This window comes from Flavobacterium xinjiangense (assembly GCF_900142885.1).
Lineage (GTDB): Bacteria > Bacteroidota > Bacteroidia > Flavobacteriales > Flavobacteriaceae > Flavobacterium > Flavobacterium xinjiangense.
On the sequence record NZ_FRCL01000004.1, the window covers coordinates 288358 to 346028 of the forward strand.

At 33.6% G+C, this 57671-nt stretch carries 55 protein-coding genes (1 of these 55 running past the window's edge); 36 read left to right on the forward strand and 19 right to left on the reverse strand.

All coding sequences use genetic code 11. The features are described from left to right. From BUC23_RS06950 to BUC23_RS06965, 4 genes are all read left to right on the forward strand, one after another. A protein-coding gene (locus BUC23_RS06950; RefSeq protein WP_073207546.1) for an SIR2 family NAD-dependent protein deacylase crosses the window boundary here: on the forward strand, positions 1-258 show its 3' end. The gene continues 435 nt to the left of window position 1, outside the view; 258 of the gene's 693 nt are visible here — the last part of the coding sequence; its start codon lies off the left edge, out of view; its stop codon occupies positions 256-258. Between the two features lie 67 nt (positions 259-325). Next, positions 326-1672, forward strand: coding sequence for an adenylosuccinate lyase (purB, locus tag BUC23_RS06955; protein ID WP_073207549.1), 1347 nt, complete (start codon positions 326-328; stop codon positions 1670-1672). Between the two features lie 31 nt (positions 1673-1703). Beyond that, the gene (locus BUC23_RS06960; RefSeq protein WP_073207550.1) at positions 1704-2477 is read left to right on the forward strand and encodes a polysaccharide deacetylase family protein; all 774 of its coding nucleotides are present in this window, start codon (positions 1704-1706) and stop codon (positions 2475-2477) included. Positions 2478-2698: 221 nt separating this feature from the next. Further along, on the forward strand, positions 2699-4936 hold the full coding sequence (locus BUC23_RS06965; RefSeq protein ID WP_073207553.1) for a cation:proton antiporter domain-containing protein: 2238 nt from the start codon (positions 2699-2701) through the stop codon (positions 4934-4936). A gap of 147 nt (positions 4937-5083) precedes the next feature. On the opposite strand, the gene guaB is transcribed toward BUC23_RS06965, so the two are convergent. Then, entirely contained in the window at positions 5084-6556 is a 1473-nt protein-coding gene (gene guaB, locus BUC23_RS06970) for an IMP dehydrogenase (RefSeq protein WP_073207555.1), read from the reverse strand. 162 nt (positions 6557-6718) lie between these two features. Between guaB and BUC23_RS06975 the strand changes: the two genes are divergently transcribed. After that, positions 6719-9235 (forward strand): cation-translocating P-type ATPase, encoded by a 2517-nt coding sequence (locus BUC23_RS06975; protein ID WP_073207558.1) that lies wholly within the window; start codon positions 6719-6721, stop codon positions 9233-9235. Positions 9236-9254: 19 nt separating this feature from the next. Here BUC23_RS06975 and BUC23_RS06980 read toward each other — a convergent pair whose 3' ends face one another. The 3 genes from BUC23_RS06980 to BUC23_RS06990 form a co-directional block, all read right to left on the reverse strand. Then, entirely contained in the window at positions 9255-10649 is a 1395-nt protein-coding gene (locus tag BUC23_RS06980) for a DUF5723 family protein (RefSeq protein ID WP_073207561.1), read from the reverse strand. After that, on the reverse strand, positions 10646-11200 hold the full coding sequence (locus BUC23_RS06985; RefSeq protein ID WP_244153780.1) for a hypothetical protein: 555 nt from the start codon (positions 11198-11200) through the stop codon (positions 10646-10648). Before BUC23_RS06985 ends, BUC23_RS06980 begins: the two co-directional genes overlap by 4 nt. A 107-nt stretch (positions 11201-11307) precedes the next feature. Continuing rightward, positions 11308-12171 (reverse strand): hydroxymethylglutaryl-CoA lyase, encoded by an 864-nt coding sequence (locus tag BUC23_RS06990; protein WP_073207567.1) that lies wholly within the window; start codon positions 12169-12171, stop codon positions 11308-11310. A 186-nt stretch (positions 12172-12357) separates the two neighbouring features. On the opposite strand from BUC23_RS06990, the gene BUC23_RS06995 reads away from it, so the two are divergent. Next, entirely contained in the window at positions 12358-12969 is a 612-nt protein-coding gene (locus tag BUC23_RS06995) for a hypothetical protein (RefSeq protein ID WP_073207570.1), read from the forward strand. Beyond that, a complete protein-coding gene (locus BUC23_RS07000; RefSeq protein WP_073207573.1) occupies positions 12966-13673 on the forward strand; it encodes a DUF3307 domain-containing protein in 708 nt (235 codons plus the stop codon). The genes BUC23_RS06995 and BUC23_RS07000 overlap by 4 nt, the downstream gene beginning before the upstream one ends. On the opposite strand, the gene BUC23_RS07005 is transcribed toward BUC23_RS07000, so the two are convergent. Then, the gene (locus BUC23_RS07005) at positions 13644-14678 is read right to left on the reverse strand and encodes a quinone-dependent dihydroorotate dehydrogenase (RefSeq protein WP_073207576.1); all 1035 of its coding nucleotides are present in this window, start codon (positions 14676-14678) and stop codon (positions 13644-13646) included. The genes BUC23_RS07000 and BUC23_RS07005 overlap by 30 nt on opposite strands. 262 nt (positions 14679-14940) lie before the next feature. Between BUC23_RS07005 and BUC23_RS07010 the strand changes: the two genes are divergently transcribed. Beyond that, positions 14941-15441: a YybH family protein gene (locus tag BUC23_RS07010; RefSeq protein WP_084538309.1), complete on the forward strand. Its 501-nt coding sequence runs from the start codon at positions 14941-14943 to the stop codon at positions 15439-15441. 127 nt (positions 15442-15568) lie between these two features. Here BUC23_RS07010 and BUC23_RS07015 read toward each other — a convergent pair whose 3' ends face one another. Further along, positions 15569-16099 (reverse strand): DUF6799 domain-containing protein, encoded by a 531-nt coding sequence (locus BUC23_RS07015; protein WP_073207582.1) that lies wholly within the window; start codon positions 16097-16099, stop codon positions 15569-15571. Positions 16100-16310: 211 nt separating this feature from the next. Here BUC23_RS07015 and BUC23_RS07020 point away from each other — a divergent pair, with 211 nt between their 5' ends. After that, positions 16311-17027: an alpha/beta family hydrolase gene (locus BUC23_RS07020; protein WP_073207585.1), complete on the forward strand. Its 717-nt coding sequence runs from the start codon at positions 16311-16313 to the stop codon at positions 17025-17027. A 154-nt stretch (positions 17028-17181) separates the two neighbouring features. Continuing rightward, positions 17182-17598, forward strand: a complete 417-nt coding sequence (locus tag BUC23_RS07025) for a DUF1003 domain-containing protein (protein ID WP_073207588.1) — start codon at positions 17182-17184, stop codon at positions 17596-17598. A 310-nt stretch (positions 17599-17908) separates the two neighbouring features. Here the strand turns inward: BUC23_RS07025 and BUC23_RS07030 are convergent, their stop codons facing one another. Beyond that, a complete protein-coding gene (locus tag BUC23_RS07030) occupies positions 17909-18448 on the reverse strand; it encodes a nuclear transport factor 2 family protein (protein ID WP_073207591.1) in 540 nt (179 codons plus the stop codon). A 339-nt stretch (positions 18449-18787) separates the two neighbouring features. Between BUC23_RS07030 and pepT the strand changes: the two genes are divergently transcribed. The 3 genes from pepT to BUC23_RS17315 all read left to right on the forward strand — a co-directional run bounded on the left by pepT (position 18788) and on the right by BUC23_RS17315 (position 21445). Continuing rightward, on the forward strand, positions 18788-20065 hold the full coding sequence (pepT, locus tag BUC23_RS07035) for a peptidase T (RefSeq protein ID WP_073207593.1): 1278 nt from the start codon (positions 18788-18790) through the stop codon (positions 20063-20065). Further along, a complete protein-coding gene (locus BUC23_RS07040; protein WP_073207596.1) occupies positions 20066-20659 on the forward strand; it encodes a YdeI/OmpD-associated family protein in 594 nt (197 codons plus the stop codon). Positions 20660-21001: 342 nt separating this feature from the next. After that, the gene (locus tag BUC23_RS17315; RefSeq protein WP_139259787.1) at positions 21002-21445 is read left to right on the forward strand and encodes a hypothetical protein; all 444 of its coding nucleotides are present in this window, start codon (positions 21002-21004) and stop codon (positions 21443-21445) included. A gap of 65 nt (positions 21446-21510) precedes the next feature. Here BUC23_RS17315 and yajC read toward each other — a convergent pair whose 3' ends face one another. The 3 genes from yajC to BUC23_RS07060 all read right to left on the reverse strand — a co-directional run bounded on the left by yajC (position 21511) and on the right by BUC23_RS07060 (position 24029). Continuing rightward, the gene (gene yajC / locus BUC23_RS07050) at positions 21511-21795 is read right to left on the reverse strand and encodes a preprotein translocase subunit YajC (RefSeq protein ID WP_073207599.1); all 285 of its coding nucleotides are present in this window, start codon (positions 21793-21795) and stop codon (positions 21511-21513) included. A gap of 31 nt (positions 21796-21826) precedes the next feature. Then, complete coding sequence (nusB, locus tag BUC23_RS07055) at positions 21827-22738, reverse strand: transcription antitermination factor NusB (protein WP_073207739.1); 912 nt, start codon at positions 22736-22738, stop codon at positions 21827-21829. Between the two features lie 187 nt (positions 22739-22925). Then, a complete protein-coding gene (locus BUC23_RS07060; protein ID WP_073207602.1) occupies positions 22926-24029 on the reverse strand; it encodes a Glu/Leu/Phe/Val family dehydrogenase in 1104 nt (367 codons plus the stop codon). A gap of 202 nt (positions 24030-24231) precedes the next feature. On the opposite strand from BUC23_RS07060, the gene BUC23_RS07065 reads away from it, so the two are divergent. The 3 genes from BUC23_RS07065 (at position 24232) to BUC23_RS07075 (ending at position 27304) form a co-directional block, all read left to right on the forward strand. Next, on the forward strand, positions 24232-25992 hold the full coding sequence (locus tag BUC23_RS07065; RefSeq protein ID WP_073207606.1) for an ABC transporter ATP-binding protein: 1761 nt from the start codon (positions 24232-24234) through the stop codon (positions 25990-25992). 71 nt (positions 25993-26063) lie between these two features. Then, positions 26064-26444, forward strand: a complete 381-nt coding sequence (locus tag BUC23_RS07070; protein WP_073207609.1) for a PUR family DNA/RNA-binding protein — start codon at positions 26064-26066, stop codon at positions 26442-26444. Positions 26445-26749: 305 nt separating this feature from the next. Continuing rightward, positions 26750-27304, forward strand: a complete 555-nt coding sequence (locus tag BUC23_RS07075) for an RBBP9/YdeN family alpha/beta hydrolase (protein ID WP_073207612.1) — start codon at positions 26750-26752, stop codon at positions 27302-27304. A gap of 66 nt (positions 27305-27370) precedes the next feature. On the opposite strand, the gene BUC23_RS07080 is transcribed toward BUC23_RS07075, so the two are convergent. The 3 genes from BUC23_RS07080 to BUC23_RS07090 all read right to left on the reverse strand — a co-directional run bounded on the left by BUC23_RS07080 (position 27371) and on the right by BUC23_RS07090 (position 28869). Further along, positions 27371-27847, reverse strand: a complete 477-nt coding sequence (locus tag BUC23_RS07080; RefSeq protein WP_244153781.1) for a YbhB/YbcL family Raf kinase inhibitor-like protein — start codon at positions 27845-27847, stop codon at positions 27371-27373. A 2-nt stretch (positions 27848-27849) separates the two neighbouring features. Beyond that, complete coding sequence (locus BUC23_RS07085) at positions 27850-28176, reverse strand: four-helix bundle copper-binding protein (protein ID WP_073207618.1); 327 nt, start codon at positions 28174-28176, stop codon at positions 27850-27852. 357 nt (positions 28177-28533) lie between these two features. Beyond that, entirely contained in the window at positions 28534-28869 is a 336-nt protein-coding gene (locus BUC23_RS07090; protein WP_073207621.1) for a tRNA-binding protein, read from the reverse strand. Positions 28870-29028: 159 nt separating this feature from the next. Between BUC23_RS07090 and BUC23_RS07095 the strand changes: the two genes are divergently transcribed. Beyond that, positions 29029-29928: an alpha/beta fold hydrolase gene (locus tag BUC23_RS07095; protein WP_073207624.1), complete on the forward strand. Its 900-nt coding sequence runs from the start codon at positions 29029-29031 to the stop codon at positions 29926-29928. A 154-nt stretch (positions 29929-30082) separates the two neighbouring features. Next, positions 30083-30637, forward strand: coding sequence for a thioredoxin family protein (locus tag BUC23_RS07100; protein ID WP_073207626.1), 555 nt, complete (start codon positions 30083-30085; stop codon positions 30635-30637). A gap of 116 nt (positions 30638-30753) precedes the next feature. Here BUC23_RS07100 and BUC23_RS07105 read toward each other — a convergent pair whose 3' ends face one another. The 4 genes from BUC23_RS07105 to BUC23_RS07115 all read right to left on the reverse strand — a co-directional run bounded on the left by BUC23_RS07105 (position 30754) and on the right by BUC23_RS07115 (position 35071). Continuing rightward, on the reverse strand, positions 30754-31686 hold the full coding sequence (locus BUC23_RS07105) for a peptidylprolyl isomerase (RefSeq protein WP_073207629.1): 933 nt from the start codon (positions 31684-31686) through the stop codon (positions 30754-30756). A gap of 131 nt (positions 31687-31817) precedes the next feature. After that, positions 31818-32579 (reverse strand): hypothetical protein, encoded by a 762-nt coding sequence (locus BUC23_RS07110; protein ID WP_073207631.1) that lies wholly within the window; start codon positions 32577-32579, stop codon positions 31818-31820. A 198-nt stretch (positions 32580-32777) separates the two neighbouring features. Further along, positions 32778-32924 carry a hypothetical protein gene (locus tag BUC23_RS17470; RefSeq protein ID WP_167365564.1) on the reverse strand — a complete coding sequence of 49 codons (147 nt, stop codon included), beginning with the start codon at positions 32922-32924 and terminating at the stop codon, positions 32778-32780. A 23-nt stretch (positions 32925-32947) separates the two neighbouring features. Then, entirely contained in the window at positions 32948-35071 is a 2124-nt protein-coding gene (locus BUC23_RS07115) for a M3 family metallopeptidase (protein ID WP_073207634.1), read from the reverse strand. Positions 35072-35228: 157 nt separating this feature from the next. Between BUC23_RS07115 and trmD the strand changes: the two genes are divergently transcribed. The 12 genes from trmD (at position 35229) to uvrB (ending at position 51590) form a co-directional block, all read left to right on the forward strand. Then, positions 35229-35906, forward strand: coding sequence for a tRNA (guanosine(37)-N1)-methyltransferase TrmD (gene trmD, locus BUC23_RS07120; protein ID WP_073207637.1), 678 nt, complete (start codon positions 35229-35231; stop codon positions 35904-35906). Between the two features lie 191 nt (positions 35907-36097). After that, the gene (locus tag BUC23_RS07125) at positions 36098-36475 is read left to right on the forward strand and encodes a four helix bundle protein (RefSeq protein WP_073207640.1); all 378 of its coding nucleotides are present in this window, start codon (positions 36098-36100) and stop codon (positions 36473-36475) included. A 154-nt stretch (positions 36476-36629) separates the two neighbouring features. Next, on the forward strand, positions 36630-36980 hold the full coding sequence (gene rplS, locus BUC23_RS07130) for a 50S ribosomal protein L19 (protein WP_073207643.1): 351 nt from the start codon (positions 36630-36632) through the stop codon (positions 36978-36980). Positions 36981-37266: 286 nt separating this feature from the next. After that, positions 37267-38490, forward strand: coding sequence for an NADP-dependent isocitrate dehydrogenase (locus BUC23_RS07135; protein ID WP_073207646.1), 1224 nt, complete (start codon positions 37267-37269; stop codon positions 38488-38490). A 133-nt stretch (positions 38491-38623) separates the two neighbouring features. Further along, positions 38624-41029: a TonB-dependent receptor gene (locus BUC23_RS07140; protein ID WP_073207649.1), complete on the forward strand. Its 2406-nt coding sequence runs from the start codon at positions 38624-38626 to the stop codon at positions 41027-41029. Between the two features lie 5 nt (positions 41030-41034). Next, positions 41035-41856, forward strand: a complete 822-nt coding sequence (locus BUC23_RS07145) for a DUF4249 domain-containing protein (protein ID WP_073207652.1) — start codon at positions 41035-41037, stop codon at positions 41854-41856. A 52-nt stretch (positions 41857-41908) separates the two neighbouring features. Beyond that, complete coding sequence (locus BUC23_RS07150) at positions 41909-42571, forward strand: thiamine diphosphokinase (protein WP_073207655.1); 663 nt, start codon at positions 41909-41911, stop codon at positions 42569-42571. 97 nt (positions 42572-42668) lie between these two features. Continuing rightward, complete coding sequence (gene rlmF, locus BUC23_RS07155) at positions 42669-43658, forward strand: 23S rRNA (adenine(1618)-N(6))-methyltransferase RlmF (RefSeq protein ID WP_073207658.1); 990 nt, start codon at positions 42669-42671, stop codon at positions 43656-43658. Between the two features lie 444 nt (positions 43659-44102). After that, the gene (locus BUC23_RS07160; RefSeq protein ID WP_073207661.1) at positions 44103-44711 is read left to right on the forward strand and encodes an RNA polymerase sigma factor; all 609 of its coding nucleotides are present in this window, start codon (positions 44103-44105) and stop codon (positions 44709-44711) included. Between the two features lie 89 nt (positions 44712-44800). Then, positions 44801-45916 carry a FecR family protein gene (locus tag BUC23_RS07165; RefSeq protein WP_073207664.1) on the forward strand — a complete coding sequence of 372 codons (1116 nt, stop codon included), beginning with the start codon at positions 44801-44803 and terminating at the stop codon, positions 45914-45916. A 551-nt stretch (positions 45917-46467) separates the two neighbouring features. Then, entirely contained in the window at positions 46468-49470 is a 3003-nt protein-coding gene (locus tag BUC23_RS07170; protein WP_073207742.1) for a TonB-dependent receptor, read from the forward strand. Between the two features lie 128 nt (positions 49471-49598). Beyond that, positions 49599-51590 (forward strand): excinuclease ABC subunit UvrB, encoded by a 1992-nt coding sequence (gene uvrB, locus BUC23_RS07175; RefSeq protein ID WP_073207666.1) that lies wholly within the window; start codon positions 49599-49601, stop codon positions 51588-51590. Here uvrB and BUC23_RS07180 read toward each other — a convergent pair. Together BUC23_RS07180 and BUC23_RS17320 are read right to left on the reverse strand one after the other, a co-directional pair. Further along, complete coding sequence (locus BUC23_RS07180) at positions 51587-51988, reverse strand: excinuclease ABC subunit B (RefSeq protein WP_073207669.1); 402 nt, start codon at positions 51986-51988, stop codon at positions 51587-51589. The two genes, uvrB and BUC23_RS07180, sit on opposite strands and share 4 nt — an antisense overlap. A gap of 155 nt (positions 51989-52143) precedes the next feature. Further along, positions 52144-52347, reverse strand: a complete 204-nt coding sequence (locus tag BUC23_RS17320; RefSeq protein ID WP_139259789.1) for a hypothetical protein — start codon at positions 52345-52347, stop codon at positions 52144-52146. A 599-nt stretch (positions 52348-52946) separates the two neighbouring features. On the opposite strand from BUC23_RS17320, the gene BUC23_RS07190 reads away from it, so the two are divergent. The 6 genes from BUC23_RS07190 to BUC23_RS07215 all read left to right on the forward strand — a co-directional run bounded on the left by BUC23_RS07190 (position 52947) and on the right by BUC23_RS07215 (position 57650). Continuing rightward, positions 52947-53759 (forward strand): alpha/beta hydrolase, encoded by an 813-nt coding sequence (locus BUC23_RS07190; RefSeq protein WP_073207675.1) that lies wholly within the window; start codon positions 52947-52949, stop codon positions 53757-53759. Positions 53760-53816: 57 nt separating this feature from the next. After that, positions 53817-54827, forward strand: coding sequence for a dipeptide epimerase (locus tag BUC23_RS07195; protein WP_073207679.1), 1011 nt, complete (start codon positions 53817-53819; stop codon positions 54825-54827). 6 nt (positions 54828-54833) lie between these two features. After that, a complete protein-coding gene (locus BUC23_RS07200) occupies positions 54834-55865 on the forward strand; it encodes an aminotransferase class I/II-fold pyridoxal phosphate-dependent enzyme (protein WP_073207682.1) in 1032 nt (343 codons plus the stop codon). A 58-nt stretch (positions 55866-55923) separates the two neighbouring features. Then, entirely contained in the window at positions 55924-56391 is a 468-nt protein-coding gene (locus tag BUC23_RS07205; protein ID WP_073207685.1) for a DUF1456 family protein, read from the forward strand. Positions 56392-56393: 2 nt separating this feature from the next. Then, entirely contained in the window at positions 56394-57050 is a 657-nt protein-coding gene (locus BUC23_RS07210) for an NAD(P)H-binding protein (protein WP_073207688.1), read from the forward strand. Between the two features lie 144 nt (positions 57051-57194). Continuing rightward, entirely contained in the window at positions 57195-57650 is a 456-nt protein-coding gene (locus BUC23_RS07215; RefSeq protein WP_139259791.1) for a hypothetical protein, read from the forward strand. The last annotated feature ends 21 nt before the right edge of the window (positions 57651-57671 follow it).

The following is a 57671-nucleotide window of genomic DNA, read 5'->3' on the forward strand; positions in this document are numbered from 1 at the left end:
TTTGGTGAGGAAGTTCCTGCGCTTGATGAAGCAATAACAATTACTCAAAGTGCAGATTATTTTACGGTGATTGGCACATCTTTGCAAGTGTATCCTGCGGCAGGATTAATCGATTTTACTCCTCGAGAAACGCCTATTTTTTATATTGATCCAAAACCCATAAAAATCCCAAATCTTCGAAATCCATTGGATGTGATTCCGGAAGTCGCTTCTGAAGGAATGAAAACGCTAAAAAAGAAGCTAATCGGACTTATTTAAAAACCATTCGTTTTCTATTTTGTCACGAAAGGTTTATATTTGTGCCTTTCGAACAAACAACACAACAATGACTACTTTAAACGAATTGAATGCTATATCACCAATCGACGGAAGATATAGAAACAAGACTATTTCACTGGCTCCATTTTTCTCTGAAGAAGCTTTAATCAAATACCGCGTATTGGTTGAAATTGAATATTTCATTGCTTTGTGCGAAGTTCCTTTGCCACAACTAAAAAACGTAAACCCGAATTTATTCGAAAGCTTACGTAACATCTATAAAAACTTTTCTACTGAAGATGCGCTTTGGATTAAAGAAACAGAGAAAGTAACCAACCACGATGTAAAAGCGGTGGAATACTTTATCAAAGATGCTTTTGAAAAATTAGGTTTATCTGAATATAAAGAGTTTATCCACTTCGGATTGACTTCTCAAGACATTAACAACACAGCGATTCCTCTTTCTACAAAAGAAGCTTTCGAGAAAGTATACATGCCTTCTCTGATTACTTTGACTTCAAAATTGAAAGATTTAAGTATCGAATGGAAGGACATTCCTATGCTGGCGCGTACGCATGGACAACCGGCTTCTCCAACGCGTTTGGGTAAAGAAATTGGTGTTTTTGTAGAGCGTTTAGAAGAGCAAATGCGTTTATTGTTTAATATTCCTTTTGCCGCAAAATTTGGCGGAGCAACCGGAAATTATAACGCGCATCATGTGGCATATCCACAAATTGACTGGAGAAAATTTGGAGGGAAATTTGTGGAGGAAAACTTAGGTTTACACCACTCCTTCCCTACTACACAAATTGAACATTACGATCATTTCGCTGCATTTTTTGATGCATTGAAAAGAATAAATACTATTATCATTGATTTAGACCGAGATATTTGGACGTACGTTTCAATGGAATATTTCAAGCAAAAAATCAAAGCGGGAGAAATAGGATCTTCAGCGATGCCACATAAAGTAAACCCAATTGATTTTGAAAACTCAGAAGGGAATTTAGGAATAGCCAATGCTATTTTCGAACATTTATCGGCTAAATTACCATTGTCAAGATTACAACGTGATTTGACAGACAGTACAGTTTTAAGAAATATTGGTGTACCAATGGGACATACTTTAATAGCTTTTGAAGCCACTTTGAAAGGATTAAACAAATTGTTATTGAACGAGCCAAAATTCCACGAAGATTTAGAGAAAAACTGGGCTGTTGTTGCTGAGGCGATTCAAACAATATTGCGTCGCGAAGGATATCCTAATCCTTATGAAGCTTTGAAAGGATTGACCAGAACCAATGAAGCAATTGATAAAAAAGCAATTCATGGTTTTATCGCTACCTTAGACGTTTCGGATGAGATTAAAGCAGAATTAATGCAAATCACTCCAAGTAATTTCTTGGGAATTTAAAAACAAAAATATTTACAAAGTACAAAGCAATATGAAGAAAAGCATTTTTAAATTCATACTACTTTGTACTTTTTTTTTATTTTCCTGTGAGAATAAAAACACTTCTCAAAAAAACAATTTTAAAGAGCCTGCGTCTGGAGTTGTAATTTCATTTGATGATACAAGTATTAATGAATGGTATCAGGCTGATAAAACACTGCTCCAATATTCTTGGAAAGCTACTTTTTGTGTTTCAAAAATAAATACGTTGAGCCATTCTGAAATAAAGGAACTCCAGCAATTGCAAAAAGAAGGACACGAAATTGCAGGACATGGTTTCCACCATTTTGACGCACCTAAATTTGTTGCGAAAAACGGAGTTGACGCCTACATTAAACAGGAAATAAATCCAATGCTTGCTTTAATGCATTTTTATAATTTTAAAGTAACGGCATTTGCTTATCCTTTCGGTTTTAGAAATACTAACATTGACAAAGCACTTTTGAAAAAGTTTAAAATTATCAGAGGAACAACCTACGGAGCGCAAGATCCATTTTTCCAAAATTGCTATTACAATAACTCCAGAGTAGTTTATGGAATAGGTATAGATACGGATCATCCCAATTTTAGCATCCCATATCTTATAAAATTGTTGGATTATGCCAAGCGAAAGCATAAAATTCTGATTTTATTTGGTCACAAACCAGTGCAAAACATAACTGCTAATTATCAGACCAAAATGGAAACATTACAACTGATTTGTAATTATGTCAAACAACATAATATGACTTTTTACACTTTATCTGAATTAAACAATTTAAAATAACATTTCATTGCAACAGTGAAATGTATTAATTTTATAAAACACAAATGTTTCTGGCAAGTATAGCCCAGACAGCAGAGAAAAGCCTCGAGGAAATAAAGCTATTTTTTCTTGCAATGGCAGAGCGACCAAAGGAAGCTCCTGCAAGTGCAATTGAAAAAAAGATTTATGACCAATAGCTTGAAACGGATGGCTGGAATAGCTCCCAAATAAAATTAGAAACTATGGATACTGCAGTAGTAACGGAAGCGACACATCACTTACAGCCATTGATAAGCGATTTGGGATTAATCCTAATGACTGCAGGAGTTGCAGTATTGTTGTTTAAAAAAATCAAGCAGCCTCTGGTTCTAGGATATTTGATTGCCGGATTTTTAGCTGGAAACCATTTTGATTTTTTCCCATCGGTGACCGATATTAAAAGTGTGGAGGTCTGGGCAGAAATTGGAGTAATCTTTTTATTGTTCAGTCTTGGACTGGAATTCAGTTTTAAAAAATTGATGAAGGTGGGTGGAACTGCTTCAATTACTGCGATTACTCAAATTTTTTCGATGGTTTTGGTTGGTTATTTTGCAGGGCAATGGATGAATTGGAGCAAGATGGATAGTATTTTTTTAGGAGTGATTCTTTCAATTTCATCTACAACTATCATTCTTAAAACATTTGAGGAATTAGGCGTTAAGGCTCAAAATTTTGCCGGAATTGTGATAGGTTCTCTCATTGTTCAGGACATTGTGGCCATCTTAATGATGGTTTTATTATCAACTATAGCTGTTAGCAATCAATTTTCGGGTGGGGAATTATTGCAATCCGTCTTAAAACTAGTATTTTTCCTAACGATTTGGTTTGTTGGAGGTATCTTCTTTATCCCCACGCTGCTCAAAAAGGCAAAGCATTTATTATCTGATGAAATGTTGCTTATTATTTCGCTTGCACTTTGTTTGATGATGGTTATTCTGGCTGCCGATGTTGGTTTTTCACCTGCCCTTGGCGCCTTTATCATGGGTTCTATAATTGCTGAGACTACACAAGCAGAACATATCGAGCATTTAGTAAAACCGGTCAAAGATTTATTTGGAGCCGTTTTCTTTGTGTCTGTGGGAATGCTAATTGATCCACAAACCTTGTATGAACATGCGATCCCTGTGTTTATTTTATCCCTAGTTACCATCTTTGGACAATCGATAAGCTCTACTGCCGGTGCGCTAATTTCAGGAAAACCTTTGAAAGAATCTATTCAAACGGGAATGAGTTTGTCTCAAATTGGGGAATTCTCTTTTATTATTGCATCATTGGGCATTACACTTCATGTAACAAGTTCGTTCCTATATCCTATTGTGGTTGCTGTTTCGGCTGTAACGACGTTCACGACTCCGTTTATGATAAAATTATCTACACCATTTTCAGAATATTTAGCAAAGAAATTACCCCGAAAATGGACTAAAAGTATTGAACGTTACAGCGCTAATACACAAGCTATAAAATCAGTTAGTAATTGGCAAATTGTAATGAATGCTTATCTCGCTCAAGTTATCTTGGTTTCCGTTATTATTGTGGCTGTTATTTTGCTCTCTTCCAAATTTATTTTACCATTAGTAGAACAATACCAATTTGGAAATGTGTTAGGTTCCTTGATTACATTAGGTTTCCTTTCTCCTTTTTTATGGGCACTTTCACTACGTCGTGTTGCTATAAAAGAAGTCGAGACACTTATGGAGGAGCGAAAATATCGCGGCCCTATGGCTATGATGTTTCTATTTAGATTGTTACTCACCACTTTTTTTATTGGTTTTTTATTGAATATATTTTTCTCTCCAAAAATTGCATTGATTGCGTTGATTGTAGCAATGATTGTGTATTTTATTTTTAGAAAAAAATTAAATGCTCAATATCATAAAATTGAAAATCATTTTTTATCCAATTTAAATGCGAGAGAATTAGCAAAACCGAAACGAAGTCGTAGTGATTTATCGCCTTGGGATGGGCATATGGCATTTTTTGACATTACTGCAAACTCTAACATCGTTGGAAATACTCTGAAAAAATTACAACTTCGGGAACAAATGGGGATTAATATATCATCTATTAAAAGGGGGGAAATAGTAATCAATATTCCTCAAAAAAATGAACGTTTATTTCCTGGCGATGAAATATGTGTTATTGGCACGGATACTCAGGTAAAAGAATTTAAACACTATCTAGACCATCACGAGACAGAAGTTCCAGATGTAATCGTAGAACCAGAAATTGTATTGCGACAAATAGAATTGAAAAATGAGTCCTATATTGGGAAAAGTATAAAAGATTCAAAATTACGGGAGAAAACAAGTGGTTTGGTTGTTGGTATTGAAAAAAAGGGAAAAAGAATCTTAAATCCCGAATCAGATATATTGTTAGAGAAAGACGATATTCTTTGGATTGTTGGAAATAAAAAATTATTAGCCGATTTGGTTCATAATTAATATAATTGAGTCTAAAGTCGAATGTTAGAAAGTTTTAAAGTCCTTTAAAACTTTATTTATATTTATGTAATGCAATTGTTTCTTTATAAAAAAAGGTGCACTTTTATGTACACCTTATGACTTTTGACTTTATGACTATTAACTTAATTATCTCGAGTAATTTGGAGCTTCTTTCGTAATCGTTACATTATGAGGATGGCTTTCGTTGATACCACTTGCAGTGATGCGAACAAAACGGCCCGTTTCCTGTAAAGTTGGAATATCTTTTGATCCACAATATCCCATTCCGGCACGAAGACCACCAACGAATTGTTGCATGCTTTCGTTCAATTCTCCTTTGTAAGGAACACGACCTACAATTCCTTCCGGAACCAGTTTCTTAACATCATCTTCCACATCTTGGAAATAACGATCTTTTGACCCTTCCTGCATTGCTTCAACAGAACCCATTCCACGGTATGATTTGAATTTTCTTCCTTCGAAAATAATAGTTTCTCCAGGAGATTCCATAGTACCGGCAAGCAACGAACCTAACATCACACAATCAGCACCAGCAGCAATAGCTTTAGGGATATCACCTGTATAGCGAATTCCTCCATCAGCAATTACTGGAACTCCAGTACCTTTTATAGCGGCAGCAACTTCAAGAACAGCTGAAAACTGAGGAAAACCAACACCGGCAACAATACGAGTCGTACAAATAGAACCAGGTCCAATTCCTACTTTCACACCGTCAGCGCCATTTTCAACCAAATATTTCGCTGCTTCAGCGGTGGCAATATTACCAACAATAACGTCTAATTCAGGAAATTTAGCTTTCACTAATTTTAGTACATCTACAACTCCTTTTGTATGTCCGTGAGCCGTATCGATAATAACAGCATCAACTCCAGCATTCACTAAAGCGGTTGCTCTTTCTACAGCATCTGCAGTAACTCCTAATGCGGCAGCAACACGTAAACGACCGTATTTGTCTTTATTTGCATTTGGTTTTTGGGTCAATTTAGTAATATCTCTAAACGTAATTAAACCCACAAGTTTATAAGCGGCATCTACTACTGGGAGTTTTTCAATTTTATACCCTTGCAAAACGACTTCGGCTTGTTCTAGTGAAGTTCCTTCGGCAACTGTTACCAAGTTCTCACTTGTCATTACCTCAACGATAGGTCTTACATTATTTTTTTCGAAACGTAAATCACGATTAGTGACAATTCCTTTTAGTATTTTGTTTTCATCCACAATTGGAATTCCGCCAATACCATACTCTTTCATTGCATTTTTAGCATCGGCAACAGTAGAAGTAAGCGGCAAAGTAACCGGATCGATAATCATTCCTGATTCGGCACGTTTTACTTTCCTCACCTTAGCGGCTTGTTGCTCGATAGTCATATTTTTGTGCAAAACACCAATACCACCTTCTTGAGCCATAGCAATTGCCATAGCGCTTTCGGTAACAGTATCCATAGCAGCAGACACTATTGGAACATTAAGCGTTATATTTCTTGAAAATTTTGATTTGATACTCACTTCGCGTGGAAGAACATTTGAGTAATTAGGAACTAATAATACATCATCGTATGTTAATCCTTCGCCGATAATCTTAGAATTGTGTGCGATCATTGCAATTTGTAGTTGTAGTTAAATTGCGTGCAAATATAGACAATCTTAAGCAAAAAACGACTACTTTTTATAAAAAATGATTAAATTGCATTGTAAATAGACTCTCTTTTCTATCCGCTTTGATTGTTTGCTATGTAACAAAATTTGATTAATTTCTTTTCGATGACAGAATCTAAACAACATATCAAAGGGCTTTCAGACGATCAGGCATTAAAATCAAAGGCGGAAAACGGCTCTAATACTTTATACCATCAAGATAAAAATACCTTTTTTACTTCTTTAATTGAAATGGTTAAGGAACCTATGTTTTTATTACTGATTACGGCAACAGGAATTTATTTCATTACCGGTGATTATGGAAATGGAATTTTTATGGCTGTGGCAATACTATTGGTTTCTACGATTTCACTTTATCAGGAATCTAAAAGTAGGAATGCCATAGAATCCCTAAAAAAACTATCCCAACCCAAAAGTAAAGTCATACGCAATAGTAAGATTACAGAAATTCCCAGTGAAGAAATTGTGTTGGGTGATTTCATTCAAATAGAAGAAGGCACATTTATTCCGGCTGATGCCATAATTATCCAATCTAATGATTTTTCTGCCAATGAATCGATACTTACAGGCGAATCACTTGCTGTTTTTAAAAATGAACAGTCAGAAAACAACCAGGTATTTCGAGGAACTATTGTAGCCAGCGGATTGGCCATTTGTGAAGTTAATGCAATTGGTGGAGAAACAAAAATTGGCAAAATTGGTAAAAGTATTGAAACAATTATTGAAGAAAAAACACCATTACAATTACAAATCGGGAATTTTGTAAGGAAAATGTCTCTTGTAGGCTTAGTCATTTTTGGTATTGTTTGGGGTATTAATTATTACAATTCAAAAAATATTTTAGACAGTCTGCTAAAAGCATTAACCTTGGCAATGAGTATTATTCCAGAGGAAATCCCAGTAGCTTTTACCACTTTTATGGCATTGGGTGCCTGGCGTTTAATGAAAATGGGGATTATTGTAAAACAAACAAAAACAGTGGAAACTCTAGGAAGTGCCACCGTAATATGTACCGATAAAACTGGAACTATCACTCAAAACAAAATGAGTCTGGCGCAAAGGTACATTTTTGCATCAAATGAAATAAAAGACATTGGTACCGAAAATAACAGTTCCAATTTAAGTAAAGAAGAACTGGAATTAATAAGTATTTCGATGTGGGCTAGTGAACCTATTCCGTTTGACGGAATGGAAATTGCTTTGCACGAAGCATATACTAAATTAAAAATTACTGACGAAAGACCTAATTTCAAGTTAATCCACGAATATCCTTTGGACGGAAAGCCTCCTATGATGACCCATGTTTTTGAAAACCAAAGGGGAACGAGAATCATTGCTGCCAAAGGTGCACCAGAAGCTTTGATTGCAAGTTCTAATCTATCAGAGAAGGAAGCAGACCATATTTTAAAAGCCGTGGAAAGCATGGCAAATAAAGGTTTCCGAGTTTTAGGTGTTGGCGTAACTGAATTTTCAGGGAATAATTTTCCAAAAAAACAGCAGGACTTTGTCTTTCGATTTAAAGGCTTAATTGCTTTTTATGATCCACCAAAAGAGAATATTAAAGCGGTTTTCGAAACTTTTTATAACGCAGGAATTCTAGTAAAAATAGTAACCGGGGATAATGCTGTCACAACATCTACCATAGCAAAGCAAGTGGGTTTCAGAAACCCTGAAAAAACCTTAAATGGTGATGAATTAATGGCAATGGATGATGCAACTTTAAAAGAAAAAGTAATGGAAACCACCATCTTTACGAGAATGTTTCCTGAGGCCAAACTTAAAATCATAAAAGCTTTAAAAGATAATAATCAAATTGTGGCTATGACCGGCGATGGCGTAAACGATGGTCCTGCATTAAAATCAGCGCATATAGGAATTGCTATGGGCAAAAAAGGAACGGAAATCGCCAAAGAAGCAGCAAATTTAATACTGATTGATGATGATTTTTCTAAAATGACAGATGCAATTGCTATGGGAAGAAAAATCTATATCAATCTAAAAAAAGCGATTCAATATATCATTTCTATACATATTCCCATAATTCTAATTGTCTTTATTCCTTTGGCATTGGGTTGGGTTTATCCAAATATTTTCTCGCCGGTTCACGTTATTTTCCTGGAGATAATAATGGGTCCCACCTGCTCCATCATTTATGAAAATGAACCTATGGAACGAAATCTGATGTTGCTAAAGCCAAGGCCTTTTACTAACACTTTTTTTAATCTGAAAGAAATTACCATTAGTATCATTCAGGGACTTATGATCACTTTTGGACTCCTATTTGTTTATCAATATTGTGTGGTGACTAATTGTATCGAAAGTGTAACGCGAACAACAGTGTTTCTAACATTAATAGCGTCAAATATCTTTCTGACACTTGTTAATCGTTCTTTTTATTATTCCATATTTACCACTTTAGGCTATAAAAATAATTTGGTTTTGATGATTATTTCCTTAACGATTATAATCACCGCGTTACTATTATTTGTGCCTGTATTTTCACATTTTTTCCAATTTGAAACAGTCTCCGGAAGCCAAATAAGTTTGAGTATTTTAGTTGGATTTGTTTCGGTTCTTTGGATAGAAATATACAAATGGCTCAAACGTAGAAAACACCAATAAACCAAGCTAATTTAGATGCTTATTTATCCTTAAAAATAATATTTAATCCCAATTGAAAAGATAAACTGTTAGCTTTAGAAACATCCCTATATTCTAAAAGGTTATCCGCAAGAATGTAAAAATTTACAGGTCCAAAATTACTTGACAACCCCAATCCTATGTTTTTATAAGAATACGAATCTATTGTATACGTAGCCTTCATCTGTAATGCATTGAAAATTTTTCTTCTATAATATGTTGTAAAAGCGATCAAAGGAGTCCTCGGTGTTGTCAAGACAAACAACTGCGCACCTACGGCACTTTTATAGCTAGTTTCTGGATTATAGTCCGTGCAATTACAATCAGTAGAGCGTTCTTCTTCAAAGGAATATTGAATAGAGGAGTTGAACTTTGCAGGTCGCCAAGTAGTATATTTAGTGTGCAAAGTATCTAATGGAATAGCATCTTTAAATTGCTGATATACATCCCCCCCAGTATTTCCTCCATTGAATTTAGGATTTATTCCATCATACTTATAATATCCTTTGTAAGTTAAATTCTCTACCTCTTTAGTATGTTTTATAAAACCAACATCAACAATGCTTGCTGTGAACTGGATATTTTTTTTAGGATAGTACGTAAGTCCCGCATCAAAACCGACACCCAAATTACCTCCAAATAAAGCTTTATTTTTAATATCTTTTGCCACATCCCCATTGTAATCCTCATCGTCATACTTGGCAATACCGGACGTATTGAGTTGCAAATTAGAGTAAATAACTTGTTCGTATATATTTACATTCGAAGGTATTGTATAAATATATCCCGAATTTTTTGTTGAAGAAGCATTAAAAATACTGGAATAAATTTTTCCTCTAGCGCCAAATATCAACCTCTCATTTATATTTTTGTGATAGCCTATATGTAGCACCGTCAGCATCTCAGCTTTTACATTCAAATCCCCCAAATCAAATACTTTCCCCAGATAATCCATATTTCCGTCCAAAGCCAAAATAGCGAGATCTTTTGGCATATAACTCAGGAAATCAAATTCCTGATACATTCCAAAAGAAACATAGGAATCATATTGATCTTGTCCTCCTCTAATCCTGAATCCTCCGGTGAATAACTCTATTTGTTCATTTATTGCTGCTCTATCTTTTCTTGTAGTAGAAAACACGACATCACCCAATTTCACATTAAAATCCACTCCATTGTCAGCAAATAAATCATACGCAGAGAAACCGCTGGAACCTACATTTGCCGAAATCCCTGATAATAATGGAATCCCAAAATAGAATTTATAAGTAACATCAGCACCGGGATTAGTCATCAACGACTGTGGTACTGACGTGAAATTATATAGAAGTTGTTTGTTTTGTGAAATACTTTTAACCGACACAAATAGAATAAAAAGCAGGATTATTTTTCTCATTGAACTATTAAATAAGCAGTGACACCTGAACGTAATTTAAAACTACCGATACTATTTTCGCTTAATGGCGGACCAGCAAGCATTTTTAGAACAAAAGTCATTTTAGTAGTGCTTTTCAATAGGTCAAGGTTACCATTTTCAAATATTTCTGTTTTTGTAATTGAATTTGCTACACCCGTATAAGCCGGAATATTGAAGCTTATCGTATAAAGCGGCTGATTGTTTCTGTCCTGCAATATGATATCTAACGTATGCCCTCTATTAATTGTATTGTCAATTTCAAAAGATAAATCAGCTCTTGTTAAATGCTTTTTAAAAAAAGCGTCATTAAATACATCCACTGTTGGAGAACCAACCGTTAAATTATGTTCTATTCCATTTGTCACAAATTCATGTGCAGGAATTTCAAAGTAGGCTAAATTTGCAACGAAAATAGGTTCTAATTTCAAATCATTAGCTTGGTTGAAATCTAAATCACTTGAACATGAAAAAGAGAATAAGGATATAATAAATAACAATAAAATTCTATTGAAAGACAGTCGTTTCATCATTTAAATTTATTAAAATCAATCTCAATTATAACAATACGAACGCATCAATTGATTACTTATTATTTTACTCACCAAATGTTACTATTTAACGCAATTAAGCTTACTCACTAATGAAATTCCCCAAACAACTTAGAAGCTTCATTATAAGCACTTTCAAAACTCATTGGACTTAGATTAGTGTTTTCTTTTTTTGAAGTAAAATACGACAATAATTTCTCTGTTGGCATATTACCTGTTAGATCATCTGTTGCCATAGGACACCCGCCAAAACCCTGAATTGCACCATCATAACGACGGCAACCCGCTTTGTAAGCCGCATCAATTTTCTCAAACCATTTATCTGGTGTGGTATGAAGATGGGCTCCAAACTCTATTTCAGGATATTTTGGAATTAAATTCGAAAACAAATACCCAATCACTTCAGGAGTCGAACTTCCCACCGTATCCGAAAGCGATAAAATCTTAACGCCCATATCAGATAATTTTTGGGTCCACTCCCCTACAATCTCCGTGTTCCATGGATCTCCATATGGATTCCCAAATCCCATAGAAAGATAAGCTACCACTTCTTTTTTGCTTTTATCCGCAATTTCTAAAATCTCTTGTAAAGTGATTAATGATTCCGCTATGGTTTTATGGGTATTCCGCATTTGGAAATTTTCTGAAATCGAAAAAGGAAAACCCAGGTATTGTATTTCAGGATGAACAGCAGCTAATGTCGCGCCTTGAGTATTCGCAATAATTGCCAATAATTTACTTCGGGTTTGAGATAAATCAAGTTGTGCAAGCACTTCGGCGGTATCCTGCATTTGCGGAATCGCTTTTGGTGAAACAAAACTACCAAAATCTATGGAATCAAATCCTACACGCAATAAAGCTTGGATGTATGCTACTTTTCTTTCAGTAGGTATAAATGGCTTTATGCCTTGCATGGCATCGCGTGGACATTCTATAATTTTTATTGGCTCCATAGAAAGCCAAAGATAGAAAAACAATTATGAATTATAAATTATGAATTTCAAATTTATGAAAATTGACTATATTACGTATATTGGTAATAAAATATTATATTACATTATTTGGTAATAATAATTATTATTACGTTATTTGGTAATGTTTATAATTTAAGGAACTTAACTTTTTAATTACATTTGAATATGACAAGCATAATCACAGGAGACATCGTTAATTCAAGAAAGCTACCTTCTAACATTTGGATTGACGGCTTAAAAAAACTATTCAATACTAAAGGAGAAAATCCAATAGAATGGGAAATTTATCGCGGCGATGAATTTCAACTGGAAATTAAAAATGTAGAGGAAGCGCTGCTAGCAGCTTTAGAAATTAAAGCTTATCTGAAAGGTATCAAACTTGATGCAAGGATGAGTATTGGAATTGGAGACAAAACCTATCAAGCAAATAAAATTTCTGAAAGTAATGGAACTGCATTTGTTCGTTCTGGAGAACTTTTTGACACTTTAAAAAAACAAAAAACTACCTTAGCAATCAATTCCGATAATCCTGACATTGATTCTGACATCAATCTAATGCTTCGCTTAGGATTGACTTTTATGGACAATTGGTTGGTTCAATCAGCAGAATTTGTTTTGACAGCCATACAAAACAAAGGATTATTGCAAGAAGAAATAGGTGTAAAACTGGGCATAAATCAAGCTGCCGTAAGCCGAAGACGAAAACGAGCACAATTTGACCTGATGATGGAATTAGATAATTATTTCAGAAAAAAAATTAAAACCATTACCATATGATTATTTTCATAAAACTGTTTCTGGCGCATTTACTTGGTGATTTTTTACTGCAGCCTACTTCCTGGGTTCTAAACAAGGAAGATAAAAAACACAAAAGCATTGTCCTTTATCTTCATACACTATTACATGGTGTGTTAGCTTGGATCTTAATTGCTGAAATAGATTTTATATGGTTTGCAGTTCTATTGGCACTAACGCACGGAGGAATTGATTACTTAAAACTAAGATTTCAGAAAAAAAAAACAAAACGTACTTGGTTCCTTGTGGATCAAGCCATGCATATTCTCGTAATCATAGTTATTACAATGATTTATAAAAACGAGACTATTGATTTCACAGTATTCGACAATCAATTTTGGATATTTGGCACAGGCCTGCTGTTACTTACAAAACCAACTTCAATTCTTATAAAGAACATTATCTCCATTTGGACACCCGAAAGTAAAAAAAGTGATGACTCCTTGTCCAATGCTGGTAATTACATTGGAATATTAGAGCGCTTATTTGTATTTTGTTTCATAATTACCAATCACTTTGAAGCGATTGGCTTTTTATTGGCCGCAAAATCAATTTTTCGTTTTGGAGATTTGAAAGAAGCAAAAGACCGAAAACTTACTGAATATGTCCTTATCGGAACCTTACTGAGTTTTGGGATTGCTATGCTAACCGGGCTTTTAGTAGCGTGGGGGTTGCAATCGCTTTAAAATTTCTTTATTTATGGCTTTCACCAAAGCCGGACCTTCGTAAATAAAACCAGTATACAATTGTACGAGACATGCTCCTGCTTCCAGTTTTTCGATAGCATCTTGGGCAGAATGTATTCCTCCTACTCCAATAATTGGAAATGCTTTTTTGCTTTTTTGAGATAAAAAACGAATAACTTCTGTAGATCGTTTTGCTAACGGTTTTCCGGATAATCCTCCCATCTCTGATTTATTTTCGGATTGCAAACCTTCGCGAGAAATAGTTGTATTAGTTGCAATAACTCCGGCAATCCTGGTTTCCTTAATAATATCTATGATATCCAGTAATTGCTCATCAGTCAAATCAGGAGCAATTTTTAACAGAATAGGTTTTTGTTTTGGCTTAGCCAAATTCTTATTCTGAAGCGTTTGCAGCAATTGAGTCAATGGCTCTTTGTCTTGCAAGGCACGAAGATTTGGTGTGTTTGGCGAACTCACATTAACTACAAAATAATCTACATAATCATATAACGCATCAAAGCAAATTTCGTAATCAGAAGTTGCTTCTTCGTTAGGAGTCAGTTTGTTTTTACCTATGTTTCCACCTATTAATACACCTGTGTTTTTTTTCAATCTTTCGACCGCTTCTTGAACACCTCCGTTATTAAAACCCATTCGGTTAATGATGGCACTATCCTCCTTAAGACGGAATAAACGTTTTTTAGGATTTCCTTCCTGACCTACTGGCGTAAGCGTTCCTATTTCGATAAAACCAAAACCAAAGTTGGACAATTCTTTATATAACCTGGCATCTTTATCAAAACCTGCTGCCAATCCCACTGGATTTTTGAATTTTAATCCGAATACTTCCGTCTCTAATCTGGGATCATTGATATTATAAAGTGATTTAAAAAGCAATGAAAATCCAGGTATTTTTGATAAAAATCGAATCAGGGAAAAAGTGAAATAATGAACTTTTTCTGGATCGAACCAAAAAAGTATAGGGCGAATTATTAATTTATACATGTTTGTTGTGTTGGTGGTGCAAAAATAGAACTATCTACTCGATAAATAAATATTTGGAAAATAATTTTAATAAATCATTTTGCGCTTTAAAAATAAACTTAAAATATTCAACATCAATTTATAGCTAAATTAAAAGGCTCGATTTATATTTTTATAGAAATAATCTGAATAACTAATTATAAATGACTAATTTTAAGTGTAATACGTCATTCCAAATAAACTACTATTGTAGGTTTTATAATTTAATTTTAAAAAAAAAGCAATGAAAAAAGATTTAAATTTCCGTAGATTCTTGTCTTTTTGCATCACTATCATTGGATGCATATTTATGTTAGCAAGCTGTGATTCTCCCAAAAAAGAGAATAAAGAAAGCTTTGATATGGCTGAAGCCAAAAAAGGTATTGAAGAGCAAAACTTTATTTTTACCGAGGCGATGAACAAAAGTGACTCTGTATCTGCAGCCAATTGTTACACTACAGATGCAAAATTTATGCAGCCCAACACAAAAGCAACTGTTGGCAGAAATAACATAATTCATGTTATATCGGATTTTATGAAATCTGGCATGCCCAAATTTAGTTTGAATACTATAGAAGTTTGGGGAAATAATGATCTATTAGTTTCAGAGGATGAATGGACATTTACCGACAAATCGGGCGAAGCATTAGACCATGGAAAATCATTAGTCGTATGGAAAATGGAAGATGGAAAGTGGAAAATGTTCCGTGATTGCTATAATTCTGATATGCCAATGAATAAGTAAAATGAAATTATTTTTCTATTTACAAAATGAATTTAAAAAAAACCGAAACTATAAATATGGTTTCGGTTTCTTCTTTTCTGCAACTGAAAAATTAGTTTCACACTAAAATTTTGAATGTCTTTACTTTTTAGTTTTCCATTTTCATTTTTGTTCTTTTCATCATCATTCCATTCATTTCCATTTTGTCCCCATTTTTCATCATCATGGTTTTCCCGTTTTTCATCTTTACCATCCCATTAGGAAAAACCATTGAACCATTAGACATCATCATTTCATTTTCCATCATCATCATCTTACCGTTTTTCATCATCATCATTTTTCCGTCTTTCATCTTTACATACCCTTCCATTTTATTCATCATCATCATGCCATTCATATCCATCATGTCGCCGTTTTTAAACATCATGGTTTTGCCGTCTTTCATTTTTACCATCCCGTTTGGAGAAACAACAGAACCATTAGGCATAGTCATTTTTTTTTCCATAATAATCATCCTTTCTCCTTTCATCATCATCATTTTACCATTTTTCATCATTAAATGATCTTTCATTTGGACCATTTTTGGATCGTACATTTTGGAATCATACATTTTAGCATCCTTAGCCATAGCGCCTAAAGTACAAATAACCACTGCTAATAAAATAAATAAATTTTTCATAATATATTGATTTTTAGTTTTTTACATTATTAAAATTACAAAAAAAAATAGTTATAAGAAAATCTTTTTAATTTTTAATTCACAAAAAAAATCTAAACTAATAATTACAACACGCAGAAGAGCCCCTTACAAAAAAAAAGAAATCCTATTTACAGATTCCTAAAGATCTATTTATAAATTAGCAAACTAAAGGCCTTATATTTAAAAAAGCATGCACAATAAAATCGTCTTAATAGTTGGTAGGGAAAATCTACAAAAAGACGGTTCACTAAACACCGCATTATTAGACTATTTATACCAGCAAAATTATATGATTCTTTACGAACCAATTGGTCAGGAAATATATCATAAGATTAATATAGAAAGGAAATATAAATGGTTCCCTGCAATTTTAAAAAAAATATTTTGGAGAATTTATCTTTTGAGGTATACTATTCTTAATTTTAATCTTTTTTTAAAATCCTTCCGCAAGAATATAAATACTGTAGAATTTCGCTCAAAAATATTAAAACAGTTTATCTTAAAATTGGATACTACAAAAGAAATAATCATAATCTCAAGATCAGCTGGTGGATTAATAGCAACAAAAATTGCAGATGAACTAAACATAAAACATATTATTTGTTTGGGTTATCCTTTTCGACATCCTGAAAAAGAAGAGGAACCTCACCGATTTATGCATTTAAAGAACTTAAACACTCCCTTCTTGATAATTCAGGGTACAAATGATGCTTATGGCGGGAGTGAAATTGATACAAAATATGAGCTTGCGCAAACAATTGAGCTATTTTTTGTGGAAACAAATCATGATTTTAAAACCTCAGCTGATGATTGGAAAAAGGCGATTTCAAAAATTCACAGTACCATTAATCCAACTGTACAGCAATCAACAAGTAGCAAGACAAAATTTGAACAAAAAAATAGTTAAGTATCATAAATCCTAATATATTTACCCCAAAATAATTTTTGCATTAAGGCTTTTGATTTATTCCCTTTTTATTTTAAAATTAAAACTCAAAGCAGTCACCATTTGATAATTCTTAAAAGCTATTTTCCAAAATTTTAAAAAAAACACTTTGAAAATGATTAATGATACAAATTGGCACGAAAAACATAAGGCAACATTAAATGTGGGAAGTCGTTTAGCAGACTCTGTAGCTAAAGGAATGGGGTCGTGGAAGTTCATTATAGTTCAAACCATATTGGTAGTGCTTTGGATGACATTAAACATTGCTGCTTTTACCTACCACTGGGATGTATATCCATTTATTCTCCTAAATCTTCTTTTTTCTACTCAGGCTGCTTATGCGGCGCCTATCATTATGATGTCCCAAAACCGTCAAAGTGAAAGAGACAGATTACAGGCACAAGCAGATTACCAAACGAATATTGACGCAAAACTAGAAATAGAAGCCTTAACTATTCAACTAAATAAATTAGAAGTTGAGAAACTAGATGTAATAATTTCCTTGTTGAACGAAATGAAAGAAACTAAATAAGTCCTCAAAATTATTTTTTTTGAAAGCTTTGTCATAAATTTTGCGGACTTGTTTCATTGGCTACAATTAAAATTATTTCTTAATTGTCTGTGATTGCTAAGTTAGCATGTCCAGTGCTAATTGGTCTAAAAAAAGAAACTAAAGAAAAACACCTAAAAAACTTATTTGGTGATATGAATTAACCTCATTAAGCATATTATTATTATTATGATTAATACTGAATAATTGCAAAATGGTTTAGAAAACTTTTGAAATTCAGAAAAATAAAACGGTACCCTAAAGCACCGTTTCATTTTAATTAAGATTAATTTTATTTTTTTATAGCTTCATTTATAGCTTCTCTATCCAGATATTGGTTTACCTCATCAATTTTATCATTTTCATCAAAATGAAAATCAGTATGAATCCATTGCGTCATCGATTTTCCCCCTTTGTATTTTGCCGTAGTTTTATACCAACCCAACAACCAATTCCCGGTCTTTTTAACATTTTCCAGACTATTAACTTTTACTGGCAACCAAATTTCATTTTCGAAAGTGATCGTTTCAATAATATTTGCTCTTCTATTTCTCCAATATTTATCGATAGCCGGTTTGCCCACTAAACTATCTCCACTATTCCAATAATATTTGGCATTATCGGCATAATTAGCCATCCATGCATCCATATCACCCTTGGTTAAATCCTGCAGTGATTTTTTACCCATTTCGGTATATTTAGCATCTGCAAATTCAACAGGTTGCACTTTTGGATCAGGCGAAATTACTGCTGGAGTTTCTTCCATTGTTTTATCTTTCTTGCATCCTACAAGAAAAGAAAAGCACAAAGCAAATAATAGTAATTTTTTCATAATCTAAAAATTTGAAGTTAATAATCTAAAAATCAAAAAAAGATTTGGGAAAAATCAGTCTTAAATTTAACAATAAAAATTGACATAACACTAACAAATTGTAAAAAATTAAACAACAAATAACTGAATTACAACAATATACCAATTATAAATAGAAGTATTTAAAAAATTTATTTTCGAAAAACGTTCACAAAAATCACCGGCATAATTCGATTCTTCCCACCTAATTGTACTACGAAAAAAGCTTAAAATAAGTAAACAAAATGAATAAAGAGCTCTAGAAGGATACCGAAAATAGCTTCTAAAAAAATGATTATCTTTGCATAAAACAAATAAAAAATGCAACATATTATAGATCGATTCATCAGTTACGTAACTATTGATACAGAATCTGACGCAGGCTCTGAAACCACGCCAAGTACCGCTAAACAATGGGACCTAGCCAATAAACTAGTTGAGGAATTAAAAGCTATTGGCATGCATGACGTAACAATAGACGACAAAGCATACATCATGGCTACTTTGCCAAGCAATGTTATTCATGAAGTACCAACTATTGGATTCATTTCACACTTTGACACCACGCCCGATTTTACCGGAGCCAATGTAAAGCCTCAAATTGTTCCTAATTATGATGGTAAAGACATTGTGTTAAATGCAGAACAAAATATTATATTATCGCCTAATTATTTTAAAGATTTGTTACTGTACAAGGGGCAAACCTTGATTACAACTGACGGAACTACATTATTAGGTGCCGATGATAAAGCCGGAATCACCGAGATTGTAACTGCAATGGAATTCCTTATCAAAAATCCTGAAATCAAACACGGAAAAATCAGAGTGGGTTTTACACCAGATGAGGAAATTGGTCGTGGTGCGCATCATTTTGACGTAGAGAAATTTGGAGCCGAATGGGCATATACAATGGACGGCAGCCAAATAGGCGAACTGGAATATGAGAATTTTAACGCGGCTGGCGCCAAAATTATTTTCAAAGGAAAAAGTGTTCATCCTGGTTACGCCAAAGGAAAAATGATCAATTCTCTGCTGATTGCCAATGATTTCATCAATGAATTACCTGCTGATGAAACACCTGAAACTACAAAAGGATACGAAGGCTTTTTTCATGTACATCACCTTAATGGCGGTATTGAAGAAACCGTTTTGGAACTAATTATCAGAGACCACAACAAGAAAAAATTTGAAAAACGTAAAGAATTGATCGAGAAAATCACTCGAAAAATAAATAAGAAATTTGCGAAACAATTTGGTGCTGATATTGCTACAGCCGAAATAAAAGATCAATATTACAATATGAAAGAAAAGGTAACGCCTGTAAAACATATTGTGGACATTGCTGAAAAAGCGATGAGAGAAATAGGTATTAAACCACTTATTAAACCTATTCGTGGCGGAACTGACGGTTCTCAATTGTCATACAAAGGATTGCCTTGCCCAAATATTTTTGCAGGCGGTCATAATTTCCACGGAAAATACGAATATGTTCCCGTTGAAAGCATGCAAAAAGCAGTAGAAGTTATCGTGAAAATTGCTGAATTAACAGCACTAGGCGATTATGTAAAAACGGAAGAAACCATTAAAAATAAAAAATAATTGGACTCACCAAAAACCGATACACATACTTGGGATAAAGTAAATAGTTGGTCAGAAGAATTAGAATTTCTGAAATCAATTATTGCCAAAACTGAACTCATCGAAACTACAAAATGGGGAGGTTGCGTTTATGTCTTAGATAATAAAAATGTGCTCGGGATAGGAGGATTTAAAAATTATTTTACCATTTGGTTTTTTAATGGCGTTTTCCTTAAGGATGAAAAAAAAGTTTTAGTTAACGCACAAGAAGGCGTTACTAAATCATTACGACAATGGCGCTTTACATCAAAAGAGGAAGTAGAAGAAACTTTAGTTTTAGATTATATTCACGAAGCTATTCAAAACGAAAAGCAAGGAAAAATAATCAAACCCCCAAAAGCGGAACTTAGGATTGAGATACCAGAAATTTTTCAGAAGGAATTAGATTTTAATCCAAATTTAGCCGACGCTTTTCTAAAATTCTCACCATACAAACAAAAGGAGTTTTTAGAATATATTGTCGAAGCTAAACGAGAAGAGACTAAACGTTCCAGACTAGAAAAGATAAAGCCAATGATACTCGAAAACATTGGCTTAAATGACAAATATCGCTAAAATTAAGACCCAATTCTGAAAAATCAGAGTTGGGCTTTTTTTTTTAAAATCACATTATGTAACATAAATGCAATTTAATAATCATTCGATGAAAATTGCATTCAAATTCATAACCCCGACATCTTTTGAAAACTATTGAAAAGGAATTATATCCTTTTTCACTTCTTTCTGTGCATTGTGTTTATTGTAAAGCGCATCAAAATATTAGTATTATACTGAAAACCTTAACATTGACTAGTTTGTTAAATCACTATATTTACTAACAACTGCTTAACAATCTATTAACACCACAGCTAACTATTCGTATAATTTCATAAAAAACTAATACTAAAAATATAAATTATGATACAAAAAAAAGAAACGCAAATTGATTCAGTATCGCCAGCAAAACCTAAAATCGATAAGCCAGTTAGAACTCGGACAACAAAAATTGTCGAACATGTTATGGAAGCTGTTGCAATTGAAGAACCAAAAATTGAAGAAACTAGCACCGAAAATGTAGAAGTCTCACCTACTAATCCAGATGACAGTAAATCTTCAAAAAAGAAAGGTGATAAAAACAAGACTAAAAAGAAAGCGAAAATGAAAGCAAAAGAAAAAGCTAAAAAGGCCGACGCAAAAGAGAAAGCAAAACAAAAGGCGAAAGCAAAAGCAAAAAAGGCTAAAAAAGCAAAAAAGGAGAAAGCAAAAAAAGCCAAGGTAAAAGCGAAAGCAAAAGAAAAAAAGGCTAAAGCGAAATCTAAAAAAGCAAAAAAGAATAAAAAAAATAAGAAGAATAAAAAATAACCAAATTGCTATATAAAAAAATGCCCTGAAATTCAGGGCATTTTATACTAGTTCGAAAACTACTATTATTTTTTTACAGCTGCAGTATTTAATGCTGCGCTCATTTCCATAGAGATAGCGGAACGCTCCATTTTTAATTTTCCTGACATAGTTTCAACGATAACTGTAGTATCAGCTAATTCAGAAACTTTTCCGTGAAGTCCACTTTTTGTAATAATTTTGTCGCCTACTTTCAAGCTGCTTTCAAATTCTTTTTCGCTTTTAGCTTTCTTTTGTTGCGGTCTTATCATAAAGAAATAGATTACCACAAACATTAATAGAAACGGCGCAAATTGAGTTAATTGTCCCATAATTTTAAAATCTCTTTTTTGTTTATTAATATTACATTAAACCACGACCAGCTTTAATCATCTTTTTGCTAGCCTGTAGCTCTTTTACTAAATTATCTAAAATTCCGTTGATAAAAATACTACTTTTTGGTGTAGAATACTCTTTGGCAACTTCTAAATATTCGTTAAGGGTAACTTTTACTGGAATCGATGGAAATTTTAGAAATTCACAAATAGCCATTTTAAGAATAATGGTGTCAATTTCGGCTATTCTATCGCTGTCCCAATTAGGCGTTTTATCAACATATTCTTTAGCAAATTCTGCTTCGTTCAAGACTGTTTTTCTAAACAAATCTTTTACAAAATCCTTGTCCTCGTTGTCTTTATACAATTTAGGCACTCTGAAATTATCATCTTCACCCGATTTAATCGCTTTCAATTGCTTGATTATCTGAGTATTAACCAGTGGAATATCGTCTACCCAAGTTAATTTATCATCTTCTAAATATTCATAAAGTTTTTCATTAGGAACAATTACATCCATAAATAAATCAACAATAAATTGTTTATCCTCTTCGAATGTATTGATTGAATTACTCATGTATTTTTCATACAACTTGCTTGCTTTTATATCATTAAGAAGCAACAAGATATAATCATCGTTTTTTGTCCAATTGTCAATTTTACGATTTTCAAGAGCAATATTAAGTGAATTGTTTTCTGAAAGAATTTGAAAAATACTATTTTTAATAAATTTTTCGTTTGGCTTACGCTCCTCAGCAGTAGCAAGATGTTTCAGAGATGATTTATGCAAAAAGATGGTTTCTTTTTTACAGATTTCAATCAGGGAAGAAAGCATTATTAGGTATAAATCTTGAATATTATCGATACTATAGAAAAGAAATTTTTCCTCTTTTTCCAGATTATCAGAACCGTTTTGATGCATCGCATAAATGGATTGCATAACTTTAACGCGTATGTGTCTTCTATTTACCACCTTGTAAGAACTTTTATTAATTAGAGTGCAAAAATAAGAATTTCATCCGTGTAAATAAAATTAAAACACCTTTTTTTAAAAGTAATCAGTATTCAGTCTCGGTTTCCAGTTCTATCTGAACACTGCGACTGAACACTGAACACTATTCATTAACTTACTTTTTATTCTCTATCTTTCTTTGATCAATACGATTTTGAGCAATAGTCAAAGCCGCATGATGGGTTGTAATTCCATTAGCAATGGCAAATGCAAAGATCTCAAGAGTTGTATTGTAAATATTCTCTGTTTTACGCATAATCTCTGCTTTGTCATAATGCGCTAATTCCGCATAAACATTGATAATACCACCGGCATTAATCAAAAAATCAGGGGCATAAAGAATCCCTCTTTCTTGCAAAATTGCACCATGAATATTCTCATTTGCTAATTGGTTATTGGCTGCACCAGCAATTACTTTAGCTTTAATTTTATGCACAGTGGCATCATTTATAGTCGCACCCATAGCACAAGGAGCATAAATATCAACATCGGCAGAATATAAATCATCACCGGTGAAAATTGTAGCACCGTATTTAGATCCAACTTCGTACAATTTTTCTTCATTGATGTCTGCGATAGTAACTATTGCACCTTCTTTTGTCAAATAATCAACTAAAGTTTCTCCAACATGACCAATCCCTTGTACCAACACTTTTTTTCCGCTAAGTACATCTGAACCAAACTGCTGTTTTGCAGCAGCTTTCATACCAAGATATACGCCGTAAGCTGTTACTGGCGATGGATTTCCAGAACCGCCTTTTGATTCAGAAATTCCGGTCACATAAGGCGTAACGTCTCTAACAGTGTCCATATCTGCAGTTTCCATTCCTACATCTTCGGCAGTGATATATCTTCCGCTTAATGAATGTACAAACTCACCAAATTTACGCATCAACTCAGGTGTTTTTTGGGTTTTGGCATCACCAATGATAACCGCCTTACCTCCACCGATATTTAATCCTGTAATGGCTGCTTTATAAGTCATACCGCGAGAAAGTCGCAATACATCATTTAAAGCTTCCCATTCATTGGCGTAATTATACATGCGAGTACCTCCCAAAGCAGGACCCATAACCGAATTATGAATACCAATAATTGCTTTTAAACCTGTATCTTTGTCGTTGCAAAATACAATTTGTTCGTGATCATTAAATGATAGTTGACCAAAAACGGGATCCATTTTTTGAAGTTCCTTTCCAGTTGTGAAAGCTGCATTCATAGTATTAATTTTTATAGTGATAAAATTATGAATTTGTCAAAAAGACAAATCAAATTTACATAAAAAATACACATACACTAATATTTTAGCCTGAATTTATCAATATGGTAATTATTACGAACAAATTATAATTTTAAGCTTTATCAAAAATTGATTAAAAAACAAAAAACAAAACTATTTCAATAAAGAATATCTTAAAAACATGAAAGAATTACGTTATTTAAATAAATACTTTGTCAAATATAAATACAGCTTTTCCCTCGGTATTATATTTACCATTATCGCCCAGATATTTTCTTTATTTACACCAAAATTAATTAGCAAATCATTCAAAGTAATTGAATCCTTTTCTAAAGACAAAAATGTAGCTATTTCAGTAATTCGCGAAGAACTAATTTCGAATATTTTATTGATCATTGCCACAACTATCATAGCTGGTTTTCTTACCTTTTTGATGCGACAAACGCTTATTGTTATGTCGAGACACATTGAATTCGATTTGAAAAATGAAGTTTTCCGACAATACGAAAACTTATCGCAGAACTTTTATAAACAAAATCGTACCGGTGATTTAATGAACCGTATCAGCGAGGATGTTTCAAAAGTAAGAATGTATGTAGGCCCTGCGGTTATGTACACGATAAATACTTTTATTCGATTTACAATTGTCATCGTATACATGTATAATGTTTCGCCTCGCTTGACTTTATATACCATTCTTCCTTTACCACTATTATCATATTGCATTTTCAAATTAAGCTCCGAAATCAATAAGCGAAGCACCATATTTCAACAATATTTATCCAAAGTTTCCAGCTTCTCGCAAGAAATATTTTCTGGAATCCGTGTGATAAAAGCGTACTCATTAGAAGATCAGCATCAAAACAACATGGTAAACCTGGCCAATGAGAGCAAAAGCAAAAGTTTAAACTTAGCCAAAGTTCAATCTCTCTTCGGACCATTAATGCTGGCACTTATAGGAATAAGTAACTTGGTCGTGATTTATTTTGGGGGATTAATGTATATTGATGGTACCATAAAAAGCATTGGAACGATAGCAGAATTTATCTTGTATGTCAACATGCTTACTTGGCCAGTGGCTTCTTTAGGATGGGTTTCTTCTATGGTTCAAGAAGCCGAAGCCTCCCAAAAACGTCTTAACGAATTCCTTAAAATCGAACCTGAAATAAAAAATAATAATCCAAATAAATCTGTTATTGAGGGTACTATTTCTTTCGAAAATGTAAGTTACACTTACGAAGACACCAATATAGAAGCATTAAAAAATGTCACTTTTACAGTCAAAAAAGGAGAAACACTAGCGATTCTAGGAAAAACAGGATCTGGAAAATCAACAATCTCTTCATTAATATCTAGATTGTACGATGTAACAGGCGGAAAAATAAACATTGACGGAAACGAAATAAGCACTGTAAACCTTTATGATTTGCGCAACAGCATTGGGATTGTACCGCAAGATGCCTTCTTATTTTCGGACAGCATAAAAAATAATATAAAGTTTGGTAAAGAAAACGCAACCGACGAAGAAGTAGAATCAGCAGCAAAAAATGCCGTTGTACATGATAACATTATTGGCTTTAATAAACAATATGACACCATATTAGGGGAACGAGGTATTACCCTATCAGGAGGACAAAAGCAACGCGTTTCTATTGCCAGAGCAATTATTAAAAACCCTCCTATATTACTTTTTGACGATTGTTTGTCGGCAGTAGATACAGAGACCGAAGAAGCGATTTTGAATAATTTATCTGAAATTTGCAAGGATAAAACTACCATTATAGTAAGCCATAGAGTTTCATCAGCCAAAAATGCCGACAATATTATCATTCTCGAAGACGGAAAAATAATCCAACAAGGTTCTCATAATCAATTGATAAATCAAGAAGGGTACTATGCTTCCCTATATTTAAAACAACTTTCAGAAAAAGAATTGCTTTAATTGTTGTGTAATACATATATTTTTTAGATTTTTGAGTACTACTTAACAACCATAAATTGATAGAAAGGATTATGAGAGAAAATGACATGTTAGAAAAAGAAGAGATATTTTCAAAAGTTCTAAGAGCTGGAAGAAGAACTTATTTCTTTGATGTGAGGGCTACAAAAGCAGATGATTACTATATTACGATTACCGAAAGTAAAAAATTCACTGAGGAAGATGGCTCGTTCCACTTCAAGAAACACAAAATTTATTTGTACAAAGAAGATTTTGCTGCTTTCGCAGAAATTCTAGGAGAAATGACCTCTTATGTTTTGAACCATAAAGGAGAGGAAGTAATCTCTGAAAGACACCAAAAAGATTTCAAAAAAGAATATGCTTCTGATAAAGTAGAAGACGAATTCATACCAAAAACATCATCTTTTACTGATATTGAATTTGATGATATTTAATCCTTAGTTACCTACTTACAAAACTAACAAGTCCAAAAGTCAATTGATTTTTGGACTTTTTTTTGTTTTTAAATCCCCCATCGCTGACAAAGTAGTATCATCCCCTTACTATTCATAATATGGTAATAGTTTAATAATCGTCGCAATTTATATCCTAACCGCGGATGTGTTGAAAGTTTGGTTTTTCAAAAAACACCTGCATTCGTAGTAATTACGCTTTGGTTCGAATACCATTTTTTAAACTTCACAAAATAATTTAGTCATTAAAATATTTGAAATTAATTTCTAAAAAGTATTTTTGTTTAATGGAAACGAAACTATTAATACTGGCAGGACTTGGTGATTCCGGAGAAAAACACTGGCAAAGCTATTGGTTACGAAAATTTAAAAACAGTTCTAAATTAGTTCAGACGAATTGGGAACAACCTATACTGGAGGATTGGCTTAGCAATTTAACGGAAGCTATTTCAAAAATAGATTCTCCAACTATTTTAGTGGCACACAGTCTTGCAGTTTCTATGGTTTTGCATTGGGCTGAAGCAAATACTAATTCGAACATAATTGGCGCGTTATTAGTCGCTCCTGCCGATGTTGATTCTTCAGAGCACACTCCTGAAATAATTTGGAATTTCTCGCCAATACCAACTGGAAAATTACGTTTCCCATCTATTGTGATCACCAGTGCTAATGATCCCTATATTTCTACAGTAAGAGCTGAATATTTAGCTAAAATCTGGGGTAGTGATTTTATAAATATTGGTAAAAAAGGACATATCAACTCCGATTCAAATCTCGAGTTTTGGGAAGAAGGCCAATTGATTTTGGAACAATTAATAAATAAAATTAATTCCGATTCATAAATAAAAAAACTGCTTTATTTAAAAAACAGTTTCTAAATTTTGACGACAAATCATCCAACCGACAGTTCACCTTTTATACAAGCCGACTAATTCTCCCCAGGCAATAATATAATCTTTCATTTCCTTTTCAAGTTCATTTTTATCAGTGCTTACAAGTAAATTTAGTTTAGTATTTAAAGCGTACACTTTAAAATAATAATGATGTTTGCCACTTGGAGGGCAAGGCCCATCATATTTATTTTCCCCAAAACTATTCCTTCCTTGAATTCCGGGTGCAGAATTTTCTTTTATACTGTTTTTTGGTGCAATGTTCCACATTAACCAATGACAAAAAGATCCACTGGGAGCATCTGGATCATCCACTATAATAGCCAGGCTCTTTGTATTTTTAGGAATTTCGCCTATACTAATCTCCGGGTTTACATTTACCCCGTCACAAGTATATTTCGAATAAATAAATTCATTATCCTCAAATGCAGGGCTTTTTATAACTAATTTGCTACTGGCTGTTACTGACATGATAAATAGTATAATAAGGTTCATTATTAATGTGCCATTTGTTGTTCATGACACATTTCTGCACATTTACCACATGCTTCTGCACATTTTTTACAATGTTCCATTTGTGAATATTTTTCACATTCAGCGGCACATATTTCACACATTTCCGCACATAATTTTAAGAAAATAGCTGTGTTTTCAGAATTCCGTTCCATTAACTGGGATGCTAAGCGGCATATATCCGCACAATCCTGATCGTTCATCATACAGCGAGCCATATCCATTTCTTTTTCTAAATGGCATGCATCATAACAATGTGTGCATTGTGCAGCACAAAAATGTAATACGTCAATCATTTTTTGCTTTTCCATTTTTTAGGTATATTTAAATTAAGAATCTATTTTAAAACACCAAAAGGAAATGATACGGCATTTGATTTCCATCTGGTCAATATCACGGCTGTACCTGCTGATGCATCATCAACAATACATCCAAAACGACACCGTATTCTACAGCAAAAAGCTTTGGGGAAACTTTACACTAATTATAATCCTAAAAATTTAATAAAGGATTTGTAGCACTCATTCGATAAGATATTGCATGTAAATAACTCCATTATAGAAAAGTAAATTTACAATATTTATTGTTTTAAATAACTGATAAATAGATTATTAACATTAAAATAACCTATTAATATTTAAGAAGCTAAGTAAATCCTGTTTTTGAAGTTACCCAATTCGCAATCCATTTTCAATCTCAAAATCGGGTGTTAATAAAATAACATCTCCTTCTTCCCCTACAGCTCCTAAGACCAAACATTCACTCATGAATTTACCAATTTGTTTTTTAGGGAAATTAACTACAGCAACAATTTGTCTGCCAACCAAATCTTCTTTTTGATATCGTTTGGTAATTTGTGCAGATGTTTTTCGAATCCCAATTGTGGGACCAAAATCTACCGTTAGTTGGTAAGCCGGTTTTCTTGCTTCAGGAAAATCATTGACTTCCAAAATAGTTCCAACTCGCATTTCTACTTTTTCAAAATCTTGCCAAGTTAATTCCATGGTTGTATTGTATTTATAGTTTTTAATTAAATGTTAATTTCTAACAAACCTATCAATTTTACAACTATTTACACTAATTTCATAAGAGATTTTTTTCCCTATATCTTTAAATTTACAAATTAGCAATACTATTTAAAAACTATAAATACTAGTAGTAATATGGATGACAATCAAACAAATGGAATCGAATCATTAGGAAATGGTAGCTTTTCTAAATCAAAAATGGCAACTGATAAATATCTTCAGACGGAAACAAACGTAAAATTATATGTAAAGGATTATGGTCAAGGAAAACCGGTAATTCTGATTCATGGATGGCCCCTATCTAACGAAATGTGGGAATATCAAATCGAGGCTCTGGTTGAAAATAACTTTAGAGTTATTGCTTATGACCGCCGAGGTTTTGGAAAATCTTCACAACCGTGGGACGGTTACGATTACGATACTTTGGCCGATGATTTAAAAGCAATTATCGATCTTTTAGAATTGGAAGATGTTACTCTGGTTGGATTTTCTATGGGTGGTGGTGAAGTGGTGCGCTATTTTAGTCGTCATGGTGGAAAAAACATTGCAAAAGCAGTGCTAATCTCCGCTGTAACTCCTCATTTATTAAAAACCGACGCTAATCCAGAAGGAGTTCCTCAAGAAAAATATGATGCAATGGCGGACCAAATTAAAGACGACCGAATTGGGTTTATGGATGCCTTTGGGAAAACGTTTTTCGGTGTGAGCTTTATTAGCAAGCCTATCAGCACACCACTATTGGATTATTACAGAATGCTGTGTTCACTTGCTTCTCCCCGTGCCACCTTAGAATGTGCAAAGTCTTTTTCAACAACTGATTTTACGCATGAAATGTCCTCTGTAAATGTACCTACATTAATCATTCATGGAGATGAAGACAAAACTGTTCCGATAGAAATCACTTCTGAAATTGCCACTAAATTAATCCCTGATAATATCTTTATTGTTTACGATGGCGCACCACACGGATTATTTTATGTAGAAAAAGAAAAATTAAATAGAGATTTGATTAAATTTTTAAAGTCTGGAATATAAATTGAATCGTTTAAAAAGTACCCTTCGAAGCGCTTACTGGTAGTAATGCACTTCGGAGGGTACTTTTTTTTTAGAATTTAAAATATTTCAGAAAAAAAAATCCTTTTTAATACTGCATTTTTATTGTAATTTGGTAAAAGCAATATTAACTTCAATGACACGAACAACTTCAAATACAGTAGCACTGGGAACTTTGGCTCCAAATTTCAATTTAAAAAACACTAATTCAAGTGAATGGTTTTCTTTTCAGGATTTAAAAGGAGAAAAGGGAACTTTAGTAATATTCATCTGCAATCATTGCCCTTTTGTACATCATGTAATTGATGAAATTGTTATGATCGCCAATGATTATCGGGTACAAGGAATTGGAATCATTACCATTTCCAGTAATGATGTGGTTAAATTTCCACAGGATGCACCGGAATTGATGACCGAGTTTGCATTCCAAAATAAATTTGAGTTTCCGTATCTTTATGATGAAACACAGGAAGTCGCAAAAGCCTATAATGCAGCTTGCACTCCCGATTTTTACTTATATGACAATCAAGATAAATTAGTCTATCACGGACAATTAGACGACAGCCGCCCGGGAAATGGAATTCCGTTAAGCGGAAACGATTTGCGCGGTGCAATTGATAGCGTAACCTACAATAGAACTATTAATCCAGATCAGAAACCAAGTCTGGGTTGTAATATCAAGTGGAAATAATATATTCTATTTATAAATGAACATAAAAAAATCCCAAAACTCTCGCTTTGGGATTTTATATGAATTGGATTGTTCAATACTGCAAACTGCGACTGAACACTGAACACTGAATACTATCACTTCACATCCATTAATTCTACGTCAAAAATCAAAGTAGCGTTTGGTGGAATTGCTCCTCCAGCACCACGAGATCCGTAACCTAAATGTGATGGAACTACAAAACGTGCTTTATCACCTACGCGCAACAAAGCAATTCCTTCGTCCCATCCTTCGATTACATTACCTTGTCCTAATGGAAATTCAATTGGTTTTTTTCTTGGGTAAGAACTGTCAAAAACTTTTCCGTCTGGAAGTTGTCCTGTATAATGTACCGAAACTATTTTACCGTTTGCTGCTTGTTTACCTTCACCTCTTTGGATAAATTGGTAACGTAAACCGCTTTCTGTTTTTTCGAAACCAGCCGCTAATTTTTCCATTTCAGCTTCTGCATCAGCTTTCAAAGAAGCATCACGTTTGTTACGGGCACCTTTGAAAGTAATAAAAGCTTCAATAGCATTCCATTTTTGAGCTTCTTCTCCTACTCTAACAATTTCCAATGATTCCAAAACATCACCTTGAGCAACAGCATCAACAATATCCTGACCTTCTACAACTTGACCAAAAACAGTATGTTTACCATCTAACCAAGGAGTTGGAATGTGCGTGATATAAAATTGAGAACCGTTCGTTCCTGGTCCTGAATTTGCCATAGCTAAAACCCCTGGTTTATCATGTTTTAAACTTGGGTGAAATTCATCATCAAATTTATAACCCGGATCTCCAGTTCCAGTTCCTAGTGGACAACCACCTTGTATCATGAAATCAGGAATTACTCTGTGGAATTTCAATCCATCATAGAATTTTGTTCCTTGAGGTTTTACTTTATTTTCTAAATTTCCTTCAGCCAATCCTACGAAGTTACCAACAGTTCCTGGTGTTAAATCGTGCGCTAGTTTTACTAAAATAGCACCTTTAGAGGTGCTGAATTTAGCATATATTCCGTTTTCCATTGTGTTTAATTTTTATTGAAGGGCAAATTTACGAAATTAATTTTAAAAAGGGAATTGGAGCAATAAAAGTTGGGAATTTGGTTTTATGGACACGAGCGGAATGATTGTGCGCGCTACGATGCGAATTGTTGCTAGCTGTTAATTTTTATTAATTTTTCCAATTCTGTTTTTAATGCACATAGGTCTTCGATTTTATTAAAGTCCAAGTTTTTTAAAAACTCATCACTAATTATAGTTTTTTCATCTTGGTTGATTTCTGTGAAGTTAATTTCGAATTTTTTTTTCAAATTAAAGTCAGTATTTCCAGCAATTTTAGCTTCAATAAAGTTGTCTTCCCCTTCAAAAAAAATGTCTTTTTCTTCAAATTTTGATTTCAATATTTTTAGAATGTGAATTGATGTTGAGTTTAACTTAAAGATTGTTTCAATAAAAACTGCACGATATTTGTCAATTACTAAATCGACTTCAAACTCATAAAGTTTATGTTTATTATTTTTATCTGAATAACTGTTTATTGCTGATTCAAATAAAGAGATATAACTCAATAATATTTTAAAATTATCTGAATTTATTTCTTTAGAAAAAATTTTAGGTTGCCATTGCGCGACTCTTAAAAAAAGATCTTTATCTAAATGGCCTGAAATTTTGTTTCTAATATGATTTACAAAATCTAATTCTTTAACTATATTTTTTTTCAGTTCAATGCAAGATGGATTTTCTCTTAATTCTTGATTTAATTCCTTAATTAAGTTGTCAAATAAGTACAATGACATTATATTTTGTTTGAGCATTCTGAAGAAAGAAATTGTTTCTTTAATAGATAGATTCTGATGAAAAAAATCAAGCTCGTCTAATAGAAGTATTATTTTTATATACTTTGCTCTTTCTGTCATAAACTTAAAGCTAACTTATATTGGTTTAATAAAATCATTCCAACCTATCCACATCCTTCTGTCTTTGTCAGACAAATATTTTATTACTTGCATTTCAAATATATAATAAATTTATTACAAGCCAATGTGCTGATTTTTTTATTGATGAATACTTTTCCTACCGATTCAGTTCTTTAAAATCTCTAATTCCACAAAATCCTAGGCCAGATAGAAGTGGAAATCCGTTTTATCTGCCTTTTCGGTGATATAAAGATTGTAACGAATAGCTGGAATAGCTCCTGAACAATCCCGACGTTTCGGGACAGAATAAATCCAAAAAAAAATGGCATCCTTTACGAATGCCATTTTTACTATTAAATAAAATATGATTATTTATCTGAAAGTCCCGCATTTTTCAAATACGGTTCGATTTGCATGTCATGTCCGATAAAATCCTTGAAAGCTTTGTTTAAATCTACGCTGTTCCCTACTGATAAAATATATTTTCGGAAACGTTCGCAATTCTCTCTGGTCATACCACCATTGGCCTGCATCCAGTCGAACGCATTATAATCCAAGGTTTTTGACCAGGTGTAAGCGTAATAACCCGCTGAATAACCTCCACTCCAAATGTGTGCAAAGTAAGGCGTGTGGTATCTGGTTGGAACTTCATTAACCAACAAACCATATTTTTGAAGTGCTTCTTTCTCAAAAACCAAAGTTGGTTTAAAATCAGCTTCTTTTTCTACACTATGCCAAGCCATATCAAGCGTTGATGCAGCCAATAATTCGGTCACGTCATATCCTTTGTTGAATGTCTCTGCTTTTTTAATTTTATCAATTAAAGCTTGAGGAATCACTTCTTTAGTTTTGTAATGTATCGCATAATTTTTTAAGACAGTAGGATCCAGTGCAGCATGCTCGTTGATTTGAGATGGAAATTCCACATAATCACGCGGTACAGATGTTCCTGAAATACTAGGATAATTTTGATTAGCAAACAAACCATGCAAAGTGTGTCCGAACTCGTGAAATAATGTCGTCACATCATCAAAACTGATTAATGATGGATTTCCATTAACTGGTTTAGAAAAATTATAAACGTTAACAATTACCGGTTTTTGTTTTAAATAATGAGACTGAGTAACAAAATTATTCATCCAAGCTCCTCCGTTTTTATTGTCTCTGGTGTAAAAATCCAAATAATAAATCGCCATTGATTTTCCGTCATTGTCAAATACTTCATAAGCCACAACATCTGGATTATAGACCGGCAAATCTTTTCTTTCCTTGAAAGTGATGCCATACATTTGCTTTGCAGCAAAAAACACTCCTTTTTCTAAAACAGTCGTTAACTCAAAATAAGGTTTTACCTGACTTTCATCTAAATCATATTTTGCTTTACGCACTTGCTCTGAATAAAAATTCCAATCCCAAGGCTCCAGTTTGAATCCTCCGCTTTGAGAATCGATTAGGTCTTGAATTTCTTTGGCTTCTACTTTTGCTTTTGCAACTGCTGGGGTAGCAATTTTCGCTAAAAGGTCCATCGCAGTGCTTGGTAATTTTGCCATTTGGTCTTGCAATCGCCATTCAGCAAAACTTTTCTTACCCATTAAATTCGCTTTTTTCAAACGTAATTTGGCCATTTTTTCTAATACTTCTCGAGTATCACCATCGTCATTTTTCTCAGCGCGAGTCCAGGCCGACTTGAATATTTTTTCTCTTGTGGCTCTGTTTTTAAGACTTGCCAATAAGGGTTGTTGTGTTGTATTCAATAATCCAATCAAATATTTACCACCTTGACCCGCCTCGGTAGCTTTTGCTTTTGCAGCGGCTATTTCGTCTGAACTCAAACCTTCCAAATCGCTTACGTTGTCAAATAAAACAGCGCCATTTTTACGGGCAATTAATAATTTGTTTCCAAAGAGCGTTCCCAAACTGGCCAACTCTTCGTTTATCTTTTTCATCTTTTCTTTATCACCAGGCGATAAATTGGCGCCCGCCAATTCGAACAATTGCAAGTAATATTCGGTCAATCGCTTGTCTTCTCCTTTTAGAGCATTCAAGTTTAACGCTTTGAAACGTTTGTATAACTGACTGTTCAAATATATTTTATCATTGTGAGCCGAAAAAATGGGCGCATATTCTGCTTCAATCGCTTGTAAAGTCGGATTAGTGTTTGAACCCGTTAGGTTATAGAAAACTCCTGTAGCCCTAACCAAATCAACTCCGCAAATTTCGAGAGCCAATACGGTATTTTTGAATGTTGGTTTGGCAGGATTGGTCGCTATTTTTTTTATTTCCTGATCATGACTTTTTAAGGCATATTCGAAAGCAGGCTTAAAATTTTCGTCTTTAATTAAATTAAAAGGCGGAGCTTGATACTGCAACGCGCTTTTTTGTAAAAGTGGATTAGTCATTTTAATAGAATTGTTTTGAGCATGAAGCGCTTGATTTTGCAGTGAAGCAATAAAAACAAGCATTATACCAGCTTTGGTTATTTTTGAAATCATAGTTTAAGATTAAATTATTTGTAGCTATAAAAGTACGCGAAAATAAGCGTATAGTTAAATGCCACAATTAAATAATTTAATTTCAATCTTTAAATCTTTGAATTTTGACTCTTTAAAACTTTGTACCTTTGCAACTTTCAAACTAAGATTTAAAATTATGCGCATTGATATTGTTACCGTTTTACCTGAATTATTGAGAAGTCCATTTGAGGCTTCGATTATGAAACGCGCCATTGACAAAGGATTGGTGGAAGTTCATTTTCATAATTTACGGGATTACACCACGAATAGACAAAAAAGTGTAGACGATTATCCCTACGGCGGTGGCGCTGGTATGGTGATGACGGTGCAACCTATTGATGCTTGTATCACGCATTTGAAAAGCGAAAGAACGTACGACGAAATCATTTATATGTCCCCGGACGGGGAAACTTTGAACCAAAAAATGGCCAATACCATGTCGATGTATGAGAATATCATCATTTTGTGTGGGCATTATAAAGGCGTTGATCAACGCGTTCGTGATCATTTTATCACTAAAGAAATTTCTATTGGCGATTATGTTTTGTCAGGTGGAGAATTAGGCGCTTTGGTTTTATCGGACGCTTTAATCCGATTGATTCCTGGTGTTTTAAGTGATGAAACCTCAGCATTGACAGATAGTTTTCAGGATGGATTATTGTCAGGTCCTATTTACACTCGCCCTGCGGATTATAAAGGCTGGAAAGTTCCTGATGTTTTAACCAGCGGGAATTTTGCCAAAATTGATAAATGGCGAGAAGATACGGCGTATGAACATACAAAGAATAGAAGACCAGATTTGCTTGAGGAATAGTGTTCAGTCGCAGTGTTCAGTTTACAGCGTAGAATTGAATAAAAAAGTTTGCAGTCACAGTTTGCAGTGTGAAATTGAATAAAAAATTGTAGTTTGCAGCTGCTGGAAAATGACACTTTACACTTGATAATGAGACTGGTAATAAAGAATTAGGCCAAGACTGACAACTAAAAACTTAAATAAAATCAATAATGGATTTCAAAGAATTATTAGCATTTCAGAAGTCGTTTCAGTTGGCAATGGATATCTTTCAGTTATCGAAATCATTTCCAAAAGAAGAAAAATATTCTCTCACAGACCAAATTAGACGTTCTTCGAGAAGTGTTTCTGCTAACATTGCAGAAGGATACAGAAAAAGACGCTATACTAATCATTTCATCAGTAAATTAACCGATAGTGATGCTGAAAATTCAGAAACAAATGTCTGGTTGGAATTCTCTTTAAAATGTGAATATAAAAATATTGAAACCTATAATAATTTAAATACCAAAACTATTGAAATTGGTAGATTAATAAATTATATGATTAATAACCCTGATAAATTTGGATGTAAAATCTTCTCTAATTGAAGTCTATTGTGACTGAAAGCTGCGACTGAGACTGAACACTTAAAATAAAAGTTGTAAATTAAAACAAAAGTTGTATTTTTGCACCCAAATTCAGGTTAACCTCTGGCGAGATCCGCGAATGTTGATTTGATATAAAACCATAATTAAATATATCATGGCAGATTTAATGAAATTCGTTCAAGACGAATTCGTAACAAGAAAAGAATTCCCAGTTTTTGCAGCTGGAGACACTATCACCGTTTACTACGAAATTAGAGAGGGTGAAAAAACTAGAACACAGTTTTTTAAAGGAGTTGTTATTCAAAGAAGAGGTTCTGCTAATACAGAAACTTTTACTATTCGTAAAATGTCAGGTGCTGTTGGAGTTGAGCGTATCTTCCCAGTTAACTTGCCAGCTTTGCAAAAAATTGAAATCAACAAAAAAGGTGCAGTTCGTAGAGCTAGAATTTTCTACTTCAGAGAACTTACTGGTAAAAAAGCTAAAATTAAAGACAAAAGAAGATAGTCCTCTATCTCTTTACTATAAAAAATCCTCAACAATGTTGGGGATTTTTTTTTGGAACAAATTAAAAATACTCCTTTATTATTATGTACCCGTTTTATTGCATTTTTTATTTGACAAAAAAAGAATATTATATTTTTCATATTCTCTTTTAAGAAGGCTAAAAACAATAATTTGATAATTTGATTTAAACAAAAAAACTTAATGTAAACGTATTTCCTTTTACGATAACGTTTTATTACATTTGTAGTCACGTTTTAAAAAATAAATTACATATCAATAATACATTATGACAAAAATTAAAGTAGCCAATCCGGTTGTTGAATTGGATGGAGATGAAATGACACGAATTATTTGGTCTTTTATTAAAGAAAAACTAATTCTTCCTTATTTAGATTTAGACATTAAATATTACGATTTAGGAATTGAAAACAGAGATGCAACTAATGATCAAATCACTATTGATTCAGCAGAAGCAATAAAAAAATACAATGTAGGGATTAAATGCGCGACCATTACTCCTGATGAAGATCGTGTAAAAGAATTTGGTTTAAAGAAAATGTGGAAATCACCAAACGGAACTATCCGTAACATTGTAGGTGGTACTGTTTTCCGTGAACCAATTATCATGAAAAATGTTCCTCGTTATGTACAAGGATGGACACAGCCAATCGTTATTGGTCGTCACGCTTTTGGAGATCAATACAAAGCAACTGATACAGTTATCAAAGGAAAAGGAAAATTAACCATGACTTTTGTTCCTGAAGAAGGAGAAACAAAAACTTGGGAAGTTTACGATTATGAAGGTGATGGAGTTGCTATGGCAATGTACAATACTGACGAAAGCATTTATGGTTTTGCTCATTCTTCTTTCCAAATGGCTTTGACAAAAAAATGGCCATTATACCTTTCTACAAAAAACACAATCTTGAAAGCTTATGATGGGCGTTTCAAAGATATTTTTGAAGAAGTTTACCAAAAAGATTATAAAACTCAATTCGTTGAAGCTGGAATTACTTATGAGCACCGATTAATCGATGACATGGTTGCTTCTGTAATGAAATGGAGTGGCGGTTTTGTTTGGGCTTGTAAAAACTATGATGGTGATGTACAATCTGATACTGTTGCACAAGGATTTGGTTCATTAGGATTGATGGCTTCTGTATTGGTAACTCCTGACGGAAAAACAGTAGAAGCTGAAGCAGCTCACGGAACTGTTACAAGACACTTTAGACAACACCAACAAGGAAAAGCAACTTCTACTAATCCAATTGCATCTATTTTTGCTTGGACAAGAGGATTGGAACACAGAGGTAAATTAGACGAAAATCAACCATTAATTGATTTCTGTCATGCCTTAGAGCAAGTTTGTATCGACACTGTTGAAAGCGGAAAAATGACTAAAGATTTAGCTATGTTAGTTAAACCAGAGGGATTAACTGAAGCTGATTACTTGACTACTGAGAATTTCTTGGCAGCGATAAAAGAAAATTTAGATGCTAAATTAGCATAATCTATCTTTTTCTATACTTTACAAAAGACAACCCGAAACGGTTGTCTTTTTTTTTATCTTAGCAATACATTAACAATTGTTAAACAAGAATTCACTTCCATTAGTTGAAATTTGCAAAATCAAAATCTAAGAAATGATTACTAAGAAAAATATTGTCTTTTTTATTCTTTTATTATCTTCTCTCGCTTCTTTTTCGCAAGAAACAAACTTAAACGGAATCACTAAGAAATTCACGCTAAGCGGAATCATAACAGATGCTGGCAGTAACGAAACTTTAATTGGCGTAAACATCATTATGCCAGAGCTAAAAACTGGAGTTACGACTAATGAATACGGTTTTTACTCTATTACTCTACCACAAGGAATTTATGCGGTTCAAATAAGCTATTTGGGATATCAAAACATTGAAGAATCCATAAATTTAAACCAAAACATAAAAAATAATTTCAAGTTATTTAGTAATGAAACGGCACTAAAAGAAGTCATTATTACCGATAATAAGACCAAAACTGATATTCGGAAACCGGAGATGAGCGTCAACAAACTCTCTATATCAACCATTAAAAAAATGCCGGTTGTGCTTGGCGAAGTTGATGTTCTTAAATCAATATTATTGCTTCCCGGCGTAACCAATGCTGGCGAAGGCGCTTCCGGATTCAATGTTCGAGGCGGCGGTGCAGATCAGAACCTAATATTATTGGACGAAGCAACCATATTTAATTCCTCCCATGTTTTTGGCTTTTTCTCTGTTTTCAATCCGGATGCAATTAAGGATTTAAAGTTATACAAAGGTGGAATCCCAGCTCGTTTTGGCGGAAGAGCTTCATCTGTTTTAGATATTTATCAAAAGGATGGAAGCAGCAAAGAATTTCATGTCAATGGAGGAATCGGATTAATCTCCAGTAGGATTTTGGTCGAAGGACCATTAGTAAAAGACAAAGGTTCTTTCCTTATTGGCGGTAGAAGTTCGTATGCGCATTTATTCCTGAAACTATCGGAAGAACAAAAAAACAACTCTGCCTATTTCTATGATTTGAATACCAAATTGAGTTATAAGCTGAATCCAAATAACAACTTATATTTATCGGGATATTTTGGTAGAGATGTCTTTAGCTTAAACAAAAGCTTTACCAATATATATGGAAACTCGACTTTAAACTTGCGTTGGAATCATTTATTTTCGGATAAATTATTTTCGAATTTATCACTGATTTATAGCGACTATTATTATGGCTTGGATCTTGATTTCGTTGGTTTCAAATGGGATTCCGGCATCCAGAATTATAATATTAAATACGATTTCAAAAATTACATATCGGATTCTTTCAAATTGAATTATGGTGTAAATGCTATTTATTATAATTTTAATCCAGGAACCATCAAACCATCTGATTCTAATTCCGGGATTAATTTTGATCAATTAGATAAAAAATACGCATTCGAACCCGCCTTATACATTAATGCTGATCATGAAATTTCGGATAAAATATCACTTTCCTACGGAATTCGCTATAGCATGTTTTACCGTTTAGGACAATCAACAATAAATATTTATGAAAATGATAATCCGGTAACATTCAATCCGGATTTACAGATTTATGAAAAAGCGACTCCTATTGGACCTAAATTCTATGGAAAGAATAAAGCTATTGAAAGTTTCAATAATTTGGAGCCTCGTTTTTCATTTGCCTATCAAATCAATGACGACCAATCTGTAAAAGCCAGCTACAACAGAATGGTTCAATATTTACAATTAATCTCCAACACCTCATCTCCTACTCCACTTGATGTTTGGACGCCAAGTGACAATTTCATAAAACCTCAAATTGCTGATCAGGTCGCTTTGGGTTATTTCAAAAATTTTAAAGACGGAATGTATTCACTTGAAGTGGAAACATATTACAAGAAAGTAAAAAACCGATTGGATTATATAGACGGAGCGAATTTGATAGCTAACAAAGCCATTGAGCAAGTGATACTCAACGGACAATTAAGATCATACGGATTAGAAGTGATGTTCCGCAAAAACGAAGGAAAATTTAACGGTTGGATTTCCTATACCTTATCCAAATCTGAGCAACAAACTCCCGGAAGAACAGCTATTGAAACAGGAATTAACAACGGAGCATGGTACAATTCAGTGTATGACAAATTGCATAATATTGCCATTACCAGTTCTTATAATTTGAATGAAAAATGGTCTTTTGGAGCTAATTTTGCTTTACAAACCGGGCAACCCGTAACCTACCCTAACGGGCAATACGAATACTTGGGAATAAACGTACCGAGTTATGGCTTGAGAAATGAAAATCGTCTTCCTGCATACCATCACCTCGATATTGCAGCGACTTTGACACCAAGAAAAAACATAGACAGAAACTGGGAAGGAGAATGGGTTTTTAGCATTTACAATTTATATAACCGAAAAAATGCCGCTTCCATCAATTTCAGACAAAATACAGATACAGGAAGTAATGAGGCGGTAAAAACTTCCATTTTCGGAATAGTTCCAGCCGTTAGTTATAACTTCAAATTTTAATTATCATGAACAAAATAAAACCACTATTAGTCATTATTCTGGCACTATTTCTTAATAGTTGTGAAGATGTTATTCCAGTAGATTTGAATACAGCTGCGCCAAAATTGGTTATAGAAGCATCAATAAACTGGAAAAAAGGAACATCAGGAAATCAACAAAAAATCACATTATCCACAACGACTGATTTTTACAGCAATGAAATTCAAAAGGTTTCTGGAGCTACTGTTTACATAAAAAATAGCTCTAACACTATTTTCAATTTTACCGAATCGGCGATAAAAGGAGATTATGTCTGCGCTAATTTTATTCCGGTTTTAAATGAAGTTTATACGTTAACCATCATTAATAATGGATCAACTTACACTGCCAAAGAATCTTTAAAACCAGTCGCTCCGATAACAGAAATCATTCAAAACAATAATGGTGGATTTACAGGAAACACTATAGAAATCAAGACTTATTACAATGATCCCGCTAATGAACCTAATTATTATTTGTACAAATACATCTACTCCAATCAGGTTAAATCAAACTTTTATGTAGATCAGGACGAGTTTTTTAACGGCAATAAATTCTTCAGTATTTCCCAAAATAATGATTTAAAAGTTGGCGACAAGATCGAAGTTACCCATTATGGTATTTCTAAAGCCTACTATAATTATATGAGTGTTCTGGTCAGCATTGCCGGAAATAATGGCGGAGGTCCTTTCCAATCTCCTCCAGCAACAGTTCGCGGAAATATCATTAACACCACTGATTCTGCGGATTATCCTTTGGGTTATTTTTCCCTTAGCGAAGTTGACATTAAGAATTACACGATCGAATAACTATATTTGTATTTATAATTTTCAATTTGTAATTCATAACTTATAATTAACCATGTCCTCACATCACATCGTTCGCGACGACCAAGAACCCGCTTTAATAATTGCTAACGGCGCCGCCTGCCATCCGGAATTATTAGGACAACTATTAGAATGGTCTCCCCTGGTAATTGTATTAGATTCTGCCATGGAAAGAGTCATGCAATTAGACATCAAAGTCGATGTACTTTTGGGTGATTTCGATAGAGGATTTGATCCCGAACAATACAAAACCTCCCAATATCCCATAGAGATTGTTCACGCTCCGGATCAAGATAAAACAGATTTAGAAAAAGCATTTGATTATTTAATTCAAAGAAAAATCCCAGCGGTAAATGTAGTTTGGGCAACCGGAAGAAGAGCCGATCATACAATTACCAATCTCACGAACATTGTTAGATACCGTGATTTATTGAAAATTGTTATTCTGGACGACCATTCAAAAATATTTTTGTTACCCAACAAATTCGAAAAATGGTACACGGCAAATACGCCCATTTCGTTAATTCCCATTGGCCACGTTACCGGAATTCATTCTGACAATTTATTTTATCCGCTAAAAGATGACAGTTTAACTATTGGTTACAGAACCGGAAGCAGCAATCATGTCACGAAAGATGGCATCGTTACAATAGAACACAATGAAGGCGATTTATTAATGATGGAATGCATGGATTAATCTTGAAAAACAATTTTATGCTCAAACATAATCTATTAAATACTTCTTATATCTTGCCAAAAAGAGATTGACTACCTTTGCATCCGAATTATAGAAAATGAAACCGAAAACAATTACCGAAAAGACTAATTTACATCCTAGAAATCTTGATAGATTTGGGTACGATTTTGAACAATTAATCAAAGAAAATCCTGAATTAAAAAATTTTGTCGCTGTCAATGAACACAATATCGAAACGATCGATTTTAGTAATCCAGATGCTGTAAAGGCTCTAAACAAAGGATTATTAATCAGTCATTACGACATACACGATTGGGATATTCCTAAAAATTATCTTTGTCCTCCCATCCCGGGAAGAGCTGATTACATTCATTATTTAGCTGATTTATTAGCTTCAAGCAATAACGGAATCATTCCGGAAGGAGAAACAGTACAAGGTTTAGATATCGGTATTGGTGCAAACTGTATTTACCCTATAATAGGAAATGCTTCTTATGGCTGGAGTTTTGTTGGTACAGATATTGACGAAAATGCGATTCAAAATTGTAAAAAAATTATTGAAGCAAACCCAAAGTTAATTGATCCAATTAGTTTGCAATTACAAACGGAATCCCGTTTCATTTTTAAAAACATAATCACTCCCGAAGATAAATTTACATTTAGTATTTGCAATCCTCCTTTTCATGCTTCCCAAGATGAAGCTACTAAAAGCTCAGTGCGAAAAATAAACAATTTAGAATCCCGAAGCCACGCGACAAAAACTACAACCCGAGATGGAGCCGAACGGAGCGAAGCTAAACCCGTTTTGAATTTTGGTGGCCATAATGCCGAGTTATGGTGTGAAGGTGGCGAATTAGGTTTTGTTACCCAAATGATTTACGAAAGTGCAAAATATCCAATGCAATGTCTTTGGTTTACTACTCTGGTTTCCAAAAGAGATAACCTGTCCAGTATTTACAAAACGTTAAACAAAGTAAGTGCAGCTGAGATAAAGACAATTGATATGGCTCAAGGCCAAAAAACAAGCCGAATTGTAGCTTGGACTTTTTTGAGCGAAGCACAACAAAAAGCATGGAAATTTGAATAGAAAAAAGTGCTTTTAAATATATTTTAATCATCAAAAACAGTATACTAAACACCAATTAGCATACTGTTTTTTTGTTATTCATCCTATCAATATACTAAAATGAAACAACAAGGAGCGCATCTATTATTAAATCAATAATTAAACTTCTAAAAAAAATGTTTCGAGAAAAAATCTATAAATAGTCAGGAAATATCGAATTTCTCTATATTTTTTCAACTTAAAAATAAATTTTAACATAGTTTTACGTAAGTTTGCTAAGGAAACCTTAAATAATCAGCAAAGATATTATTTAACGATTCTTGAAATTGTGAGCAAAAAATCGTTCTTTTTTAAAAGATGGAGCAGTCAGAAAGAAAAAAGAACCTCTTTATATTCCATTTTTCGTGCAATTCAAATGTATTCGTTGGAACAACATTTAAAAAATGGACTAATTCAAACTAAATTGTGAAAAAGCAAATCCTACATACCGAAACGCTAGATGACTCCATACTTTGGAGTAATCTAAAAAAAGGGGATGAAAAAGCTTTTTCAATACTTTTTAAAAAATACTATTCCCATTTAGTTCGTTATGGTAATTCATTTATTCCCTTTCCTGAAAAAGTGCAGGATTGCGTTCAAGATGTTTTTACAGATATTTGGGTTTACAGAAATAAACTAAATGATTCGGTAGTGGTAAAAGCTTATTTACTGGCCTGTGTTCGTAAACGCATCACACGATCACAAGAACGTGATCGTATTTTTCGCTTAAGCACTTCAGTAGATTCCATTAAATTTTTATTCGATTTTTCGATAGAGCATCATCTCATTGCTGATGAGATTACGGCAGACAAGGTCTTACGCCTTAACCAACTAATTAATGATTTGCCTTCTCGCCAAAAAGAGGCCATATATCTTCGCTACAACCAAGAACTTACTGTGGATCAAATAGCAAACACACTTGATATTAATTACCAATCAGCAAATAATCTTTTGCACCGTGCATTATTGTGTCTGCGCAAAGATTGGAAAGCAAGCATTTCCCTTATTTTGCTCCTGTTTTTAACTGCATTTTAGGTCAAAAAAAATAAAATCAAAAAAAATACGAATTTAATGAGTATCCAGTAAAGAAACGGACCTCTATATAATTGTAACCCCTTTTTTTGATGCAACACCGTAATAATTATACAGAGATAGAAGACTTTTTAGCCGATGAATCATTCCATCTATGGGTGTGTTTCAAAGACGACCAACAAGACTGGGAAGAATGGACTTTAGAAAACTCCAGTCGTGCTAAATTGGTTGAAGAAGCCCGTTTATGGCTGTTTGCAATGAAAACTCCCGATAGTGATTTATCTGCGGAGGCGGTTCAAAATGCATTAGAAGCCACTTGGATGAAAATTGAAACAAAAGAAGAAAATAAAAATGCAATAGCCCAACCAGTTCTTAAACTTTGGAAAAACCAATGGTTTAGAAAAATAGCTGCTATTTTAGTTATAGGTCTTTTATCAGGCTGGTTTTATAACGATCATTTTGCTACTAAGAATTCGGCACTTACATACAATGAACTGATTAATGAAAATGATGAGGGATTGGTAGAACAAACTAATAATTCAGACAAACCCCAAATAATAACTTTGTCAGATGGTAGCTCTGTTTTATTACAACCCAACAGTAAATTGAGTTATCCAAAAATATTTGTGGGTAATGAGAGAAAAGTTTATTTATCAGGTGAAGGTTTTTTTGAAATAAGTAAAAATCCACAAAAACCATTTTTTGTCTTTGCTAATGAAATTGTTACCAAAGTAATTGGAACCAGTTTTAAAATAAAAGCATACGCAAATCAGCCCAATATAGAGGTGGTAGTTCGTACCGGTAAAGTCAAAGTAAGATCAAACGAGTTAATTGCAAACTCAAAAGACGAATTAATTGTTTTATTACCAAATCAAGCCTTGCGGTTCGTGCGTAAAAATTTAATTTTTAATAAAATTACAGATATAACCCAAGATGAAACTTTAAGCCATTCCACAAGTAACATAGAACAATTGGGATTTGAATTTACAGATATTCCTGTAGCTCAAATTTTCAAAACCATTGAACAAGCTTATTTGGTAAAAATCGATTTTCCTCAAGCGAAGTTAAAAGACTGTTATCTGACGACTTCATTAGGGGATCAACCTTTGCAAGAAAAGCTTAAAATTATTTGTAAAAGTCTTGGAAACAATAGTAGTTACGAAATGAATGGAAACCAAATTATAATAATATCAGATGGATGTAACTAATCCTATTTTGCCTATGAATTAAACTACTTAAAAAAAAGCGCCGAAAATGCTGTAACATTCCCGACGCCTTGGATTAATTCAATTACCTCTCTGTAAAGAGTAATTGTCGCGTTCTCAATAACCAAACAAAGAATATTAACAAACACAAAACCAAAATTATGAAAAAAACCGTGCTTAAACAACGATTACTCATTCGAATCATGAAAATAACCATATTCCAATTTATTTTAGCCCTTGTTTTTTCAAGTGTTACATTAGCGAATAATATCCGAGGACAACGAAAATTGGATACCAAGGTAACTATTACCCTAACCGATTTGAACTTAGATACTGCGTTAACTAAACTTGAGAAACTGGCAAATGTGAAATTTTCGTATAATTCGAGAATGACACAATTTAATCAAAAAGTGAGTGTTTACGCTAACAATGAGGCCTTATCAAGTGTACTTACACGCGTTTTGAAACCACTTAAAATGAATTATACTGAAGTAAGCAATCAAATTGTTTTACAAAAGGAAGAAGTTCAAAAAGCCGGCTTAAATGTTGACCTTATGTCAACACTAAATGAAAATATAGTAGCTGAAATTATTAAAGGTCGCGTAGTAGATGACAGTGGTCAACCTTTACCAGGTGTTACAATCATTGTAAAAGGGACTACAAAAGGGACTACCACTGATGCGGATGGAACTTACAGCATCAGCGCGCAATTAGGTGATGTTTTACAATTTTCTTATGTAGGTTTAGAAACTAAATCTATAACTGTAACAGGAAATATATTAAATGTTATTTTAACAGGAACGGGAGAAACATTACAAGATGTTGTTGTAATAGGTTCACGTAATCCTACCAGAACGGTAACAGAATCTGCCGTGCCAATTGATGTAATTTCTATGAAAGACATCGCTTCACAAGGTCCTCAAGTTAACTTAAATCAAATACTGAACATGGTTGCACCATCGTTTACATCAAATACTACAACTGTAGCGGATGGAACGGATCACATCGACCCTGCGCAATTAAGAGGTTTAGGACCAGATCAAGTATTAGTATTGGTTAACGGAAAAAGAAGACATACTTCTTCTTTAGTAAATATTAATGGTTCCCCGGGAAGAGGATCTGTAGGAACAGATTTAAATGCAATTCCTGCTTTTGCTATCGAAAAAATCGAAGTATTAAGAGATGGAGCTTCTGCACAATATGGTTCTGATGCCATTGCGGGTGTTATTAATATTAATGTAAAGAAAAATACCAATAAATTAGATGTTGCCCTTTTTGGAGGAGGAAATCTTTCAAAAGGTGCTAATGACCATGATGGTGGAATTGACGGTGGTAATTACCAATTAGACTTAAACTACGGAACAGGTCTTGGTAAAGAGAAAAGTTTTATTAACGGAACTGCCAGTTTTCAACTTAGAGACGCTACAAGCAGAGCAAAAGATGTGACTGGTAATTTATTCAATGCCTATAATGCAGTTGAACAAAGAGCTGCAGAAGCCGGGACTAATATTAATGCTCTTTTTGGCAACATCACTAACACACCAAATACAGCGCAAATACTTACAAAAATAAAACAGTATGCTCCGCAAGTAGGTTATTTTACAACCGCACAACAAACTGCGATAACTGGGGCTGCCACTATCTCACAAATGCAAGCAGCGTTAAACTTTGATGCTACAGCAGGAGAATTAGCGTATAGAAGTCTTGAAAGAAAAGATTTCAATATGAGAGTGGGACAATCTTCTTTGAAAAGTGCACAATTCTTCTTGAATGCCGCTTATCCAATCAATGATAAATTAGAAGTTTATGCTTTTGGTGGAACTAGTTATAGAACCGGAGAAGCTGCCGGTTTTTACAGAAAACCAAATCAAGCCAGATCATATACTGGATTGTATCCAAATGGTTTCTTGCCAGAAATTCATTCTACAATTGGCGATGTATCTGTAGCTGCTGGTCTTAGAGGTTTGTTATTCGAAAATTGGAATTTTGACTTAAGTAATACTTTTGGAAAAAACACTTTTGACTATAATATCGAAAACACGGTAAATGCTTCATTAAGAGAAAAATCTGCTTCTCAGTTTGATGCTGGAGGGTTAGGTTTCTCTCAAAATACAACCAATTTTGATATGAATAGAAAGTTTGATGTTATGAAAGGACTTAACGTTGCTTTTGGTGCGGAATACAGACATGAAAACTTTAACATCACTGCAGGTGAGCCGGATTCATATAATTTATATGATATTAATGGAGCCGTAGTTACAGGGACAACTCCAGCTAACATTAAAGTTACTGACTTTTACGGTGCTAATAGACCAGGTGGAGCGCAAGTATTCCCAGGCTTCAGACCTGCAAATGCAATTGACAAGGGACGTAATAGTGTAGCTGTTTATACTGATTTAGAATTAGATCTTACTGACAAATGGTTAGTTAATGGGGCTGTGCGTTTTGAGAACTATTCTGATTTTGGAAATACAACTAATTTCAAAATTGCATCTCGTTATAAACTTACGGATAATATTAATTTACGTGGTGCCGTTTCAACTGGATTTAGAGCGCCATCATTACACCAAATCTATTTCAATTCAACAGCGACTCAATTCGTAGGTGGTGTTCCATTTGAAGTGGGAACTTTCAGCAATGACTCCCCAGTTGCAAAAGCTTTAGGAATTCCAACATTAAAACAAGAAGAATCTAAAAGTGCAAGTATTGGATTTACTGCAAAAATACCAGCTGCCAATATTACTTTAACTGCTGATGCTTATATTGTAAAAATAAATGACAGAGTGGTTCTTACGGATCAATTTACTTCGAATGCTGTAACAAAACCTTACTTTGATGCCGCAGGAGCAACTGCAGCAACTTTCTTTGCAAATGCAATTGATACTCAATCAAAAGGAATTGATGTTGTTATTAGCCATAAAGTAAATTTAGGTGAAGGGTTATCTTTGAAAACTGATTTGTCCGGAACAATTTCCGACACAAAAAAAGTGGGTGCTATACACGCATCACCTATATTAGAAGCAGCGGGACAGATCAACAGATACTATTCTGAATCTTCAAGAATTTATCTTCAGGAAGCAGTACCAAGAGTCAAAGCTAATTTAACGAATTCACTTTCATACAAAAAATTCGATTTCTTCTTGAGAAACGTTTATTTTGGAAAAGTAACGGATCCAAACATTGCTGATGCAAATTTTGATGGAACTATTAATGCTATCGTTGTAAATAATCAAGCTGTTGAAAACGAACACCCAGTATGGGCGGCAAAAATAATTACTGATTTTTCAGTAGGATTTAAAATTACTAGTGCAACAAAAATTGTGGTAGGAGCTAATAACATTTTTGATGTTTTTCCAACTAACAATTTAGGACCTCAAACAATTGCAAAAAGAGCTTCTGGAGTTGATGCTAATGGAGCTGTTATTTATTCAACAACCACATCTTCAAATAATACAATAGATTTGTCTAATGCAAATCAATTTGTATATTCAAGAAACACATCTCAATTTGGTCAAAACGGTCGTTTTGTTTTTGCTCGATTAAGTTTCAGCTTCTAGAAAAACATTTCTATATTAAGATAGCCATCAACTTTTGTTGGTGGCTTTTTTTTTGGCTTAAACTTAGGTAAAAAAAGAATCCAAACTTTGTACCTTTGCTGCTCTTAACCTTTTGTCCCTTGTTTTAAATGAATTTCCAAGTAGTATCTGATTACCAGCCGAAAGGCGACCAACCTCAAGCGATTGAAAAATTGACTCAAGGCATTGTTGATGGTGAAAAATTCCAAACTTTATTAGGAGTTACCGGATCCGGAAAAACATTCACAGTGGCCAATGTGATTCAGGAAGTACAAAGACCAACCTTAGTTTTGGCACACAACAAAACGTTGGCAGCACAACTATACTCGGAATTCAAGCAATTTTTCCCAAATAATGCGGTGGAATATTTCGTTTCTTATTACGATTATTACCAGCCCGAAGCTTTTATGCCCGTAACCGGCGTTTTCATTGAGAAGGATTTATCTATCAATGAAGAACTGGAGAAAATGCGTATGTCAACAACGGCTTCATTACTTTCCGGACGTAGAGATATTTTAGTAGTGGCATCAGTTTCGTGTTTGTACGGTATTGGAAATCCTATCGAATTTCAGAAAAACTTAATTCCAATTGAAAAAGGACAAATCATTTCTCGAACCAAATTATTGCATCAATTGGTGCAAAGTTTATATTCCAGAACGGAAGCCGATTTCAATCCCGGAAGTTTCAGAATAAAAGGCGACACTGTAGATGTTTACCCAAGTTATGCGGATGATGCCTATCGTGTTCATTTCTTTGGTGATGAAATCGAGGAAATTGAAAGTTTCGATCCAAAGAATTCTCAGGTTCTTGAAAAATTTGAAAAACTGACTATTTATCCTGCTAACATGTTTGTGACTTCACCAGATGTTTTACAAGGTGCTATTTGGGAAATCCAGCAGGATTTGGTTAAACAAGTCGATTATTTCAAGGAAATTGGAAAACATTTAGAAGCAAAACGATTAGAAGAACGCACCAATTTTGATTTGGAAATGATTCGCGAACTCGGTTATTGCTCCGGAATTGAAAATTATTCCCGTTATCTTGACGGTCGTTTACCAGGAACAAGACCTTTTTGTTTGCTCGATTATTTCCCAAAAGATTACTTGATGGTGGTCGACGAAAGTCACGTGACACTTTCCCAAGTTAGCGCTATGTATGGCGGAGACAGAAGTCGAAAAGAAAATTTAGTGGAGTATGGTTTTAGACTTCCCGCAGCGATGGACAATCGTCCTTTGAAGTTTGAAGAATTTGAAGCGATGCAAAACCAAGTGATTTATGTTTCGGCAACACCAGCTGATTATGAACTGCAGAAAACCGATGGTGTTGTTGTCGAACAAGTAATTCGTCCGACAGGTTTACTGGATCCAATTATCGAAATCCGTCCAAGTTTAAACCAAATTGATGATTTAATTGAAGAAATCCAGGTTCGAGCCGAAATTGACGAACGTGTCTTAGTGACGACTTTAACCAAAAGAATGGCGGAAGAATTAGCCAAATATTTAACTAAAGTAAATATTCGTTGTCGCTATATTCACTCTGAGGTAGATACTTTGGAACGAATAGAAATCATGCAGGATTTACGAAAAGGTATATTTGATGTATTAATTGGTGTGAATTTACTTCGTGAAGGCTTGGATTTACCGGAAGTTTCTTTGGTAGCAATTTTAGACGCAGACAAAGAAGGTTTTTTAAGAAGCCATCGTTCGCTTACGCAAACAATCGGTCGTGCTGCGAGAAATCTAAATGGGAAAGCGATAATGTATGCGGACAAAATTACGAACAGCATGCAAAAAACAATCGATGAAACCAATTACCGAAGAACCAAACAGAGTAATTATAATACTGAAAACAACTTAGTCCCTCAAGCCTTAAATAAAAAAATAGAGAGCGCATTTACTAAAAATCCTTTGGCAGATTATGAATTAGGCTATACTCTTTCAACTGCAGCCGAACCCGTTACAGAATATTTATCAAAACCTGATATTGAGAAACGCATTCGTGAAAAAAGAAAAAACATGGAAAAAGCTGCAAAAGAATTGGACTTTATGCAGGCTGCAAAATTACGTGATGAAATAAAAGCGCTACAAGGACAGTTAACTTAATTTTGTTGTTCCTGAAAAACATTCAATAAGACTTCGGCATTAATAATTGCATTTGGTGCCTCCTTCATTAACTTAAGAATACGTTTAGTTGCCTCCGGATTAAGTCCCATGTCAATTGCTATTTGTTGTATAGCAACAGCTTCTTTTTTGTGTAAAACCCCATCACTATGCATTAATAAAGCCAATCTGTAAAATTGTTGGATCCGTTGAAACTCCGTTCTGATTGGTAATTTTGGTAATTCTTGATGAAACAAATCATTGAATCCTCCTTTTTCAATATTTAATTCATTGGCAACAATAAACAAAAATTCATATTCTCGTTTATGCAGTTGACCATCTACGGTAGAAAACGCAATCATCTCTAAAAGTAAACTTCTTTTTTCCTCGTAAGTATCCATGAAATTATTTTTTGCTAAAATATCTCTTTTAAATTAAAATACAAAAAATTGGTCACTAATTAGACATCTTTTATAGATTTTCATATTGTTTTTGAACAACTGTAGAAAATACAAAAAAAGAGAGAGAATCAATTTTGATTCTCTCTCTTTTCTATTTAAATGTAATAGGATTTAATCATCGTACTCATCGTTATCGCAATGTTCATGATTATCTCTTTCTTCATATCTTCTTTGTTCTTCGAATCTTTGTTGAGCTTCATATCTTCTTTGCGCTTCATACCTTCTTTGCGCTTCGTATCTTCTTCTATCATAATCTCTCCGGTTCTCATATCGTCCAGGATTACAGTAGACTCTATCATTATCGTGATATTCTTTGTAAACTCTTTGAGGGGCATACCCTCTCTCATAATGACCTGATACTACTACTGTAGGAAGTCCAACATTTAAACCAAACGATACCTGTGCATTCATTGCGCTTGTGGCAAAAAAGGCTATACCTAATAATGCGAGTAACTTTATTTTTTTCATCTTTTCAAAATATTAATTAGTAACTACTATTGCGAAATCCAACAACTGTGCCAGTAAATAATTTCAATATGGGCACGAATTAACGAAATATAAGAAAAATCGAAATAAAAAAAGATTATCACTCAGATTATCAAACATTTAAACCAAATAAAAAAAACACAGTAAAATGAAACTTTAACAAATAAACAAAATTCAAGTACTGGAACGATAGTACTTTGGGAAGTACTTATGCTGTCATTCGAAGCAATAAATAACACTATATTCGAAATAAAAGTAGAGATTAATCACTGAAAGAATTTGATTTCTAGAACAAGACCTATATTTTAATAAAAGATCCTCAATTATAATTTTATTCAAAATCAAATTATAAAAATAATTACTATTTTTAGCTAAAAAATTCCTTCTAAATTAAATTACAAATTATAACTTAATGATTAGACGACTTCACCTTCTTCTTGTACTACTTTTTACATTTACAAATACAATAGCTCAAAAAAGTACCGCGTCAAAACAAGTTTCAAGTTTTACTGTTGAAGCTCCTCAATTGCATTCAAACAAAAAAATATGGGTGTATTTACCTGAAAATTATTTAACCACAAAAAAGAAATTTTCGGTTATTTATATGCACGATGCTCAGAATCTATTCGACACTAAAACATCCTACAGCGGAGAATGGAATATTGATGAAAAACTGGACAGTCTCCATGCACAAGTTATTGTGGTAGGGATAGAACACGGAAACGAAAAACGTTTAGAAGAATTAACGCCTTATAAAAACGAGAAATATGGCGGAGGAAAAGCAGATGATTATTTAGAATTCATAGTGAAAACACTAAAACCACAAATTGACAAAACCTACAGAACTAAACCCCAAAAGAAAAATACTTTAATTATGGGGAGTTCTTTGGGAGGATTGACTTCCTATTACGCTACTTTAAAATACCCAGAGGTGTTTGGTAAAGCAGGTGTGTTCTCCCCCGCTTTTTGGATTAACCGCAAAGAAATTTTCGAACTAGAACAAAAAATAAAAAAACAAAAAACGAAATATTATTTTCTTTGTGGAGATAAAGAAGGAGATGACGATTCTATGGTCAGCGACCTCAATAACATGGAGCATTTGATTAATACCAAAAGGTGCTATTGTTTAAATTTGAATGAAAAGAAGATTGTAAAAGGAGGTCAACACAATGAAAAGTTATGGCGCGATGGTTTTGTAAAAGCAATTCTTTGGCTTGGCTATTAAATTCCGCACACATTTAAAGATAAATACACTAATTTTAAGTACTAAAATCAGATTCAAATGGAACTAATCTTAAGAGAATACAACCTAAAACTAAAACATACATTCACGATTTCAAGAGAATCGATAGACTTTCAGCCTTCTTTGATTGTGGAATTAAAAAGTGATGGATTCTCCGGTTTTGGCGAAGCAACATCTAATCCGTATTACAAGAAAACCGTTCCGGTAATGATGCAGGATTTAGAAAAAATTCGCAGTGTAATTGAAGCTTCAATAAATGAAACACCCGAAGAATTTTGGTCAAAAATTCATCCATATTTAAAAGACGATATGTTTGCATTGTGCGCTTTGGATATGGCATACAATGATTTATTTGCGCGCAAAAAAGGAAAGAAACTGTACGAATTGTGGAATTATACATTAGATAAAAATCCATTGACTGATTACACGATTGGAATTGCTTCCATCGAAAAAATGGTCGCTAAAATGAAGGAATTGCCTTGGCCGATTTACAAAATCAAACTGGGAACCAAAGAAGATATTGCCATTGTTAAAGAACTTCGAAAACATACTAACGCCATTTTTAGAATTGATGCCAATTGCGGTTGGGGAGTTGAAGAAACCATTAATAATGCAATTGAGTTAAAAAAATTCGGAGTGGAATTTTTGGAACAACCTATGAAAGCTGACAATTGGGAAGGACACAAGGAAGTTTTCAAACATTCGGTTTTACCAATAATAGCTGATGAAAGTTGTATTATTGAAGAAGATGTGGCAAAATGTCACCATCATTTTCATGGCGTAAATGTCAAATTAGTAAAATGTGGCGGACTAACTCCAGGAAGGCGAATGATTGAGGAAGCCAAAAAATTAGGATTAAAAACGATGGTGGGTTGCATGACCGAATCAACTGTAGGGATTTCTGCGATTGCTCATTTATTACCGCAACTGGATTATGTAGATATGGACGGCGCATTACTTTTGGCTGAAGATATTGCAACTGGAGTGACAATTGATTATGGTAAAATAACCTATTCTGACTTAAACGGAACCGGTGTAACTTTAATTTAATTTTAAATGAAAGTTAACCAGTTTCCAGATCGAATAATTGAAATTGAAAAGGAAGAATATCTCTATTTTGGTGGAACAGCTTATTTAGGATTACCAACGCATCCTGAATTCCAAAAACTGCTTATTAAAAATATTTTACAATGGGGCACGGCTTACGGAAGTTCGAGAAGTGCAAACATCCAACTGAGCGCCTACGAAAACGGAGAACGATTTTTAGCCCAATTCATCAAAGCAGAAGCTGCACTTACCGTTTCTTCGGGCATGCTGGCGGGAAAATTAGTAATTGAAGCATTGACACCTGACACCAATTGCTTTTTTCATTTTCCGAATACCCACACTGCCATCAAAGCACCAAACAGTCTTCCTTTTTTTATTGGAGAAAAATTAAATCCTCGTTTGTTGGATACCGCTACTGAAAAAATTACCGTTTTAGCTGATTCGGTTCCTTCTTTTCATGTAAAACCAACCGATCTTACGATTCTGAATTCGATTCCGTCCAATAAAGAAATAACTTTGGTGGTAGATGAATCACATTCGCTTGGGATTTTAGGGATGAATGGTTGCGGGATTTTTTCGACAATCAATCTTCCCAATATCAAAAGAAAAATCATGGTTTCATCTTTAGGCAAAGCATTCGGATTGACAGGTGGCGTAATTGCAAGCGATTCTGAATTTATTAATCAGATGAGAAATCACGATACTTTTGTTTCCAGCGCCGGAATGAATGCGGCATTTGTTCAAACCATGGCAGATGCAACAACTATTTATCAGCAACAGCATCAGAAACTAAAAGACAATTTGAATTATATGGATGCTCATTTGATTAAAAACGAAGCAATTCATTTTGACTCCAATTATCCCTTAATTTATCCAGAAATAGAAGGGCTTGACGATATTTTTGTTGCGAATAAAATCATAGTAACCAATTTTAAATACCCAACTGACGCTAATAATTTAAACAGAATTGTAATTACTGCCAACCACACAAAAAAAGATTTGGATACAATGATTCACATTCTGAACCAAAACCAATTCTAAATCTAAAATTGTGGTCCAATTGCTTTTAAACCGTACCTTTGTAAAAAATTAGAATATGATGACAAATAACGATATCTTTAAAAAACTTCGTGTAGCCTTAATGCTACGTGACGATCAAATAGTTGAAATATTAGAATTAGTAGATTTTAGAATCACTAAATCAGAATTAGGTGCTTTTTTCCGTGATGAAAAACATGAAAATTATATGGAATGTGGCGACCAAGTGTTGCGTAACTTTCTGAATGCATTGGTAATTCACTTGCGTGGAACGAAAGAAAACCCAAAAAATCCGAACGATGTTTTAGCCAAACATAAAGCTCAAATCCCTGCAAAAGAAGGATCTAAAGACAGACCCGAATTTAAGGCAAAACCAAGAGACGAAGAAAAATCAAGAGGTGACGAAGCTCCGTCAAAATCAAGACCTGCTACAAAAAACACTTCTAAAAAACAATACCCAAAAGGAAATTCAAAAGTCCAAGTAGTGGAGAAAGTGAAATTTAATTTCGGTAAGAATAAAAAATCGTAACTGTGAAAACGGCTTTGATTATTGGCAGCACCGGTTTAATAGGTTCAGAATTATTAAATTTACTTTTAGATAGCAATGATTATCTAAAAGTGATCACCTTTGTAAAAAGAGATACAGGAATAAAGCATCCAAAATTAACGCAACACATCATTAATTTTGACAAGCCAGAAACCTACAAAGATTTAGTTGTTGGTGATGATTTCTTTTGCACCATTGGCACAACAATAAAAAAAGCGGGAAGTAAAGAAGCTTTTAGAAAAGTGGATTTTGAATATCCGCGCCAGTTTGCCGCTTTTGCATTGCAAAACAAAGTCAAACAATTTTTGACAATTTCGTCTCTTGGTGCTGATGCAAAATCCGGGAATTTCTATTTGAAAACAAAGGGAGAAATTCAAGATTTTCTTAAGGATTGTAATTTCGAAAGCGTTTCTGTATTGCAACCTTCACTCCTTTTAGGAAACCGAACTGAATTTAGATTAGGAGAAAAAGTTGGTGCCTTTTTTATGAAAACACTTTCTTTTTTATTCCTTGGAAACTTGAAAAAGTACAAACCAATTGAAAGCGAAACAGTAGCCAAAGCACTTTTGAAAATTGCCCAAACAAACAATAAAGGTTTCAAAATATATGAATCGGATGCGATTCAAGAAATTGGAAACTAACACAAAATCAAAATCCTGAATGAGAGTTCAGGATTTTTTGTATATTTCATAATGTTCCATAACTAAATTTATTTGATGACGAAATACATCCTAACTTTTGCATTGCTATTCTCTACAAGCCTATTTTTTGGTCAAAAAAAGAAAATGAATGATCCTGCAATATTTTTTGATACCAAATTAATTTCGATTAAAACTTTAGAGTTTTTAGACCCAGATAAAATAGAAACGATAAATGTTATCAAAAAAGACACTCCAATAAATAAAGTTTCATATCATGGTCAACTTTATATCACTTCAAAAAATCCAGAGCAATATGATTTTATAAGTCTTGAAGAAATAAAAGCTGATTTCACCAAGATAAATAGTAATGATGTTGTCTATATGATAAATGGAAAATTTATAAAAGAGAATCTTGAAAATATAAAATTAGACCGAAACGATATTTTAGATGTTGAAGTCACTAATTCAGAAGCATTTTACAATTCAAGAAAAAGCGATGCCAAATTTGACATCATTAACATCTTGGGAAAAACAAAAGAAAATTTAGAAAATAAAAATAAGATTTTAATAAGAGGCCAAGAGGTGATTGGTGTTAAATAGATTTTTCAAAAAAATTTATTA

Excerpts from the sequence above, each read along its gene's own strand:
- purB (WP_073207549.1), top strand. The coding sequence starts at position 326 with ATGACTACTTTAAACGAATTGAATGCTATATCACCAATCGACGGAAGA.
- BUC23_RS06960 (WP_073207550.1), top strand. The coding sequence starts at position 1,704 with ATGAAGAAAAGCATTTTTAAATTCATACTACTTTGTACTTTTTTTTTA.
- BUC23_RS06965 (WP_073207553.1), top strand. The coding sequence starts at position 2,699 with ATGGATACTGCAGTAGTAACGGAAGCGACACATCACTTACAGCCATTG.
- guaB (WP_073207555.1), bottom strand. The coding sequence starts at position 6,556 with ATGATCGCACACAATTCTAAGATTATCGGCGAAGGATTAACATACGAT.
- BUC23_RS06975 (WP_073207558.1), top strand. The coding sequence starts at position 6,719 with ATGACAGAATCTAAACAACATATCAAAGGGCTTTCAGACGATCAGGCA.
- BUC23_RS06980 (WP_073207561.1), bottom strand. The coding sequence starts at position 10,649 with ATGAGAAAAATAATCCTGCTTTTTATTCTATTTGTGTCGGTTAAAAGT.
- BUC23_RS06985 (WP_244153780.1), bottom strand. The coding sequence starts at position 11,200 with ATGATGAAACGACTGTCTTTCAATAGAATTTTATTGTTATTTATTATA.
- BUC23_RS06990 (WP_073207567.1), bottom strand. The coding sequence starts at position 12,171 with ATGGAGCCAATAAAAATTATAGAATGTCCACGCGATGCCATGCAAGGC.
- BUC23_RS06995 (WP_073207570.1), top strand. The coding sequence starts at position 12,358 with ATGACAAGCATAATCACAGGAGACATCGTTAATTCAAGAAAGCTACCT.
- BUC23_RS07000 (WP_073207573.1), top strand. The coding sequence starts at position 12,966 with ATGATTATTTTCATAAAACTGTTTCTGGCGCATTTACTTGGTGATTTT.
- BUC23_RS07005 (WP_073207576.1), bottom strand. The coding sequence starts at position 14,678 with ATGTATAAATTAATAATTCGCCCTATACTTTTTTGGTTCGATCCAGAA.
- BUC23_RS07010 (WP_084538309.1), top strand. The coding sequence starts at position 14,941 with ATGAAAAAAGATTTAAATTTCCGTAGATTCTTGTCTTTTTGCATCACT.
- BUC23_RS07015 (WP_073207582.1), bottom strand. The coding sequence starts at position 16,099 with ATGAAAAATTTATTTATTTTATTAGCAGTGGTTATTTGTACTTTAGGC.
- BUC23_RS07020 (WP_073207585.1), top strand. The coding sequence starts at position 16,311 with ATGCACAATAAAATCGTCTTAATAGTTGGTAGGGAAAATCTACAAAAA.
- BUC23_RS07025 (WP_073207588.1), top strand. The coding sequence starts at position 17,182 with ATGATTAATGATACAAATTGGCACGAAAAACATAAGGCAACATTAAAT.
- BUC23_RS07030 (WP_073207591.1), bottom strand. The coding sequence starts at position 18,448 with ATGAAAAAATTACTATTATTTGCTTTGTGCTTTTCTTTTCTTGTAGGA.
- pepT (WP_073207593.1), top strand. The coding sequence starts at position 18,788 with ATGCAACATATTATAGATCGATTCATCAGTTACGTAACTATTGATACA.
- BUC23_RS17315 (WP_139259787.1), top strand. The coding sequence starts at position 21,002 with ATGATACAAAAAAAAGAAACGCAAATTGATTCAGTATCGCCAGCAAAA.
- yajC (WP_073207599.1), bottom strand. The coding sequence starts at position 21,795 with ATGGGACAATTAACTCAATTTGCGCCGTTTCTATTAATGTTTGTGGTA.
- nusB (WP_073207739.1), bottom strand. The coding sequence starts at position 22,738 with ATGCAATCCATTTATGCGATGCATCAAAACGGTTCTGATAATCTGGAA.
- BUC23_RS07060 (WP_073207602.1), bottom strand. The coding sequence starts at position 24,029 with ATGAATGCAGCTTTCACAACTGGAAAGGAACTTCAAAAAATGGATCCC.
- BUC23_RS07065 (WP_073207606.1), top strand. The coding sequence starts at position 24,232 with ATGAAAGAATTACGTTATTTAAATAAATACTTTGTCAAATATAAATAC.
- BUC23_RS07070 (WP_073207609.1), top strand. The coding sequence starts at position 26,064 with ATGAGAGAAAATGACATGTTAGAAAAAGAAGAGATATTTTCAAAAGTT.
- BUC23_RS07075 (WP_073207612.1), top strand. The coding sequence starts at position 26,750 with ATGGAAACGAAACTATTAATACTGGCAGGACTTGGTGATTCCGGAGAA.
- BUC23_RS07080 (WP_244153781.1), bottom strand. The coding sequence starts at position 27,847 with ATGAACCTTATTATACTATTTATCATGTCAGTAACAGCCAGTAGCAAA.
- BUC23_RS07085 (WP_073207618.1), bottom strand. The coding sequence starts at position 28,176 with ATGGAAAAGCAAAAAATGATTGACGTATTACATTTTTGTGCTGCACAA.
- BUC23_RS07090 (WP_073207621.1), bottom strand. The coding sequence starts at position 28,869 with ATGGAATTAACTTGGCAAGATTTTGAAAAAGTAGAAATGCGAGTTGGA.
- BUC23_RS07095 (WP_073207624.1), top strand. The coding sequence starts at position 29,029 with ATGGATGACAATCAAACAAATGGAATCGAATCATTAGGAAATGGTAGC.
- BUC23_RS07100 (WP_073207626.1), top strand. The coding sequence starts at position 30,083 with ATGACACGAACAACTTCAAATACAGTAGCACTGGGAACTTTGGCTCCA.
- BUC23_RS07105 (WP_073207629.1), bottom strand. The coding sequence starts at position 31,686 with ATGGAAAACGGAATATATGCTAAATTCAGCACCTCTAAAGGTGCTATT.
- BUC23_RS07110 (WP_073207631.1), bottom strand. The coding sequence starts at position 32,579 with ATGACAGAAAGAGCAAAGTATATAAAAATAATACTTCTATTAGACGAG.
- BUC23_RS17470 (WP_167365564.1), bottom strand. The coding sequence starts at position 32,924 with ATGGCATTCGTAAAGGATGCCATTTTTTTTTGGATTTATTCTGTCCCG.
- BUC23_RS07115 (WP_073207634.1), bottom strand. The coding sequence starts at position 35,071 with ATGATTTCAAAAATAACCAAAGCTGGTATAATGCTTGTTTTTATTGCT.
- trmD (WP_073207637.1), top strand. The coding sequence starts at position 35,229 with ATGCGCATTGATATTGTTACCGTTTTACCTGAATTATTGAGAAGTCCA.
- BUC23_RS07125 (WP_073207640.1), top strand. The coding sequence starts at position 36,098 with ATGGATTTCAAAGAATTATTAGCATTTCAGAAGTCGTTTCAGTTGGCA.
- rplS (WP_073207643.1), top strand. The coding sequence starts at position 36,630 with ATGGCAGATTTAATGAAATTCGTTCAAGACGAATTCGTAACAAGAAAA.
- BUC23_RS07135 (WP_073207646.1), top strand. The coding sequence starts at position 37,267 with ATGACAAAAATTAAAGTAGCCAATCCGGTTGTTGAATTGGATGGAGAT.
- BUC23_RS07140 (WP_073207649.1), top strand. The coding sequence starts at position 38,624 with ATGATTACTAAGAAAAATATTGTCTTTTTTATTCTTTTATTATCTTCT.
- BUC23_RS07145 (WP_073207652.1), top strand. The coding sequence starts at position 41,035 with ATGAACAAAATAAAACCACTATTAGTCATTATTCTGGCACTATTTCTT.
- BUC23_RS07150 (WP_073207655.1), top strand. The coding sequence starts at position 41,909 with ATGTCCTCACATCACATCGTTCGCGACGACCAAGAACCCGCTTTAATA.
- rlmF (WP_073207658.1), top strand. The coding sequence starts at position 42,669 with ATGAAACCGAAAACAATTACCGAAAAGACTAATTTACATCCTAGAAAT.
- BUC23_RS07165 (WP_073207664.1), top strand. The coding sequence starts at position 44,801 with ATGCAACACCGTAATAATTATACAGAGATAGAAGACTTTTTAGCCGAT.
- BUC23_RS07170 (WP_073207742.1), top strand. The coding sequence starts at position 46,468 with ATGTCAACACTAAATGAAAATATAGTAGCTGAAATTATTAAAGGTCGC.
- uvrB (WP_073207666.1), top strand. The coding sequence starts at position 49,599 with ATGAATTTCCAAGTAGTATCTGATTACCAGCCGAAAGGCGACCAACCT.
- BUC23_RS07180 (WP_073207669.1), bottom strand. The coding sequence starts at position 51,988 with ATGGATACTTACGAGGAAAAAAGAAGTTTACTTTTAGAGATGATTGCG.
- BUC23_RS17320 (WP_139259789.1), bottom strand. The coding sequence starts at position 52,347 with ATGATAGAGTCTACTGTAATCCTGGACGATATGAGAACCGGAGAGATT.
- BUC23_RS07190 (WP_073207675.1), top strand. The coding sequence starts at position 52,947 with ATGATTAGACGACTTCACCTTCTTCTTGTACTACTTTTTACATTTACA.
- BUC23_RS07195 (WP_073207679.1), top strand. The coding sequence starts at position 53,817 with ATGGAACTAATCTTAAGAGAATACAACCTAAAACTAAAACATACATTC.
- BUC23_RS07200 (WP_073207682.1), top strand. The coding sequence starts at position 54,834 with ATGAAAGTTAACCAGTTTCCAGATCGAATAATTGAAATTGAAAAGGAA.
- BUC23_RS07205 (WP_073207685.1), top strand. The coding sequence starts at position 55,924 with ATGACAAATAACGATATCTTTAAAAAACTTCGTGTAGCCTTAATGCTA.
- BUC23_RS07215 (WP_139259791.1), top strand. The coding sequence starts at position 57,195 with ATGAATGATCCTGCAATATTTTTTGATACCAAATTAATTTCGATTAAA.